Annotated in this window: 58 protein-coding genes and 2 tRNA genes (1 of these 60 running past the window's edge); 18 read left to right on the top strand and 42 right to left on the bottom strand. The window is 41.1% G+C overall.

What is annotated here, in order from left to right:
• The 22 genes from nuoL to BM192_RS11720 all read right to left on the bottom strand — a co-directional run.
• Positions 1-2: a 2-nt sliver of an NADH-quinone oxidoreductase subunit L gene (nuoL, locus tag BM192_RS11825; RefSeq protein ID WP_037441947.1), read on the bottom strand. It extends 1,891 nt beyond the left edge of the window; just 2 of its 1,893 coding nucleotides fall inside the window; its start codon straddles the left edge of the window (only 2 of its three bases are visible, at positions 1-2); the stop codon falls past the left edge of the window.
• A 21-nt stretch (positions 3-23) separates the two neighbouring features.
• Positions 24-353: an NADH-quinone oxidoreductase subunit NuoK gene (nuoK, locus tag BM192_RS11820; protein ID WP_037441949.1), complete on the bottom strand. Its 330-nt coding sequence runs from the start codon at positions 351-353 to the stop codon at positions 24-26.
• 36 nt (positions 354-389) lie between these two features.
• The gene (locus BM192_RS11815) at positions 390-887 is read right to left on the bottom strand and encodes an NADH-quinone oxidoreductase subunit J family protein (protein ID WP_037441951.1); all 498 of its coding nucleotides are present in this window, start codon (positions 885-887) and stop codon (positions 390-392) included.
• 62 nt (positions 888-949) lie between these two features.
• The gene (locus tag BM192_RS11810; RefSeq protein ID WP_037441953.1) at positions 950-1,450 is read right to left on the bottom strand and encodes a NuoI/complex I 23 kDa subunit family protein; all 501 of its coding nucleotides are present in this window, start codon (positions 1,448-1,450) and stop codon (positions 950-952) included.
• Between the two features lie 34 nt (positions 1,451-1,484).
• Positions 1,485-2,522: an NADH-quinone oxidoreductase subunit NuoH gene (nuoH, locus tag BM192_RS11805; RefSeq protein ID WP_037441955.1), complete on the bottom strand. Its 1,038-nt coding sequence runs from the start codon at positions 2,520-2,522 to the stop codon at positions 1,485-1,487.
• A complete protein-coding gene (locus tag BM192_RS11800; RefSeq protein WP_037441957.1) occupies positions 2,522-3,526 on the bottom strand; it encodes an NADH-quinone oxidoreductase subunit G in 1,005 nt (334 codons plus the stop codon). The genes nuoH and BM192_RS11800 overlap by 1 nt, the downstream gene beginning before the upstream one ends.
• 60 nt (positions 3,527-3,586) lie before the next feature.
• Positions 3,587-4,951 (bottom strand): NADH-quinone oxidoreductase subunit NuoF, encoded by a 1,365-nt coding sequence (gene nuoF / locus BM192_RS11795; protein WP_037441959.1) that lies wholly within the window; start codon positions 4,949-4,951, stop codon positions 3,587-3,589.
• A complete protein-coding gene (locus tag BM192_RS11790) occupies positions 4,951-5,463 on the bottom strand; it encodes an NADH-quinone oxidoreductase subunit NuoE family protein (RefSeq protein ID WP_037441962.1) in 513 nt (170 codons plus the stop codon). The genes nuoF and BM192_RS11790 overlap by 1 nt, the downstream gene beginning before the upstream one ends.
• Positions 5,456-6,670, bottom strand: a complete 1,215-nt coding sequence (locus tag BM192_RS11785; RefSeq protein ID WP_037441964.1) for an NADH-quinone oxidoreductase subunit D — start codon at positions 6,668-6,670, stop codon at positions 5,456-5,458. Before BM192_RS11785 ends, BM192_RS11790 begins: the two co-directional genes overlap by 8 nt.
• A gap of 4 nt (positions 6,671-6,674) precedes the next feature.
• Positions 6,675-7,175, bottom strand: coding sequence for an NADH-quinone oxidoreductase subunit C (locus BM192_RS11780; protein ID WP_037441966.1), 501 nt, complete (start codon positions 7,173-7,175; stop codon positions 6,675-6,677).
• Complete coding sequence (locus tag BM192_RS11775; RefSeq protein ID WP_037442073.1) at positions 7,175-7,717, bottom strand: NADH-quinone oxidoreductase subunit B; 543 nt, start codon at positions 7,715-7,717, stop codon at positions 7,175-7,177. Before BM192_RS11775 ends, BM192_RS11780 begins: the two co-directional genes overlap by 1 nt.
• 105 nt (positions 7,718-7,822) lie before the next feature.
• Positions 7,823-8,194, bottom strand: coding sequence for an NADH-quinone oxidoreductase subunit A (locus BM192_RS11770; RefSeq protein ID WP_037441968.1), 372 nt, complete (start codon positions 8,192-8,194; stop codon positions 7,823-7,825).
• Positions 8,195-8,273: 79 nt separating this feature from the next.
• Positions 8,274-9,995, bottom strand: a complete 1,722-nt coding sequence (locus BM192_RS11765; RefSeq protein ID WP_234797550.1) for a tetratricopeptide repeat protein — start codon at positions 9,993-9,995, stop codon at positions 8,274-8,276.
• 124 nt (positions 9,996-10,119) lie between these two features.
• A complete protein-coding gene (locus tag BM192_RS11760) occupies positions 10,120-11,031 on the bottom strand; it encodes a substrate-binding domain-containing protein (protein ID WP_037441972.1) in 912 nt (303 codons plus the stop codon).
• A 52-nt stretch (positions 11,032-11,083) separates the two neighbouring features.
• Entirely contained in the window at positions 11,084-11,311 is a 228-nt protein-coding gene (locus BM192_RS11755) for a hypothetical protein (protein WP_037441974.1), read from the bottom strand.
• A 10-nt stretch (positions 11,312-11,321) separates the two neighbouring features.
• The gene (locus tag BM192_RS11750; protein ID WP_037441976.1) at positions 11,322-12,143 is read right to left on the bottom strand and encodes an energy transducer TonB; all 822 of its coding nucleotides are present in this window, start codon (positions 12,141-12,143) and stop codon (positions 11,322-11,324) included.
• 30 nt (positions 12,144-12,173) lie between these two features.
• Positions 12,174-12,710 carry an ExbD/TolR family protein gene (locus tag BM192_RS11745; RefSeq protein WP_037441978.1) on the bottom strand — a complete coding sequence of 179 codons (537 nt, stop codon included), beginning with the start codon at positions 12,708-12,710 and terminating at the stop codon, positions 12,174-12,176.
• Positions 12,711-12,721: 11 nt separating this feature from the next.
• On the bottom strand, positions 12,722-13,330 hold the full coding sequence (locus BM192_RS11740) for an ExbD/TolR family protein (protein WP_037441979.1): 609 nt from the start codon (positions 13,328-13,330) through the stop codon (positions 12,722-12,724).
• An 85-nt stretch (positions 13,331-13,415) separates the two neighbouring features.
• On the bottom strand, positions 13,416-14,243 hold the full coding sequence (locus BM192_RS11735) for a MotA/TolQ/ExbB proton channel family protein (RefSeq protein WP_037442075.1): 828 nt from the start codon (positions 14,241-14,243) through the stop codon (positions 13,416-13,418).
• Positions 14,244-14,509: 266 nt separating this feature from the next.
• Positions 14,510-16,111 (bottom strand): phosphoenolpyruvate carboxykinase (ATP), encoded by a 1,602-nt coding sequence (gene pckA, locus BM192_RS11730; RefSeq protein ID WP_037441980.1) that lies wholly within the window; start codon positions 16,109-16,111, stop codon positions 14,510-14,512.
• A 133-nt stretch (positions 16,112-16,244) separates the two neighbouring features.
• Positions 16,245-16,598, bottom strand: coding sequence for a translation initiation factor (locus BM192_RS11725; protein ID WP_037441984.1), 354 nt, complete (start codon positions 16,596-16,598; stop codon positions 16,245-16,247).
• A 13-nt stretch (positions 16,599-16,611) separates the two neighbouring features.
• The gene (locus BM192_RS11720) at positions 16,612-17,508 is read right to left on the bottom strand and encodes a diacylglycerol/lipid kinase family protein (protein WP_037441986.1); all 897 of its coding nucleotides are present in this window, start codon (positions 17,506-17,508) and stop codon (positions 16,612-16,614) included.
• Positions 17,509-17,742: 234 nt separating this feature from the next.
• Here BM192_RS11720 and metK point away from each other — a divergent pair, with 234 nt between their 5' ends.
• The 4 genes from metK (at position 17,743) to BM192_RS11700 (ending at position 23,343) form a co-directional block, all read left to right on the top strand.
• Positions 17,743-19,011: a methionine adenosyltransferase gene (gene metK, locus BM192_RS11715; protein ID WP_037441988.1), complete on the top strand. Its 1,269-nt coding sequence runs from the start codon at positions 17,743-17,745 to the stop codon at positions 19,009-19,011.
• Between the two features lie 132 nt (positions 19,012-19,143).
• The gene (locus BM192_RS11710; RefSeq protein WP_234797549.1) at positions 19,144-19,509 is read left to right on the top strand and encodes a hypothetical protein; all 366 of its coding nucleotides are present in this window, start codon (positions 19,144-19,146) and stop codon (positions 19,507-19,509) included.
• 618 nt (positions 19,510-20,127) lie between these two features.
• Positions 20,128-22,617 carry a TonB-dependent receptor gene (locus BM192_RS11705; RefSeq protein WP_037441992.1) on the top strand — a complete coding sequence of 830 codons (2,490 nt, stop codon included), beginning with the start codon at positions 20,128-20,130 and terminating at the stop codon, positions 22,615-22,617.
• A gap of 30 nt (positions 22,618-22,647) precedes the next feature.
• Positions 22,648-23,343: a membrane protein gene (locus BM192_RS11700; protein ID WP_037441994.1), complete on the top strand. Its 696-nt coding sequence runs from the start codon at positions 22,648-22,650 to the stop codon at positions 23,341-23,343.
• 47 nt (positions 23,344-23,390) lie between these two features.
• On the opposite strand, the gene BM192_RS11695 is transcribed toward BM192_RS11700, so the two are convergent.
• A complete protein-coding gene (locus tag BM192_RS11695) occupies positions 23,391-24,053 on the bottom strand; it encodes a DUF4142 domain-containing protein (protein ID WP_083332057.1) in 663 nt (220 codons plus the stop codon).
• A 175-nt stretch (positions 24,054-24,228) separates the two neighbouring features.
• On the opposite strand from BM192_RS11695, the gene BM192_RS11690 reads away from it, so the two are divergent.
• The 9 genes from BM192_RS11690 to BM192_RS11650 all read left to right on the top strand — a co-directional run bounded on the left by BM192_RS11690 (position 24,229) and on the right by BM192_RS11650 (position 33,566).
• Positions 24,229-24,558, top strand: a complete 330-nt coding sequence (locus BM192_RS11690) for an ArsR/SmtB family transcription factor (RefSeq protein WP_037442077.1) — start codon at positions 24,229-24,231, stop codon at positions 24,556-24,558.
• A 41-nt stretch (positions 24,559-24,599) separates the two neighbouring features.
• Entirely contained in the window at positions 24,600-25,031 is a 432-nt protein-coding gene (locus tag BM192_RS11685; RefSeq protein WP_037441999.1) for a DUF6428 family protein, read from the top strand.
• The gene (locus BM192_RS11680) at positions 25,031-25,453 is read left to right on the top strand and encodes an arsenate reductase ArsC (protein WP_037442001.1); all 423 of its coding nucleotides are present in this window, start codon (positions 25,031-25,033) and stop codon (positions 25,451-25,453) included. The genes BM192_RS11685 and BM192_RS11680 overlap by 1 nt, the downstream gene beginning before the upstream one ends.
• Positions 25,454-25,488: 35 nt before the next feature.
• Positions 25,489-26,550, top strand: a complete 1,062-nt coding sequence (gene arsB / locus BM192_RS11675) for an ACR3 family arsenite efflux transporter (RefSeq protein WP_037442003.1) — start codon at positions 25,489-25,491, stop codon at positions 26,548-26,550.
• Positions 26,551-26,705: 155 nt separating this feature from the next.
• On the top strand, positions 26,706-29,093 hold the full coding sequence (locus BM192_RS11670; protein WP_037442005.1) for a TonB-dependent receptor: 2,388 nt from the start codon (positions 26,706-26,708) through the stop codon (positions 29,091-29,093).
• A 22-nt stretch (positions 29,094-29,115) separates the two neighbouring features.
• Positions 29,116-30,345 carry a DUF4374 domain-containing protein gene (locus BM192_RS11665; protein WP_037442007.1) on the top strand — a complete coding sequence of 410 codons (1,230 nt, stop codon included), beginning with the start codon at positions 29,116-29,118 and terminating at the stop codon, positions 30,343-30,345.
• Positions 30,346-30,425: 80 nt separating this feature from the next.
• Entirely contained in the window at positions 30,426-31,553 is a 1,128-nt protein-coding gene (locus BM192_RS11660; protein ID WP_037442009.1) for a PepSY-associated TM helix domain-containing protein, read from the top strand.
• Positions 31,554-31,830: 277 nt separating this feature from the next.
• Entirely contained in the window at positions 31,831-32,913 is a 1,083-nt protein-coding gene (locus BM192_RS11655) for a HipA domain-containing protein (protein ID WP_037442011.1), read from the top strand.
• Complete coding sequence (locus tag BM192_RS11650; RefSeq protein WP_037442012.1) at positions 32,910-33,566, top strand: HIRAN domain-containing protein; 657 nt, start codon at positions 32,910-32,912, stop codon at positions 33,564-33,566. Before BM192_RS11655 ends, BM192_RS11650 begins: the two co-directional genes overlap by 4 nt.
• Positions 33,567-33,601: 35 nt before the next feature.
• On the opposite strand, the gene BM192_RS11645 is transcribed toward BM192_RS11650, so the two are convergent.
• The 13 genes from BM192_RS11645 to BM192_RS11595 form a co-directional block, all read right to left on the bottom strand.
• A complete protein-coding gene (locus BM192_RS11645) occupies positions 33,602-35,356 on the bottom strand; it encodes an ATP-binding protein (protein ID WP_037442015.1) in 1,755 nt (584 codons plus the stop codon).
• A 17-nt stretch (positions 35,357-35,373) separates the two neighbouring features.
• Positions 35,374-36,507 (bottom strand): sensor protein KdpD, encoded by a 1,134-nt coding sequence (locus BM192_RS11640; RefSeq protein WP_037442017.1) that lies wholly within the window; start codon positions 36,505-36,507, stop codon positions 35,374-35,376.
• 32 nt (positions 36,508-36,539) lie between these two features.
• On the bottom strand, positions 36,540-37,610 hold the full coding sequence (locus BM192_RS11635; protein ID WP_037442018.1) for a porin: 1,071 nt from the start codon (positions 37,608-37,610) through the stop codon (positions 36,540-36,542).
• A gap of 19 nt (positions 37,611-37,629) precedes the next feature.
• The gene (gene kdpC, locus BM192_RS11630) at positions 37,630-38,217 is read right to left on the bottom strand and encodes a potassium-transporting ATPase subunit KdpC (protein WP_037442019.1); all 588 of its coding nucleotides are present in this window, start codon (positions 38,215-38,217) and stop codon (positions 37,630-37,632) included.
• Between the two features lie 12 nt (positions 38,218-38,229).
• Positions 38,230-40,260: a potassium-transporting ATPase subunit KdpB gene (gene kdpB, locus BM192_RS11625; RefSeq protein WP_037442020.1), complete on the bottom strand. Its 2,031-nt coding sequence runs from the start codon at positions 40,258-40,260 to the stop codon at positions 38,230-38,232.
• Between the two features lie 10 nt (positions 40,261-40,270).
• Positions 40,271-41,989 carry a potassium-transporting ATPase subunit KdpA gene (gene kdpA, locus BM192_RS11620; RefSeq protein WP_037442021.1) on the bottom strand — a complete coding sequence of 573 codons (1,719 nt, stop codon included), beginning with the start codon at positions 41,987-41,989 and terminating at the stop codon, positions 40,271-40,273.
• Positions 41,990-41,998: 9 nt separating this feature from the next.
• On the bottom strand, positions 41,999-42,076 hold the full coding sequence (locus BM192_RS21355) for a potassium-transporting ATPase subunit F (RefSeq protein WP_139218443.1): 78 nt from the start codon (positions 42,074-42,076) through the stop codon (positions 41,999-42,001).
• 258 nt (positions 42,077-42,334) lie between these two features.
• Positions 42,335-43,669 carry a sigma-54-dependent transcriptional regulator gene (locus BM192_RS11610; protein WP_037442023.1) on the bottom strand — a complete coding sequence of 445 codons (1,335 nt, stop codon included), beginning with the start codon at positions 43,667-43,669 and terminating at the stop codon, positions 42,335-42,337.
• 15 nt (positions 43,670-43,684) lie between these two features.
• Entirely contained in the window at positions 43,685-43,900 is a 216-nt protein-coding gene (locus BM192_RS21290) for a M20/M25/M40 family metallo-hydrolase (RefSeq protein ID WP_316931002.1), read from the bottom strand.
• Entirely contained in the window at positions 43,897-44,427 is a 531-nt protein-coding gene (locus BM192_RS21285; protein WP_316931003.1) for a peptidase dimerization domain-containing protein, read from the bottom strand. The genes BM192_RS21290 and BM192_RS21285 overlap by 4 nt, the downstream gene beginning before the upstream one ends.
• A complete protein-coding gene (locus tag BM192_RS21280) occupies positions 44,408-44,725 on the bottom strand; it encodes a zinc-binding metallopeptidase family protein (protein ID WP_316931004.1) in 318 nt (105 codons plus the stop codon). The genes BM192_RS21285 and BM192_RS21280 overlap by 20 nt, the downstream gene beginning before the upstream one ends.
• A 158-nt stretch (positions 44,726-44,883) precedes the next feature.
• On the bottom strand, positions 44,884-45,291 hold the full coding sequence (locus BM192_RS11600) for a GNAT family N-acetyltransferase (RefSeq protein WP_051759983.1): 408 nt from the start codon (positions 45,289-45,291) through the stop codon (positions 44,884-44,886).
• 182 nt (positions 45,292-45,473) lie between these two features.
• Entirely contained in the window at positions 45,474-48,029 is a 2,556-nt protein-coding gene (locus BM192_RS11595) for a TonB-dependent receptor (RefSeq protein WP_051759985.1), read from the bottom strand.
• A gap of 197 nt (positions 48,030-48,226) precedes the next feature.
• Here BM192_RS11595 and BM192_RS11590 point away from each other — a divergent pair, with 197 nt between their 5' ends.
• Positions 48,227-49,291 carry a sensor histidine kinase gene (locus BM192_RS11590; protein ID WP_051759987.1) on the top strand — a complete coding sequence of 355 codons (1,065 nt, stop codon included), beginning with the start codon at positions 48,227-48,229 and terminating at the stop codon, positions 49,289-49,291.
• Positions 49,288-50,040 (top strand): LytR/AlgR family response regulator transcription factor, encoded by a 753-nt coding sequence (locus BM192_RS11585; protein WP_037442024.1) that lies wholly within the window; start codon positions 49,288-49,290, stop codon positions 50,038-50,040. Before BM192_RS11590 ends, BM192_RS11585 begins: the two co-directional genes overlap by 4 nt.
• A gap of 90 nt (positions 50,041-50,130) precedes the next feature.
• Here BM192_RS11585 and BM192_RS11580 read toward each other — a convergent pair.
• Both BM192_RS11580 and BM192_RS11575 read right to left on the bottom strand, forming a co-directional pair.
• Positions 50,131-50,204 (bottom strand) — tRNA-Asp (locus BM192_RS11580).
• Between the two features lie 270 nt (positions 50,205-50,474).
• Positions 50,475-51,266 (bottom strand): helix-turn-helix domain-containing protein, encoded by a 792-nt coding sequence (locus tag BM192_RS11575; protein WP_201771391.1) that lies wholly within the window; start codon positions 51,264-51,266, stop codon positions 50,475-50,477.
• Between the two features lie 238 nt (positions 51,267-51,504).
• Between BM192_RS11575 and BM192_RS11570 the strand changes: the two genes are divergently transcribed.
• Positions 51,505-53,151 (top strand): alpha-L-fucosidase, encoded by a 1,647-nt coding sequence (locus BM192_RS11570; protein ID WP_037442025.1) that lies wholly within the window; start codon positions 51,505-51,507, stop codon positions 53,149-53,151.
• A 171-nt stretch (positions 53,152-53,322) separates the two neighbouring features.
• Here the strand turns inward: BM192_RS11570 and BM192_RS11565 are convergent.
• The 3 genes from BM192_RS11565 to BM192_RS11555 all read right to left on the bottom strand — a co-directional run bounded on the left by BM192_RS11565 (position 53,323) and on the right by BM192_RS11555 (position 55,486).
• Positions 53,323-53,396, bottom strand: a tRNA-Asp gene (locus tag BM192_RS11565).
• A gap of 88 nt (positions 53,397-53,484) precedes the next feature.
• Positions 53,485-54,558: a peptide chain release factor 1 gene (gene prfA, locus BM192_RS11560; RefSeq protein ID WP_037442026.1), complete on the bottom strand. Its 1,074-nt coding sequence runs from the start codon at positions 54,556-54,558 to the stop codon at positions 53,485-53,487.
• Positions 54,559-54,691: 133 nt separating this feature from the next.
• On the bottom strand, positions 54,692-55,486 hold the full coding sequence (locus BM192_RS11555; RefSeq protein WP_037442027.1) for a UDP-2,3-diacylglucosamine diphosphatase: 795 nt from the start codon (positions 55,484-55,486) through the stop codon (positions 54,692-54,694).
• Positions 55,487-55,685: 199 nt separating this feature from the next.
• Between BM192_RS11555 and BM192_RS11550 the strand changes: the two genes are divergently transcribed.
• Entirely contained in the window at positions 55,686-56,696 is a 1,011-nt protein-coding gene (locus BM192_RS11550) for an NAD(P)/FAD-dependent oxidoreductase (protein WP_037442028.1), read from the top strand.
• A 3-nt stretch (positions 56,697-56,699) separates the two neighbouring features.
• Positions 56,700-57,026: a 2Fe-2S iron-sulfur cluster-binding protein gene (locus BM192_RS11545; RefSeq protein ID WP_037442030.1), complete on the top strand. Its 327-nt coding sequence runs from the start codon at positions 56,700-56,702 to the stop codon at positions 57,024-57,026.
• 83 nt (positions 57,027-57,109) lie between these two features.
• Here BM192_RS11545 and BM192_RS11540 read toward each other — a convergent pair whose 3' ends face one another.
• Positions 57,110-57,325 (bottom strand): hypothetical protein, encoded by a 216-nt coding sequence (locus tag BM192_RS11540; protein ID WP_037442032.1) that lies wholly within the window; start codon positions 57,323-57,325, stop codon positions 57,110-57,112.
• Positions 57,326-57,671: the final 346 nt, after the last annotated feature.

Raw genomic sequence — 57,671 nt, 5'->3', positions numbered from 1 at the left:
ATTTTATTATCTATTCTTTATAACTACCACTTAAGGCGATTCAACACATTAATATCTGTAGACTGTGTATTTCTGTAGATCATTACGATTATACTCAGGCCGACGGCAACTTCGGCAGCTGCCAGTACCATAATAAAAAATACGAAGACCTGACCCGAAGGATCGTTGTTATGTACAGAAAAAGCCGCAAGCAATAAGTTCACCGCGTTCAGCATCAGTTCAACTGACATAAAGATCACGATGGCATTCCTGCGTGTCAATACGCCGATCACACCAATCGAGAAAATAATGGCACTTAACCAGATATAGTGGTTAAGCGGCACGCCCTGTAGATTTTGAGTAATGTTGTCCATTAGTATCTATTTTCTTATATCGGGAATAGCTAAGCGCTAGACCTTTTCTTTTTTAGTTAATAAAACAGCACCTACCATGGCAGTAAGGAGCAGAATTGATGATAATTCAAAAGGCAGCATAAAGGGCCCGAACAGCTCTTTACCCAGGTTCTTTACCAGACCCAGATTCGGATTAACCAGAATCAGCGGATCAGAAGCTGCAGTAGCTTTAAGTGACCCGATCAGTGTTACGACCAGGCAGCACCCGCCTATTATACCTACAACTTTAACCAGCACAGATTTGAGCGGTTCGTTATCGGTATTCAGATTGAGCAGCATTAGCACAAAGAGAAAGAGCACCATAATAGCCCCCATATAAACAATAAAGTTTACAACGGCGAGGAATTGTGCGTTCAACAGAATATAATGAACTGTGAACGTAAAAAATGTAACGATCAGATAAAGTACACTATGCACTGGGTTTTTGGCGAAAATCACCATCAGTGAAAAGAATATACTTAGAAAAGCGACCAAATAGAATACTGATGTACCCATTTATTTTGTTTGTTTTATGCCTGTATGGCGGGTGTATACTATAGCAGAAGCGAGGCTTCCGGTTATTTTTTCTCCAGTGGTTGTTCGACCAGTTTGTCTTTGCCGTAAATAAAATCTTTACGCAAGTAGTCCGAAGGAACAATCGGGCCATCCAGGTAAATTGCTTCCTTAGGGCACGCTTCTTCGCAAAGACCACAGAAAATACAGCGCAGCATATTGATTTCATATACTGATGCATATTTTTCTTCCCTGTACAGATCTTTCTCTTCAGGTTTACGTTCAGCAGCGATCATAGTGATAGCCTCTGCCGGGCAAGATAAAGCACAAAGCCCGCAAGCAGTACAACGTTCCTTACCATTCTCATCCCTTTTAAGGGAATGCATACCTCTCCAGTTAATGGACATTTCACGCTGCACCTCAGGATAACGGATAGTCGCTTCTTTTTTGAAAAAGTGACTGATCGTAATCGAAAGACCTTTAGTAAGCGCAGGTAAATAAATCCGCTCCGAAAAGGTTAGTGGTTTTTGTATTAATACTTTCTTTTTATTGGTTAATGGTTCCATTAAACCTCCTTATATTATTCCGCAGGGCGGACAGTTAAAACTTTTCTACAATTGCAATCACTAGACCGGTAATAACGATATTAGCTATAGCCAGCGGGATTAATGTTTTCCATCCCAGGTGCATCAGCTGATCGTAACGGAAACGAGGAATCGTCCATCTTACCCACATAAAGAAGAAGATGAAAGCAAAGATCTTCGCGAACAGAACTGCAGTTCCGATCAGAGGTCCGATTACTGGGCCAGTATGTAAAAGTACCCAATCCATTCCAGGGTAATTATAGCCACCGAAATAAAGCGTCGCCATTACCGTCGCCGAAACAAACATGTTAATATATTCTGCGAACAGGTAGAAACCAAGTTTCATAGAAGAATACTCCGTGTGGTAACCACCAATCAGTTCAGTCTCACATTCCGGTAAATCGAAAGGTGCGCGGTTAGTTTCTGCAAAAGAGCAAATAATGAATAACAGGAACCCTAATGGCTGATAAAGCACGTTCCAGTGCCAGCCGTGCTGCTGCTCCACGATTTCCTTCAGACTCATCGTATTAGTGACCATTAAAAGGGCAATAATAGAAAGTCCCATAGACACCTCATAACTGATATTCTGAGAAGCTGCACGGATTGCACTCAGCAAAGAGTATTTATTGTTGGAAGCCCAGCCTCCGATCATCACACCGTAAACACCGAGTGAAACTACCCCGAAAATATATAACAGGCCTACATTGATATCAGTAACCTGCAAAGCAATAACGCGGTCACCTATTGTAATATCAGATCCCCATGGAATCACAGCAGTACCGATACAAGCAGTTAACATTGCCAGACCAGGGCCCACCATAAATAACATTTTATTTGAGTTGGTCGGTACAATCTCTTCCTTCATGAACATTTTCAGTCCATCAGCAAGCGGTTGTAACATACCAAAAGGACCGGCACGATCAGGACCTAGCCTGTCTTGCAGGAATGCTGCAACCTTTCTTTCCGCGTATGTAGAGTACATCGCGATGACTAAACTTATACCAAAAATGATCGCTACAAGTATAAATTTTTCTATGACGAATGAGATATCCATTAGAATTTAGCGGTTTTTTCCAGTTCAACTTTATTAGCCTGCTGTAGACGCAGATCAGTCTGAATAACAGGCAGTGGTTTCATCGTCTCATAGTGATTAGATGCAATTACTGAAGTATCGCTGATATGAGTAGGTTGTTCAATAACCCAGTCGGCAGTTTTCTTTTTATCAAAACGGCAGGTATTGCAGATAAAATCCTCTACCTCGCCATAAATATCTTTACGAGCTGTAACACGCAGTACATCAGCACCTTTGTACCATAATGTAACTTGTCCCTTACAAGTTGGGCAATCACGGTGTGCATCTACAGGTTTGGTAAACCATACCCTGTTTTTGAATCTGAAAGTTTTATCAGTCAATGCACCAACCGGGCAAACGTCGATTACGTTACCGGAAAAATCATTATCCACGGCAGTCTGGATATAAGTAGAGATTTCCGAATGATCACCCCTGTTCAAGATACCATGAACACGTTTATTTGTGATCTGATCTGCAGTAAACACACAACGGTAGCATAAAATGCATCTGTTCATGTGTAACTGGATTTTATCACCAATATCTATACGCTCAAAAGTTCTTCTTTCGAACTCATACCTTGTTTTCTGTAAACCATGTTCGTAACCCAGGTTTTGCAGATCACATTCACCGGCCTGATCACATACCGGACAGTCCAGCGGATGATTAATTAATAAAATTTCGACTACCCCACTTCTGGCTTCCAGTACTTCCGGAGAAGTAATGTTCATCACCTCCATACCGTCCATAACAGTAGTACGGCAGGATGCAACCAATTTAGGCATAGGTCTTGGATCCTTCTCAGAACCCTTGCTAACCTTAACTATACAGGTACGGCATTTCCCGCCACTTCCTTCAAGCTTGGAATAATAGCACATTGCAGGCGGAACAATATCCCCCCCGATTTGCCTTGCGGCATTCAGTATAGTTGTACCTGGTTCTACTTCGACAGTTATTCCGTCTATGGTTACCTTAACTTTTTCACTCATTGTTAAAGATATTCTTTTATCAGTCAGCCCATTTCCATTCAGAACGGAGCCGGCCGACAGTTAATTTTCCTGTTTCAATCCGCTTGCGATCGGCTCAGCATAGCGGGCAATCCCGTAATTAGTCTGTTGACTTTTCTGAGGTTCCCTTACATGCCATTCAAATTCATCCCTGAAGTGTCTGATTGCACTGGCAACCGGCCAAGCAGCGGCATCACCCAGCGGACAAATTGTATTTCCTTCGATTTTCTTCGAAACATCAACCAGCAGGTCGATATCACTCATCTTACCATGACCATGTTCAATACGGTGCAGTACTTTTTCCATCCAGCCAGTACCTTCACGGCAAGGAGAACACTGACCACAGCTTTCATGGTGGTAAAAACGAGAAAAATTCCAGGTATTTCTAACAATACACTGATCTTCATCAAACGCGATAAAACCACCGGAACCCATCATGGTACCTGTAGCAAAACCACCTTCAGAAAGAGATTCATAGCTCATCAGACGCGGATCGCCATTAGCCAGTTTCAGCGTCAGGTTAGCAGGTAATACCGGTACAGACGATCCGCCTGCCACAGTAGCCTTCAACCGTTTTCCGTTGGCAATACCACCGCAATACTCATCAGAATAAATAAACTCCTCAACCGGAAGTCCTAATTCAATTTCATATACACCCGGGCGAACCAGGTTACCAGAAGCAGAGATCAGTTTAGTACCTGTACTTCTGCCGATTCCAACTTTAGCATACTCTTCACCGCCATCGTTAATGATCGGTACAACAGCAGCAATGGATTCTACATTGTTCACTACAGTAGGGCAGCCGTATAAACCAGCAATAGCCGGAAACGGAGGTTTAATCCTTGGATTTCCTCTTTTTCCTTCTAATGATTCCAGTAAGGCAGTTTCCTCACCGCAGATATAAGCACCGCCACCAGGCTGAACGTATAACTCCAGATCATAACCCGATCCCAGAATATTTTTACCCAGAAAACCAGCACTCTTAGCTTCAGCAATAGCCTTTTCCAGAATTCTGATCTGCGGCATCATTTCACCACGTACATAGATATAAGAAGTTTTCGCACCCAGCGCATAGCTGGAAACGATCATTCCTTCGATCAGTGCATGAGGAATATATGTCATCAGGTAACGGTCTTTGAAAGTTCCTGGCTCCGACTCATCTGCATTGCAGACCAGATAACGTTCCACACCTTCAGGCTTAGCCAGAAAGCTCCACTTCATTCCCGTAGGAAATCCTGCACCACCACGACCGCGGAGACCAGACTTCTTCACCTCCTCAACCACGTCATCCGGGCTTAGGGTTTTCAAAGCTTTTTCCACAGACCGGTAACCACCTTTCTGGCGGTACACATCAAGAGTATTGATGCCTGGTACGTTAATATGTTCTAATAAGAGTTTACGGGCCATTATTTTTTGCGTAATTCTTCTAACAATGTATCTACTTTCTGTTCGTCAAGGTTCTCATAGAATGTATACTCGGGACCGATCTGTAAAACAGGACCAAATCCACATGCTGCAAGGCATTCTACACCTCTCCAGCTGAATAATCCGTCTGCAGTGACCTCATTCTCCTTCACACCCAGTTTGTGCTCAATATGAGCCATTACTTTCTCCGCACCTACCAGACAGCAAGGCCCGGTACGGCATACTTCCAGTACATATTTACCCTGAGGCTTCAGGAAATACATACTATAGAAAGACGCTACTTCATAAACCTCAATCGGTTCAATTTTAAGCCAGGCAGCAACCTGGTCCATAGCATTTGCACTCAGCCAGCCCAGTTCGGCCTGTACTTCATGCAGTATCGGTAATAAAGCCGACTTTTGTTTTCCTTCCGGATATCTACTGGAGATCTCCGCGAACTTTGCTTTCAAAGCTGGCGAAAACTCTACAGGTTGTGTTTCTTCTACTTTAAGCATCTAATTCTCCGGCAATAATGTTCATACTACTCATATTAATGATGGCATCAGATAATAACATGCCTTCACTCATGTTTGCAAACATGGAATAATTGATAAAGCTGGGTCTTCTGAAATGGAGGCGGTAAGGTGTTCTTCCACCGTCATTGATCAGGTAAAAACCAAGCTCCCCGTTTCCACCTTCAACAGCATGGTAAACTTCGGCCTTTGGCGCATCAATCTCACCCATTACAATTTTGAAGTGGTAGATTAAAGCCTCCATATTATTATAAACCTCCTGTTTTGCAGGAAGGTAAAAATCAGGAACATCTGCATGGAATACACCTGCAGGCTCATTTTTTATTTTTTCGAGTGCCTGTGTGATCAGACTTACGCTCTGCCACATCTCTTCGTTACGAACACGGTATCTATCATAGATATCACCAGTCGTACCTACAGGAACTTCAAAATCAAATTCATTATAAGAACAGTAAGGCTCGCTTACACGCACGTCATAATCTACACCAGTTGCTCTCAGTAACGGACCGGTCCAGGAATATTCCAGAGCTTTCTCCGCAGTAACGGCAGCTACACCAGCAGTACGGTCAATAAAGATCCGGTTCCGGTTCAGTAAACTTTCGAATTCTTTAAGTGCAACCGGGAATTCTTTCAGGAATTTATTGATTTTCGCAAAAGCGATATCGTTAAAATCTCTTTCAAATCCGCCGATCCGGCCGATGTTAGTCGTTAGACGAGCACCGCAGATCTCTTCATAAATTTCATAGATATGTTCTCTGAACTGAAAAAGATAAAGGAAAGTTGTCGTAGCACCAGTATCCTGCGCAATGATCGTATTACAAATAATATGATCTGAAATACGCGCAAGTTCCATCACAATAATTCTCAGATAGTCAACACGTTTAGGCATTTGAATATTGAGCAATTTTTCGACGGTCATGTGCCAGCCCATATTGTTAATGGGTGAAGAACAATAGTTTAATCTGTCTGTTAAAGGAGTAATCTGATAAAATGGCCTGTGTTCAGCGATTTTTTCGAATGCACGGTGAATATAACCAATGGTAGAAATACCACTGACAATCCGCTCTCCATCTAACTGAAGTACATTCTGGAATACACCATGTGTTGCAGGGTGTGTCGGTCCCAGATTTAGGGTTACCAATTCTTCCTGCGGATCATTATCTGTAAATACTGGCTGATTGTGATTCATGTGCTTATCTACCAAAATATTCGTCTTTTTTATCAACTCTGTTTGGATCTTCCAGCGGATATTGCTTTAACATCGGATGCACGTTTAGCTCATCCATGTTTAAGATCCTTCTCAGGTCAGGGTGACCTTCGAATTTCACACCGAAGAAATCGTATGTTTCTCTTTCCATCCAGTTTGCACCTTTCCATAAGCTAGTCGCTGTAGGAATAACAGGTGTATGTTCATGCAGGTAAACTTTTACTCTGACACGAATTCCTGCCCGCATATTGTGCAGGTGGTAAACCACCGCGATATGGTTGCTTTCCGGATAATGAACAGCTGTAATATCGGTCAGAAAACTGAATCCGGTTGCTGTATCATTTTTCAGAAACTCTAATACTGCTGTAATGACATCGGGTGTTGCAGAAAAGGTTAGTAAACCATAAGGTTCTTCAAACCGGCTAACCTGCTGTCCGAATTTAGCGCTTAAGAGTTCGGTAATTGCTGTATTCTTAATCTCTGCCATTATTCTATTCCGTATGAAGCCAGCATTGCTCTGTATTGCTCAGAATCTCTTCTTCTGCCGCTTTCGTTTTTAACAAGCTCCTGAATCTTTCCAAAGCCATCCAGAATCGCTTCCGGTCTTGGCGGACATCCAGGAACATAAACATCCACAGGAATGATCTCATCAATCCCCTGCAGTACAGAATAAGTATCAAAAATACCCCCGCTTGAAGCGCAGGCACCTACAGCGATCACCCAACGGGGTTCTGCCATTTGCAGATAGACCTGTTTCAAAACCGGACTCATCTTTTTAGCAATAGTACCCATCACCATCAGCAAATCTGCCTGACGGGGTGAGAAACTAAGTCTTTCTGAACCAAAACGACCTAGATCGTAATGTGAACCCATGGTTGCCATAAATTCAATTCCACAGCACGAAGTCGCAAAAGGTAAAGGCCATAAAGAATGGGACCGGGCCAAGCCGATAACTTTATCTAAAGAGGTGGCGAAAAAGCCAGATCCTTCAATGCCTGGAGGCGCGTCTACTATATTGATGTCACTCATATTATAAAACAAAAAAGGCTCATTCTGCATAGAATGAACCACAAATCTACAATAATTAGAGCCAAATGGAGGTATTGTAACGGATTTAGAAACGATCTAAATAGTTTAATCCCAATCTAAAGCCTTCTTTTTCAGCACGTAGATAAATCCTAATAAAAGCAGTGCCATAAAGACAAACATCTGCGAGATACCAGCCCAGCCAAACTCTCTAAAATTAACCGCCCATGGGTACATGAAAATCACCTCGATATCGAAAAGGACAAACAAAATCGCAACCAGAAAGTATTTAATTGAAAATGGCTGACGCGCATTACCAATTGATTTAACACCGGCTTCGAATGTTGCCAGTTTATCTTTAGTCTTACGGGAAGGACCTAAGAAATGCGTAGCGATTAACGTCACGACAACAAAGCCAAGGGCTACTATAACCTGGAAGATAATAGGTACAAAATCCGAAGGTAAACTTTGTGTTTCCATAAATTTTAGATTAAAGCACAAAAGTAACAGAAAAAGGCAGGATAACAACCCTGCCTTTTCATTTATAAGCTAATTTATATTATTTCTTTTTAGCAGCGGCCGCTTTAGCCGGAGCTTTAGCAGGCGTTAACTGTTGTAAACCAGCAGTTGCATTTGCATTTGCAGGATCAATAGCTAATGCTTTGTTAAACAATTCAGTTGCTTTAGCTTTATCGGCCGCTGAGTAGAAGAAACCTAAGTTTGTATAAGCTTCAACAAGATTTCTTTTTTCTGCATCAGCTGCACCTAATTCAGGTTTTTTAACTGTAACCAGGTCCAGGTATTGCTCGTAGTAAGGAACATTAAGACCTTTTGGACTAGTTTCATCATCCATATAACGCGCAACACGTGCTCTGAAGATATAAGCCAGCGTAAACTCAGGAGAAGTCGTATTCAAGTGAGCCAGCGCAGAGTCAGCCTCAACCAATAACTTTTTATCCGGGTTTTCTTTAGCCTGATCAGCTAATGCATAGTTATAATAGTTAGCAGATGCCAGGTAATAATAGTTCGTTAATGAACCTTTACCGTTAGGGTTTAATCTGATCGCGTCTTTATAAACAGCAGCAGCCTGAGCATATTTTTTGTTGTTGTATAATGCTTTACCTACTTCTTCCAGTGCCTCAACATTTGTAGAGTCTTTAGAAACAGCTTTAGTGATGTTAATCAAAGCCTGATCATCTTCACCAGCTTCTAACTGAGCTTTACCTAAATAAAGGTAATCTGACGCTAAAAGACGTGTAGTATCCGTGTTTTTAGCAAAGAAATCTTTCAGTAACTGTGCAGCGTTAGGGCTTTTGTTTTCAGCAGCTGAATAAGCTTGCAAACGGTTGATAACTAAAGTTTTTTGGTTATTTGGGTATAATTTAGCGATATCAGCAGTTTCAGTTTCTAATGCTTTATAGTCTTTAGCATAGTACAGGAACTGAGCGTAACGCAATCTTGAATCAAAAGAAGTATCAGTTAAATCGATATATTTTTTGAAGTTAGTGATTGCTTCTGCAGATTTGGTTGCAAAATTAGCTGGCTCAAAGTTAGCCCACTGCATATATAACTCAGAAATTTCACGGTAAGCAGGACCATAATTAGGATCAGCTGCAATTACTTCTTTTAATTGAGTTTCAGCCTCAGGAAATGCTCTTGATTCTTTGTACATACGACCAATCTGAACTTTAGCTCTTAACAAGCCTTCATTCATATTAATTGCGCGCAGGTAATTACTCAAAGCTTCCGAGTTTTTCTTTTGCAAAGCATAATAATCACCTAGAGCCAAAAATGTCTCAGGATCTTTATCATTTGCATCTACTTCATCTGCTTTTTGCAGGTTTGGTAATGCTGCATCAAAATCAGGTTTGTCCTGTGCAAGGTAAGCCTTACCAATATATAAATATGGTGTGTGATCTTTTCTGCTTGCTAATGAAATAGCTTTATCAAAATTAGTTTTTGCAGAAGCAGCGTCATTCGCAACAAGATCTGCATGACCTAATCCTACATAATTTAACGCATATTTAGGTTCAGCTGCAATACCTTTGTTAAAAACAGCTTTAGCTGAATCTACATATTCGTTAAGCAGGTAAACATCACCTAAATTAAAATAATTCTCTCCCTTTCCAGCCTGCGAGCTTACCAGCGATTTAAGCATAGAAGTCGCTTTAGCGTACTGCTCAGCATCGATAGCTTTTTTTGCATCAGATAGATTTTGAGCAAAAGAGGCAGAACCCATCACTACTAAACCTAAACTTAAGGTTATTGCTTTTTTTGTCATTTTCATTGTTTTATCTATTTTTTTTTAAAGGTTATGAAGCCGCTGAAAAGCTTTTTCAATGTTTATGTATTATTTTAATCACATATGACCCTTCCTGTGGTCATAGAAAGGCAATATAAATATTTTAATTTTTATTCTTAGTTCTAATATTTAAATCTCTCGGAACCATCTTATTAGGCCCTAACCCAGATTTCAAAACAATAAGCTGTCCACGTTGACTCACTAACCATGTTGCAAAACCTGTGCCTAAACCGTTTTTACCTTCCGCATTAATAATATATACGTTTCTAAGGAACGGATAGATGCCATCAATCAAATTCTTCTGCGAAGGTTTATAAAAAGCATCATCGCCCGGTTTACCTTTAGTGTTTTTTACCGCAAGGACTTTAATTTCGGAAGTGAAATTTGCCACATCCCGGTTATCCTGAATAAGCCAGTTAACGCCTACAACGCCGATATAGTCTTTATGTTCTGCAACGTATTTAATAACATCATTATTATTCTGCAGGGTATAAACTCCATCTTTCGGCAGAACTTTTATACCCGCAAGTACCATAAAATAACGTAGCGTACTTGAATACGGGTTATCAAAAACTAATTTCTTTTGAGATTTACCCTCTGCTTTCAGAATAGACACGACTTCATCAGCAGTAATAGTAGAATCCGGGTTACTGTTCCCTGTTATCATTGCAATACCATCAATTGCAAATCTGGTAGTAAAGATGGGGATACTACGTTTTTTGTAAGCCTGCTCTTCTTCCGGGGTAAGCATTCTGGATAGGATTGCTACCCTGACACTGTCGTTAAGAAATGTAGGTAAAATCTTGTTTTCGTTACCCTGAATCAGTTCAAATTTCGTATCCGGATAATCTAATTTAAAAATTTCTATCTGGTCCGCAAGAACATTGGAAAAACTTTCATCTACCAGCATGCGTACCTGACCAGAGGTTCTGGTATCTGCTGCAACTTCCGCTTTAGGTTTAGGTTTGCAGGCAGCAAATAGAAATAAGGGCAGTATAAACAACAGTCGTTTCATGATGAGGAAGAAAAGGTATGAATTTTCCGATAAAAAGCGCAGAATGCTTAAACTAGTTATCTTTTTGATTGATCAGGCGAAAGAACCGGATGACCGCATAAACGATCAGTAACAGGCCAAAGAGTATGCGATAAGTAGGCTCTATATCAAATGGAATGTCTTTCCAGAAGATTAACGCTACTCCGAGTACCAGGTACATCGTAAACATCACTAGGCCTAAAATGAACAGAAATCGCTGTTGAGGCGATTTCTGTTTAAATAATGTATTGAAGTCTAACATCTATTTGGTATTAGTTAGATAATGTGAAACTGATTGGAATGTTATATTTAACACGAACCGGTTTACCATTCTGGATACCTGGAGTCCATTTTGGACTACCTTTTAATACCCTTACCGCTTCTTCATCGGTACCACCACCTAATTTACGTTCTACTTTAATATCTGTAAGTCTACCATCTTTCTCAACTACGAAAGATAAGAACACTTTACCTTGAATATTATTTTCCTGAGCCATAGGAGGATATCTGATCGCTTTATTTAAGTAAGCGTAGAATTTGTCCATTCCGCCTGGGAAACCTGGCTGAGTTTCGATACTTACGAAGTCATAGACTTTAGTATCTTCCACAACAGCTGCTTGTTTAGGGCCTTCCCCAACAGGGCCGACTACAACGATATCAGCTCCAGGATCACCTTCAATTGTTTTCTGACCTGGGTCAGCAGCCTTTAATTGCTCAATCTGAGGTGGCTCTTCATCACGAACCTGATTATCCGGTTTTACAATCGGAGGAGGGAACTTGATCTGATCCACTTTTGGTGGCGGTGGCTCAACCGGTGGCGGTGGAGGTGTTTCTGGATCCACTGGCGGTGGTGGAGCAACAACAACTTCAACTTGTTTCTCAATAACCTCTTCCGGCATCTGACCTTGAACAAGAGTCAGGATCTTTGGAAGGAGAAACAACAAGATGAAAGTTATCGATGCCAAAAATAATGCCTTGGTTGTATTTGCACCATTTTGCGTACGAAGCTCGTAAGCGCCGTAAGCTTTGTTTTTTTTAGCAAAAACAACGTCAAGCCATTCCTTATTGAATAAATCTATTTTAGAACCGAACATTGCTTGTTATTTAAAATGTTAAAAATATTTTTATAAAATCCCTTGTTGTTTCATGAAAGCTTTTTCATTGTCAAGGATGTTTTCATCATCAATCGCAGGAGCAGTTTTAATGCCTGTGATTAACAATTCATCCATGATATCAACAAAGTTTTTATACTTAGCGCCGGAAGTAGGCTTGATAACCATTACGATATCTTTACCAGTAGTTTCCATTACTTTCTTCTTATTCTCAAGAATAGTTTTTCTGATATCACCAATTCCTTCTATTTCAGGAGCTGATTCACCAGCAACACCCATATACCAGGCTACCTTATTATTTTTACCTAATAAAATAGTCATTGTCTGAGATGCCCTTAACTCTAACTGAGCATCAGACGTATCATCCTTATCCGGCTTCGCAATATCCATTGCTATGGGCTTATTCAGCGTGGTGGTAAGCATAAAGAAAGTGATCAGTAAGAAAGCCAAATCCACCATTGCGGTTAAATCGACCTTTGTAGAAACTTTTTTACTCCTTACTTTTCCACCCTTTTTGCCACCCCCGCTGGAGGTATCTAATTCTGCCATGATTTTATTAGTTAGCTGCCCTCAGCAGATGTGATTAAACTGAATTTGTTAATTTTTTGTTTTTGAAGGATATCTATAATCTTCTTCATTGTAGAATATTCTTCATCTGCATCTCCTCTGATACTTACTCGCATTCCTTCGGAATGTAATTCAGCAACAGATTTACGTGATTGCAGAATCCAGTCAGCTAACTGATTATTGGCAGAATCTGCAGGAATTCCTGTTTCCAGACCAGAGGCCTTTCTTTTATCACTATCTAACATGATAAATTGTTTCAGACTCTGAATTGGCACTCCGAAAGAACCAATTACACTAAACCGTTTTTTCTCTTCCGGGGTAAAATCAATTTTGTACTGCTCACCAATTTTCTCCAAGGTAGCAACCTTGATGTCCTGGCCTGCAGTTTCAAAAAACACTTTACCATGACCGATACTCAATACAGCGATATCCTTTTCAGGAACCTTGATCTTATAAGTGGAACTAGGAATAGTCACATTCAAAGGATCCGGCTGTTTTGCAGTAGCTGTTAATATAAAGTAAGTAAGCAGCAGGAATGATACGTCGCACATCGCGGTCATATCAATTGCTGTACTTTTTCTTTGAACCTTCGCTCTTGGCATAATTTTAAAAATTACTTATGTTTTATATAATGATGTTAATTCTTCCGGTTTTCCATAAAGCCGGTAAAAAAAAATTCATTATTTCTTATTTATGCGTAGAAGCATAAGTTTGGATGATGCTAAAACCAGCTTCATCAATTGCATAAGTTAATTTATCAATTTTAGAAGTCAGGATGTTATACATGATAATCGCTAAAGTAGATGTACCGATACCAGTTGCTGTATTGATCAATGCTTCAGAGATACCAGTTGCTAATGCTGCTGAATCTGGTGCACCAGAGTTAGCTAAACCACCGAAGGCCTTGATCATACCTGTTACTGTACCTAATAAACCAACTAATGTACCAACTGATACTAACGTTGCGATAACTGTTAAATTTTGCTCTAACATTGGCATTTCTAATGTAGTCGCTTCTTCAATGTCTTTCTGAATAGCTAAACATTTCTGGTCTGTGTCCATGTTAGCTTCAACTTCCATTTCACGGTATTTTTTCAGACCTGATTTAATTACGTTTGCTACAGAACCTTTTTGTTTGTCACACTCAGAAATAGCTGCTTCAATATTATTTGAACTTAAAAGAGCCTGAATTTTCTTAACAAAAGCGTCTAAGCTAGAAGTACCAGTTGCTTTGCCGATAACAATGAAACGCTCTACAGAGAAAACGATTACCATTAAAAACATACCTACCAGGACCGCAACGATTGGACCACCTTTAAATGCCATACCAGCATAATTTCCAACTTTAGGTAAATTGTCAGCATTGTTGTCAATAAAGTTGTTTGCATCACCGAAGATAAACTTCCAGATACTAACACCTATGATAATACAAATAGGGATAACTAGTGTAGCGAATAAATTTGAAGCTGATGAGCTTTCTTTTTGAACTGTTGTTGGTTTTGGTGCGTTTGCCATTTTTTTAGTTTTTGAGTTTTTAGTACTTGTTTTTTTTTAAATTTAGATTAATATTCTGTAATACACACAACGGCTGATAGAATCATTTGTTGTCTAAACAAATTTACAAATTGCTTTCAATTATTTTAGTCGCTAATTTGATTCTTTGCAAAATATTCTTTACAACCGGTCTATATTAAAAAAAGATTGCCTCTGCCAGGAGACAATCTTTCACAATGAAAACTAAAAAAAAATTCAAATGCAAATTTTTGATTAAAAAAAATGATTTAAACCGTGTTTTTGACGATTTTAGGGAGTGAACTCAGAATTTCCTCGCTGGCGCCATCCTCAAACTGTTTGAAATTGAGAATAAATGCCATCGCAAGCTCCTGTGCTTTTCCATCATATTTTAGAGGATCAGCCCATGTATTTTTAGGGTTTAAGATCTCAGAAGGCACATTTGGACAGCTTTCAGGCATGCGCAGACCAAATACAGGATGAATTTCGCAGGCCACCCGATCCAGCTCGCCGTCCAGTGCCGCAGTGATCATCGCCCTGGTATAGGCCAGTTTCATTCTTTGCCCCGTACCATAGGCACCTCCGCTCCAGCCAGTATTAACTAACCACACATTTACCTGATTCTCTTCCATTTTTTTTCCAAGAAGCTCCGCGTATTTTGTCGGATGAAGTGGAAGAAATGCTTTCCCAAAACATGCGGAAAAAGTAAGCTGAGGCTCTGTTACGCCAGTTTCTGTACCAGCTACCTTGGCTGTATAACCGGATATAAAATGAAACATCGCCTGTCCTTTATTCAGTTTTGAAATCGGTGGCAGCACTCCGGACGCATCTGCTGTCAAAAAGAAAATATTCTTTGGATTTCCTGCCCGGGAAGGAAGGATTGCATTATCTATATAGTTTATCGGATAGGCCACCCGGGTGTTTTCTGTCTTAATAATATTACTATAATCCACTTCTCTGGTGCCAGGAAAATAGTTGATATTTTCTAAAAGTGCACCGAAACGAACGGCTGCATGAATCTGAGGTTCCTTTTCAGCAGTCAGATCTACACACTTCGCGTAACAGCCGCCTTCAAAATTAAAAACGGCATCTTCGCCCCAACCATGTTCATCGTCACCGATCAGGCCTCTCGCCGGATCAGCAGAGAGTGTAGTTTTACCGGTTCCGGAAAGACCAAAGAAAATAGCGGTATCGCCGGATACTCCTACGTTTGCAGAGCAATGCATAGACAGCGTATTTTTCTGTTGCGGCAGAATGAAATTCAGCACCGAGAATATCCCTTTTTTAATTTCTCCGGTATAGCCAGTACCTCCTATCAAAATCATTTTCCTGCTAAAGTTAAGGATCGAAAAATTCGGTTGGCGGGTGCCGTCGAGTTCCGGATCCGCAAAAAAACCAGGAGCCGCGATGATAGTCCACTCCGGTTCTGAATCCTTGTGCTGGTCCGGCCTGATAAATAAATTATGCGCAAAAAGATTTTGGTAGGCGGTTTCTGTGACCACACGTAAAGACAGACTGTACTTTTCATCGGCACAGGCGCTGGCCTCGCGGACATAATACTTTTTACCCCTCAGATAAGCACAAACTTTTTCCAGCAGCGCATCAAATTTAGCGGGTTCAAAACCAATATTGATATCCCCCCACCAGACCGTGTCACGTGTAATATCATCAAGGACAATAAATCGGTCCTTAGGTGACCTACCGGTAAATTCACCGGTATCTATTGCCAGGGCACCAGTATTGGAAAGTGTTCCCTCTCCGTTTAATAGTGCCTCTTCAATTAACTCCGGTACGCTTAACTGAAAAAGCGCATTCTCTGTGCCTAAATTTAACTCTAAAAAGTTTGTTTCGGGCAGTAAAACCTTGCTCATAAAATGAATATTTGTCTGGCAAAGCTAAAGAGTTATTTATGGATAAAACAAGCTTTACAGAAGGAAAAAATTCATTATTGTAGCATTTACACTAACGCGTAACAACCTGAAAAACAGATATTTAAAAGGCTTTTTAGCCGCCTGATTTTTTTACTTTATAGCCATCTTTTTGCAGTAGTAAAACCACTTTATCACGGAAATCTCCCTGAATAATGATCTCTCCATCCTTTGCCGCTCCTCCGACACCACATTTCGACTTGAGCATTTTCCCCAAAATTTCCAGGTCCTGCTGACTACCACGAAAACCTGTAATGAGGGTGACTGCTTTCCCTCCTCTATTTTTTTTGTCCAGCGTTACACGCAGATCCTGTAGTTTATTTGGGATTACTTCTTCGGGTATATCCTGGTCTTGTGCAGGCACAAAATCCGGATCAGTTGAATACATAATTCCGCTTAGATCACTTAATGATTTTTTATTTGGCTTCATATCCTGTCAAATTTTAAACTATGGCTTTATCTTCGGGAACAATGACTTTTAGGGATAATGGAGCTACTTTTATATGAAGTTCTGCACTCATTAATCCAGGTTCACCGTCCAGATGAATAGGCGCATCTGCCTTACGTACAATCCTGATTTCTCTGCCTTTAATAATCTCAACCATTCCAGACCGATCCGTACTTGCGTTCAGCATATGATAAGCGAGCATTGGAATTTTATAGAGCGGAAATTCCTTAATTATACAGACATCCAATAAACCGTCGGTAACCGAGGCTCGCGGAGATACGTGCGCATTATTCCCATATTGCGATGAATTCGCAATACTCACCACATAAGCCGTCCTGGTGTACAGTAGACCATCAATATACAATTCGTAAGTTTCGGGTTTATAATGGATCATTTCCTTTAGCCCCAGCTGCAGATAGGTAGAAAATCCCCTTGATTTATTCCCGGCAAAAACTGAACTTACATGGGCGTCAAACCCCATACCGGCCATATTAAAAAAGAATTTCTCATTCAGTCTTCCGGTATCGATGCGGTCTACGTGAAATTTGTTGATTAATCTGACTGCCCTTCTGGTGTTCATCGGGATTTTAAGAAATCTTGCCAGCCCGTTACCTGAACCCTGCGGAATAATTCCCAGTATTTTATCATGCTCCATGACCTTCGAAGCGACTTCATTAATAGTTCCATCGCCTCCAACCGCCACAATAACGTCAAAATTCTTTTGTACAGCCTCCTCTGCAATCTCTGCTGCATGACCTACATACTCAGTGAAACTAAAGTTAGGGTTAAACACCGTACGATCAAGCTCAGCGTCAATTTGAGCCGGAATTTTCAGCTTATCCTTCCCACCTGAAATGGGATTTATGATAAATAATATATTCGATTTTGCCAAGGGAATGAGGTTCTTAAGTCTACAAAATAATTGATATTTTTTGACTAATTTGAATATATATAGTAATTTTGCGCATCAAAGGTGGACTGATTTGCGATGTTATCTAATACATAACGGGATTGCAACCACGTAAAAAAAAGTGCTAACCATTCATACACTTCCTTTTACTGCCTGTTATCAGGGTCATATTCCATTTTTAAAGAATTATTAATTCATAAAAATTAATCATTAAAAATGTCATATTTATTTACGTCAGAATCTGTTTCTGAAGGTCATCCGGATAAAGTTGCGGATCAAATATCGGACGCACTCATAGATAATTTTTTAGCTTTCGACCCGGAGTCAAAGGTAGCTTGTGAAACATTGGTCACAACCGGACAGGTATTTCTTGCCGGCGAAGTGAAATCAAAAGCTTATCTCGATGTCCAGAAGATTGCAAGGGAAGTGATCAGTAAAATAGGTTACACAAAAGGTGAATACATGTTTGACAGTAACTCCTGCAGTGTCCTTTCCGCAATCCATGAGCAGTCACCTGATATTAATCAGGGGGTAGATAAAGCAGACAAAACAACGCAGGGTGCCGGTGATCAGGGAATGATGTTTGGCTATGCAACCAGAGAAACAGAAAATTATATGCCGCTTGCTTTAGACCTTGCGCATAAGATTCTAATTGAATTGGCTGCAATCCGCAGAGAAAACACCGAAATCACTTATCTCAGACCTGATGCAAAATCACAGGTGACTCTGGAATATAACGATAACAACGAACCAGTAAGAATTGATTCGATCGTTGTCTCCACTCAACATGATGATTTCGATGAGGAGTTTGCTATGCTGGCAAAAATCAAGGAGGATATGATTAATATTTTGATTCCACGTGTATCAAGCCAATATCCTCAATTCAGCAAACTTTTTAATAAGGATATTAAATATCATATTAATCCTACCGGTAAATTTGTAATCGGCGGTCCTCATGGAGATACTGGTTTGACGGGAAGAAAAATCATTGTTGATACTTACGGCGGTAAAGGCGCACATGGTGGTGGTGCATTTTCTGGTAAAGACCCATCTAAAGTAGACCGTTCTGCTGCTTATGCAACCAGACATATTGCTAAAAACCTTGTTGCAGCTGGTATTGCTGACGAAGTTTTGGTACAGGTTTCTTATGCAATCGGTGTAGCACAGCCCATGGCTATCTACGTAAATACCTATGGCACTGCTAAAGTAAAAGATGCCGCAGGACAAGTACTAACGGACGGAGAGATTGCCAAAAAAGTTGAAAAGCTTTTTGACATGACTCCTTACGGTATCGAAACCAGGCTTAAACTGCGTAACCCGATTTATTCAGAAACAGCTGCTTACGGGCATTTTGGTAAAGAAAATGAAATCGTCAAAAAAGTATTTAAGGCATCTAACGGCACAGAGAAAGAAGTCGAGGTGGAATTATTCACCTGGGAGAAACTTGATTATATCGATGCGCTGAAAACAGCTTTCAGTTTATAATACTTCGGAATTTATGCCCGTTAATTTAAATGGGCACTCCATATCCCTTTTGATAAAGCTTAAAAAACCCGGATTTATTCCGGGTTTTTTTATGCGATAAATAAAACCATAACCCAAAAACGGTTGTTAAACATGAAAACAATTTTTATTATGGAACAGCCAGTAGAAATGAATACCCTTAGCCAGATTTTGGAAAAATTAAGGCAAAAAGGTTTAGACAACGAAATCAAAATGACCGACCATGGCAAGATGCAGGGAGTGGGTTTGAATAAAATTTATAAACCAGAAGATCTGACCATCATAAAAACATATCGTTTTGAGGGTGACTCAGACCCGGGAGATAATTCGGTACTTTATCTGCTGGAAGACAATGAAGGACAGATCGGATATATCATTGATGCCTACGGCATGTACAGTTCACATGAAGGAACTGGTTTTGATGATTTTCTTAAAAAAATCCCTACTGCAGACAGAGATATGCAGGAGTTATTTAAATAGAAAAACAAATGGTAAAGGGATTGGGGCGCTTTAAAAGCGCCCTTTTTTTATGCTTTTTTTATACCTTTATAATCTTCATTTCCCTCAGGATATCCATTCTGATCCTGGTTTGATTTCGCCTTACTGGCAAGTCATCATCCCTTCAACAAATACATTTTAACACGATTATTTAACTAATAACTCGGGTCAACCATGGGTAAACCCCACGTTTTTTCGGGTCAACTATACCCCTCACCCGAACAAGACTCTAACAAGACTCTAACAAAACCTTGCCAGTGATGTCAAAAAAATTAGATTAAAGTCTTGATCGGGGATGGTGTTACTAAAAACACAAATTCTCACCGGTTAAATACCATTTCACATACTCGTGTGGGTTATTTGTGGGTTACTATGGGTGTGATGTGGGCTCGTGTGGGATTTTGCATAACAACAGTAACAGCTCACCCGGGCAAAACCCGAGCAAAACTCAAACAGGATATTGCTGAATCCGGATTAGGACGGCTCATAGAAATTTTCTTGTGAATGTTACATTCAAACCTTTGTGTGAAAAATACACAGTCTTATTTTTAATTATTCTAAATAAAACATAATTTCGCCGCTTTAATTTTCACACATCATATGAAAAAACAGCTACTATTAATCTTTCTTTTAACTTTTTCCTTCTTTGCAGAAGCGCAAACGGGCAACCGGTTGTCCGGAAGAATCTTTAATGACACAGATGAGATCCTTGCAGGTGCAACTATACAATTGGAAAACACGAGCTACCGTACCAGCACGAATTCCGACGGCACATTTGAATTGCTCCAGGTGAAGCCCGGCAAGTACACTTTAATCGTCTCTGTGGTGGGCTATCAAACTCAAAAAAAAGCAATACAGATAGAAACCAACGATCTGATTGTCAATATGCATTTAAAGGCAGTTAACGAAAGTTTACAAACTGTAGAAATTACAGGAAGGGTAGAAAAAAACTATAAAACCAGCGTAAGCTTCGGGGGAACGAAAACTGCAACAGCTATCAAAGATGTCCCGCAATCTATCCAATATGTGAGTAAAGAACTTATGCAGGATCAGGGTGCGGTGCGCATGACAGACATCGTGAAAAATGTCAGCGGTGTAAATCAATATACCTTTTATGACGATGTCTCTATCCGCGGATTCCGTAATCAGGGTGGCGTGGGAAGCAATAGTTCGAATCAGCTGTTAAATGGACTGCGCACTTTCAATGGCTTCTGGAGACAGAATTTATTGAATTACCTGGAACGCGTGGAAGTGATTAAAGGCCCGGCATCAGCACTTTTCGGAAATGCCAATCCCGGAGGAACCATCAATAAGGTTACCAAAAAGCCACTGGAAAACGACAGAAAATCGATCAGCTTTCAAACAGGAAGCAATAATACGGTTCGCGCAAATACCGATTTTACCGGTCCCATGAATAAAGATAAAAGTTTATTATACCGCTTAAACCTCGGCTATGAAAATGCAAATTCATTCCGCGATCTGCTTTTTGATAAAAATGTTATTATTGCGCCATCCCTCTCCTACCTCCCTTCTGAAAAGACCAGAATTAACCTGGACGCGGTTTATAATAAATCTAACAGCCGACTGGACCGCGGTCAGTCAATATTTGGTTCGACAGATCTTTATTCCACGCCTATTTCGCTAAACGTAGCAGATATCAATGACTATTTGAATGAGGAAACTTATATGCTGACAGCGTCCTTAACGCACCAAATCAGCAAAAAAGTATCTTTTAATACTTCCTATTTGAGAACCGGTTACCGCCAGGATCTGTTTGAACACAGAAGCACTGCCTTTGCCGTAGACAAAAAAGGGAAAGAGATTCAGGAACTTGCTTTCAGGAGGGCCAGTATGAGACATAATGAACAGTTTAGTGATAGTTTCACCGGTTATATCAATGCAGATATCAATACCGGAAAGGTTAAACATCAGCTTGTGGTTGGCTATGATTATAATAAAAGTCTGATTCCTCAGGGTTCATCTCAGCAGGATGCAACTGGTTACCGGTTGCTTGACGGAACAATTGCTTCCAGATATGTGGCGAAAGACTCCACTAAATATCAGTTTTACAACTACAAAGGCAAAATGATTCCCAAACCAAATGTATCTTCTTTTGACCTGAGCGCCAATAAACACTCCCTGCAAGATATTAACGGATACGTTTATGAGGCGAACAATACAGACGTAGTCGTACCATTTCAGTCTCAGCAACACAGTATGTATGTTCAGGATCAGATTTCGATTAACCGGCTGAAAGTATTATTGGGTCTGAGATATGATGTATTTCTTTCCGATCTGGGTTATCTGACGCCAAATGTATCCCGCATAAGACAACATGCACTACTGCCAAGAATTGGCGCTACCTATGAGGTTAATGCGAATATCAATGCTTACGCAACCTACACAACTGGTTATAGCCCACAAAACGCCAGCAGCCAGAACGCGCTGGCAGGTGGCCCTTTTGATCCTATGGAGAGCTATTTAATGGAGGCTGGGCTGAAAACTGACTGGTTTGGCGGCAGGTTAAGCGCAACGGCTTCAGTTTACAAAATCCAACAAAAAAATGCACTGTATAATGCATTAGATCCGGATAATCCTGACAAAATGATTCAGATTGGAAAAGACATTTCTAAAGGTATCGAGTTTGACATTGTGGGTAATGTTTCCCCGAGCCTGAGTATCATAGCTACTTATGCCTATAACAATGCTGTACTGCGGGGTGCACAGGGCGGCGCCGATAGTCTTTACAATAACCAGCAAAAGCCCAATGCGCCAAAAAATCAGGGTAGTCTCTGGGCTAAATATATGTTCACAGGTCGTTTGCTGAATGGGCTTGGGTTTGGAGCAGGTGCGTATTACGTAGGTGACCGTACTTTCGGCTTCCAGGGACAGAAAAACATATTACCGAGTAAAGGACCATCTTATTTACTGCTGAACGCAGCTATGTATTACAGATTAGACCGTGCACAGATTCAGGTTAATCTGAACAATTTAACTAACAAAACCCATTGGGTTGGCGGTTATGATAGCTCCAGACTATATCCCGGAGCTCCGCGGAATCTGTTAACCACCATTACTTACGACTTTTAGTTTGAAAGAATAAAACTTAAATAATAAATTATGAAGAAGACATTAACCTTACTCATTGTATTATTAACCTTCAGCGTGGCGCATGCACAGAAAAAAGCCTCAAAAGGGAGCATATATTATGTTTTACGCATGGATTACCGTGACCGTCCTGTAGACGAATTAGTAAAAAAAAGACTCGATTCGCTGGGTTATCAGGTTACTCTTGCCGACCAGTCAGAACCGGTCAGTAAAGCGAAAGGATATGACCTGATTATCATCTCGTCTACTGTGAGTTCTCAGGATTTTGGAGGTGCATATAAAGACCTGCCTATCCCGCTGCTAACCTGGGAAAATGATATCCTGGATGATCTGCGTTTCACCGGAAAACATAAAGGTGTAGATTTTGGAGAGGTAGAAAAAGAACATTATATCTATATAGTTAATGCTCCGCATCCGCTTGCTGCAGGGCTGGAACCGGGTATTAACTCGGTTTACAGGAAAGATCAACCGATGGGCTGGGGGAAACCCGGGTTAGGAGCAGCTACAATTGCTACCATGCCAGGCCAGCCTGATAAAGCAATTATATTCGGGTATGAAAAAGGTGCAACAATGGATTATGATTTCATTGCACCAGCCAGAAGGACTATGCTGTTTTTGGATAACACAACGTTCCCTTTACTCAAAGAGAATGGTTTGAAATTATTTGATGCAGCAGTAAGCTGGACAAAAACAAAAAAGGCTTTATAATGATGAATTTATCATTATAAAGCCTACTTTAAAAGCGATGTTTTTTCTTATTTTTTTACATCTTCCTGACTAATGTTTAACAGGTCATCACCATTGTTTGTATTACTGAGGTTTAATTTTGAACCTATTTTTTTAGCTGCCTCCCAATTTTCTTTAACTGCCGGCAGGGCCTGTGCCGCAAATGAACGTAAGTCTGCGTTATTCAATTTTGCACCGTCTGTATAAAGTGCCACTGCATCTGCCTGTGTTTTAATCTGCATTTTCAGATACTGGACATCCAGCGCGCGTCCGCTTAGATTTTTTAAATCGTCTACCTGTTTCTGCTGCACTTCAGACAACAGTGCAGGCCCTTCCATACCTTTTCCACTAGCGATTTTAGTCACATCCATATTAATTTTAGCATATTCCTTTTTTAACCGGTCAGCCAGGCCTTTGATTTCCTGGTTTTGAGATTTCTGAACAACCACTGCCGCCGCTGCCTCTTCCAATAAGCTGGAAGACGCTGCATTCAGCACAAATTTCTTTTCGTCACCATTCATTGACACGTCGGCTGTAGCGGCCTGAGCTCTGTCAGTTGTGTCGGCGGTACTAGCAACGACAGCAGATTTTGCAGTTTCACTCTCATCACGATCTTTTCTATCTGGTGAACTGCAGGACTGCATGATTAATAAAGCCATTGGAATCAGTAAAAAGTATGTTTCTCTTTTCATCTTTATTGTAGTTAAGGTTGATATTCATTTCTTACGGACAAGCGCTAAAGCGCTCTTGATCAGCCGCCAATGCTTTTTTAACATTCAGAACGCCGAATTGTTTAAAATGCCGCCGGACGTTTCTCAGAAAAATTTGGATATCTCGATTAAGCATCGTAATATTGCGATATACATTATGGGACTTACAAAAACTGAAATATTTACCGCAGAGCAAAACCAGCTGGCTACATTATTAAAAGCTATGGCCCACCCTGCCCGGATTGCGATCCTGCAGAGGATTCTAAAATCAGACACCTGTATCTGCGGCGACCTTGTAGAAGAACTTGGACTCGCACAGGCAACCATATCCCAGCATTTGAAAGAATTAAAAAATGCAGGAATTATCCAGGGTACGATTGAAGGCGTCAGTGTTTGCTATTGTATCCATCCGGAAAACTGGAAAACTATGGAAAATCTCATCGGAGGATTTCTGAATTCTTATAAAGGAATAGACAGTTGCTGCTAAAGCCTTTTTTTTATTTAAATCAATCGTTAAATTGCAATATTATGAACAATCAAAATCAAATGACCTGGGGGAACTTCAAATCAACATTGCAAAAAAATCCTGATTTGCATCTGCAGTTCCGGTATGCCGGGGAGAACTTGGCTAAACCTTCTTATCATATTACCGAAATTAAACAGGCTCCGATTGTTTCGGTGGATTGTGGGGGTAATCCCGACGCCATCGTTAAAATAGAATTCGGAAATACCGCTTTCGAGACCCGCCAGTTGTATCCGCAGCAATTTGAAGTAGGCGGTGAAGATCTCATAATTAGTCTTTCTCCGGATTTTACACAGTGTAAAGCATTATCAAGAGGAGACACTTGTGGGCCAAAAGCAGATTCAGCTAAACCAGCTGCAAATTCGGTCCCAAAAATAGAAATGTATAATGCCGAAGGAGAAGGATCTTCCTGTGCACCTGGATCTGGTTGCTGTTAATGAAAAAGATATTAGTCCTGTGCACCGGTAACAGTTGCCGCAGCCAGTTAGCTGAAGGTTTCCTGCGTCATTTTGCAGGAGAGCGCGCCGAAATATATAGCGCAGGTATAGAGAAACATGGCGTAAACCCAAAGGCTGTGGCTGTCATGGCTGAAAGCGGAATAGATATTTCAGCACATACCTCTAATCTGCTGGATGAATACAAAGCGATTGATTTTGATTATCTGATCACAGTATGTGATCATGCCCGGGAAAGCTGCCCGTTATTCATAACCGATGCTACCAGATTCCATTTCAATTTCCCTGACCCGGCAAAAGCTACGGGAACCCCAGAGGAAATATTCGATGAGTTCAGGAACGTAAGAGATCAGATCAAAACTTATTGTGCTGATTTCGCCAAAAAGTATCTTTCCGATAATTAGGCCGGAAAGATTTTATTAAACGTAAAAAAACTAAAATGTCTGCCAATCACTGCGCACCCGCTGCCGAACGAAAAAAATTGACTCTGCTGGACCGGTATCTGACACTCTGGATCGGCCTGGCTATGGTAACAGGAATCTCCATCGGAAACTTCATTCCTTCTTCGGCAAACTATATCAATTCGTTTTCGGAAGGAACAACTAACATCCCGCTTGCAATCGGATTAATCCTTATGATGTACCCTCCACTGGCTAAAGTAAATTATAGTCAGATCGGCAGAGTGTTTAACGATACACGCGTATTGAGTGTCTCTTTGATCCTAAACTGGATTATTGGCCCGTTTCTAATGTTTTTTCTGGCTATTATTTTTCTGAGTGACTACCCTGAATATATGACCGGACTAATTCTCATCGGACTTGCCAGGTGTATTGCTATGGTAGTAGTCTGGAATGAACTGGCAGAGGGAAATAGAGAGTATGCGGCCGGACTAATTGCACTGAACAGCATTTTTCAGGTTGCTTTCTATAGTGTATTTGCCTACCTCTTCATAACTGTCCTCCCTCCTCTTTTTGGACTCAAATCGTTAAGTGTGGATATCACTGTGGCTGAAATTGCCAAAAGCACAGGAATTTATTTAGGTATTCCATTTGCACTGGGAATAATCAGCCGTAACGTACTGATCCGATGGAAAGGTATCTCCTGGTTTCAGGAAAAATTCATCCCTTTTATATCACCGGTTACGCTGATTGCACTGCTCTTTACTATTGTGGTTATGTTTAGTCTAAAGGGAAGCCTAATTGTACAGATACCTATGGACGTAGTGAGAATTGCAATCCCTATGCTCATCTATTTTACACTGATGTTTGTGATCAGTTTTTTTACGGGAAAATATTTTGGTGCAGATTATTCCAAAAGCACAGCCATCGCTTTTACCGCAACCGGTAATAACTTCGAACTTGCCATTGCTGTTGCCATCGGTGTATTCGGAATTAACTCGGGGCAGGCTTTTACAGGGGTGATCGGTCCTTTAGTAGAAGTACCTGCGCTCATTGCGCTGGTTAATCTTGCTTTTTGGTTCAGAAAGAAATATTTTTCATAAACCACATAAAACACTAATTATCAAAATCATACACCATAAAACGATCTGATTTGACAAAAAAATAGTCATAATCTTTTATTTTTTTTTGATTACCACCTTCCGGAAAGCGAGAGTTGCGCTACTAGCTGAGTATATAATCATTCTAAATAAAAATAATGCGCTATCGAAAATTTATACTCTTGTTCTTTCTTTTTGCCTTCTCAGTTCCGGTCCTGGCACAACAAAATGCAGGTATTTCCGGCCAGATCAGAGATAATGATGAGCTGATTACCGGTGCCTCTGTTTCTATCAAAGGCACACAAACAGGAACGCTATCCGATAAGGATGGAAGTTTCCAGTTGAATAATTTAAAAGCGGGCGACTACACCCTGCAGGTTTCTTTCCTGGGTTATCTCCCGGAAGTGAAACAAATTTCTTTAAAAACAGGTCAGCAGCTGGTTTTGAACTTCAAACTAAAGAAAGACGCTAAGCAGCTGAACGATGTCGCCATCAGTGCGAAAACCTCAGTCCGCAAAGTAAAGGAAACCGGTTTTGCGGTTACTTCAGTAGAACTGAAAAACTATGCCAATACAACCGCAGACCTCAATCAGGTGCTTAACCGTTCTGCCGGAGTTAAAGTCCGTGAACAAGGCGGTCTGGGATCCGATTTCAACTTTTCTATTAACGGCTTATCGGGCAGTCATATTAAATTCTTTATTGACGGTATCCCTCTTGAGTCATTCGGAAGCGGCATGACGCTAAATAATATTCCGGTTAACCTGGCCGAAAGGGTAGATATATATAAAGGAGTTGTTCCGGCGTTTTTGGGCTCAGACGCATTAGGTGGGGCGGTTAATATTATAACCAAGCGCAACAGTGGCAAATCTATAGATGCAAGTTACAGTTACGGTTCTTTTAATACGCACCGTGCAGCTTTAACTGGAAGTTTTACGGATAAAAAAACTGGTATCCATACCAACATCACCTCTTACTATAACTTTTCAGATAACAATTATACAATGTATAATAATCCTAAGGCGAATGCATTGCTTAGGGTTGTAGAGAATGGCCAGTTCGTTACCAAAGACAAACTCAATCGCTTCCATGATGGTTATGAATCTTTCATGGGTCAGATAGAATCTGGTGTATCTAATAAAAAATGGGCTGACGTTTTTGTGGCTGGTATTACGTATACATCTAATTACAAGGAAAGACAAACAGGGGCAACTCAAGAGAAAGTCATCGGTCAGATGTTTACCCGCGGACATAATATTATTCCTTCCATCCGCTACCGCAAAGAGAATCTACTTGTTACCGGATTATCAGCTAGTGTTTTTGCAAATTTCTCCGCAAATAAAACCGTGGTAACCGATACTAGTGGAAATGTATACAACTGGGATGGAACGGTACGCGAGAGACGTGTGGGAAGTGAATTATCGGGTGAAAAACCAATGATTAATCACATCACAGGACACTACGCCCTTGCACAAGTAAATTTTGGCTATGTGCTTGGAGAGAATCACCAGATTAACCTGAGTCATAACTTTAACCGCTCCTACCGCGAAAGTTATAATGAGATAGATCCTTATAACAATACTTACGACAGATCGAACAGTCTGAACAAAAACATTACCGGACTGAGTTATCAGCAACAGTTATTCGGACAGCGATTGACCACTAATTTCTTCGGAAAACGCTTCGGCCTTGATGGAACCACTTATTCTCCAGATAATGTACCGACCAGCCAAAGCAAACAATATTTCGGATATGGAATCGCGACGAATTATAAAATCGTTTCCAATCTGGGTATTAAGGCCTCTTACGAACATGCTTACCGTCTACCGGAACTGGTCGAATTGTATGGTAACAGGGAAGATATCCTGGGCAACCCGAACCTGAAACCAGAAAGCAGTAATAATTATAATCTGGGTATATACTATGACCATAAAATCGGGTCAGGTAAAATATCGGCAGAAGCTACAGGTTTTTATCGTGATGCCAATGATTATATCATTACCACACCTTCTACCTCAGGATCTGTCGGCAGTTATTCTCAATACTACAATACTGACGGGATTAAAGTTAGCGGTCTGGAGGGTGAGGTTCGCTATGAATACAACAACCTGTTTAGTGTTTTAGTGAATATGAGCTATCAGAACGCGGTAAATCGTCAGCAATATAGTGCCGGAACAGTCAGAGAAAATATAACCTACCTAAGCAGAGTTCCTAATCAACCCTGGTTATACGGAAATGCAGATTTCAGCATTGGAAAAAATGATCTGGTCGGCAAAGACACTCGCGTGCAATTTAACTGGTTTACGCAGTTCATTAACGATTATTCTGTAACCTGGTCTAAACTAGGCGATAAAAACACCAAAGATTATATTCCTAAGCAATTCATTCAAAATGCCACCTTAACGTACTCAACGCATGGCGGCAGATACAATATTTCACTGGAAGGCCGCAACCTGACTAACGTCATTGCTTATGACAATTTCAAGCTGCAAAAACCAGGAAGATCCTTCTTTATTAAACTACGTTACGCATTCAGTCAATCAAATTAATTAAATCAATAGCTTATAAATTATGTTTACTACAATTAAAAATCGAGGTTTTATCCTGGCTGCGCTACTAGCAGTCGCTGCTGGTTTCAGCTCGTGTAAAAAAAGTGATAACGGTGGCGGTGGAGAACCTGAGCCTGGTGCAAAAGGCGAATACGCTGTGTTATTTACCGTTGGTGAAAGTGATTACCTCCTGAGTGCAAACTCACTAACTGAAGGTTCTATCAGTCCAAAAGGAAGTGGTGTTGATGTAACGAATATCTTTACCTGGGGTGAGAATATCATTCAAAAGGGTAAATATTTCTACCACCTGGACCCTAATGAAGGCAAATTCGGTAAATATTTATTTGAGAATAATAAGTTAAGTACTATCAGTGAGATTCCATTCAGTTCTTTTTCCTATCCATATCTGGGCTGGCATATATGGTTGGATGCAGATCAGGTGATGTTCGGCTCAAGAGGTGGTAACAATTACGCGATTGTGAATACTTCGACCATGAAAGTGGTTAAAACAGGTGAATTCGACACTAAATCAATTCCTGCAGGACAAAGCAGAAGAATATATTCTGTAATTCCCAGAGGGAACAAACTGTTAATCGGATTTGGTTTATATGATGAGGTGAAAAAAGTAAATATCGAAAAATCATACATGGCTTCTGCGGACTTCCCTTCATTGGAAAACTTCAAAGTGACCAGTGATGACTCTCGTTCTGCTCCAATCGGCGCACTGAGAAACGGATACTTCAGTCAGTTAACTGACAAGGGTAATACCTTCATCTTAACTCATCCAATCGCATTAGGCGCTAACATGCCAAATATGCCGACAGGATTCTTTAGAGTTAAAGAAGGTAGTGACGTTATAGATCCGGGATATTTCTTCAATGTATCTGCATTAACCGGTAATGACGATCAATTAGGCGTTTGTGATCTGGGTAATGGTAAAGTGATCCTGATCAATGCACATAATGCTGCAACAAACGTCAAAGAATGGAATGACTGGTGGTACGCTGCAATGTGGCAATACATGGTGGTAGATGTGAATACACAACAAATTGTAAAAACACTGAACTTCCCGCCTTTACTGAACTCCAGATCAGCTGTTGTTCATGACGGTAAAGCTTATATCGCAGTTAATGATCCTAACGCAGATGCAATTTATCTATGGGAATACGATCCAATTGCCGATACACTTAAGAAAGGCTTAAAAGTAGAAGGTGGTAGTGATAATACTCCTATCATTTTCAAATTAAACTAAATATTATCCATTAAATGAAGACCCGTTCGCGCTGTTAACAGGCTTGAACGGGTCTTTATCTTGTCTAAACTCCCGCTCAAATGTTAAAAAAAATTAATGCATGGCTGCATCTCTGGTTAGGCCTGGCTTCCGGCATTATTGTCGTAATTCTAAGTATTACAGGTTGTGTACTTGTATTTAAACAAGAGATCCAAAGTCTTTCCTCTCCCTGGTTACATGCAGAAAAACCGGAGGGTGCAAAGGTCCTGGCTCCGTCTGTTTTGTATAAAGCGGTAGAAAAGGTGTTGCCGGAAAAAGAGATTCATTCGGTATGGTATCACGGAGAAAATAAAACTGCCCACTTCAGTCTTAATTCGGATTCTATGGTATATGTTAATCCATATACAGCCGAAGTAGTCGCAATGGTCGATCATGATGATATCTTTCATTTCATGGACGAAGGGCACAGGCATCTCTGGCTACCCGTAAAAATCGGAAGACCTATTATTGGCTGGGCTACTTTCATCTTTTTCGGATTGCTCATTACAGGGATGGTCTTATGGTGGCCAAAAAAATGGAACAAAAAAGGCCGTGAACAGAGTTTTAAAGTAAAATGGAAAGCACGTTTCAAACGGGTAAATTATGACCTGCATAACGTATTGGGTTTCTATTCCCTTACCCTCGCAGTGTTAATGGCCATTACAGGATTGATTATGTCTTTCACCTGGTTTAGTAAAAGTGTCTATTTCCTTACAGGTGGCGATACCAACAAACCAAGAAGACAGAAAATGGAAGTTTCTGCACCGTCGGTAAATTCACCGCTTTACAATGCAGACATGATCTATAAAAAGGTGACTGAAGAAATTGGACAGCATAATAAAGACCAGGTAATCGTTTATTTTGAAGAGGAAGCTGACCATCCTATTTATGCCTGTACCGACATGATTAACGGTCACTGGAGAGATCTGTATTTTGACCCGGCAACGCTCGAATTGATGACGGGCTCAGGGAAGACAATGGATGAACTGCCATTTGCTGATAAGGTCAGAAAGTTAAATTACACACTCCATGTTGGCGCATTCGGCGGAATGGTAAGTAAAACACTTTATTTTTTAGCCAGTCTGATCTGTGCGAGTCTGCCAATTACAGGTTTCTATATCTGGTGGGGCAAGAAGAAGAAATCTACCAAGAAACCGAAAACCGATACGAACCAAAATGTTATTGCATAATCTTACATTCCGATCCGGATGTTAATGATTTTAGCCAAAAAAGCCGGGTGATACCCGGCTTTTTTGGCTAAGTAGGAAAATAAATCCAACTAAAGTGGATACGCCAAATTGCACAATAATCTGAGGAAATTATATAATTTAACAGAAATTCTCCCACTAACGAGAAAAAAGGTTACCATTGCCAATTGCAGATCAAATACTTAAAAACGCAGCATAAAAGACTTATTGGTATTTGATTTATCTATTAAGCGGCGATAGTTGAATAGCTAAATAAAACATGGAGAAACTTATACCAACCTTTACAGACATAACTAGCTGGGAAATACCAGTGTACCAAAGTACGGGTGGAACAAGGAGTAAAAATATTGCTATACATCCAGAAACAGGTGATCAATATTTTTTTAAAGGCTCTAAGGAAACTGATAAAGGAGAAATTAGGTATCCACAGGAATTTTGGTCTGAAATAGTGGCGTCAAAAATCGGGCAACTATTAGGCTTCAAAATGCTAGATTACAATATAGCTTACAATAAAAATAAAAAACAAGAAATTGGCTGTCTTTCAAAATCAATGGTTGTACATTCAGATAATAAACTTACTGAGGGTGTTACATATCTAACAGGTTTCGACTCAAAATATAGACCGGATATCCTCCAACATAAGAGATTGTATACATTTCAGTTCATTTGTTCTGCTTTGCAGAGTTTTCATCTGGAGAATCACATAGAAAATCTTGTTGAGGTCATCATTTTTGATAGTATTATAGGTAATTCAGACCGTCACCAAGAAAACTGGGGAATAATCACAAATTTCAGAGGTGCAATACATACTCCTTCAGAAGAAACTAGCGTCGCATTTTTTTCAAAAACAACTACCAAGCTGGAAAAAGTAATAAATAGATTTCTTTCAAACAATTCTGATATTGGTGATAAAATTATTAAACCGCACTTAGTTGTAAAATCAGATATACTCCCAAATGAATTTGCTCCAATCTATGATAGTGGTTGTTGCTTAGGAAGGGAAAATTTGGATGAGAAAATTTTTAAATTACTAAATGACAAAAATATGCTGGATGCATATGTTAAAAAGGGTGTATCTGAGATTCATTGGGAAGGGGAAGAGAAGAAAAAAAATCATTTCAATTTAATTGAACTCATAGAGACTAAACATCGGGCTAAGGTATTATCAGTAATACTGAATATTAAAGAAAAATATAGTTTAGACGCTCTTAGACACATTATCAATCATGCGGATTCAAAACTACCGGATGATTTAAGACAATTTAAGTTAGAGGAACATCGGAAGGAATTGATGTTTAAATTGGTAACTTTGCGGCTCGAATTATTATTCAATCATATATGAAAGCAATAGGAAATATATATCTCACTTGGAGGACAGGTAGAGGTAGTAGTAGATTTCCAGTTGGTACTATTAAAAAAAGTGCCACTGGGGGTGTTCGCTTTCAATATAATAAAGAAGTAGTAGCGAAAGCACAAGTGCATGGTTTTGTTCCCTATGAGGGATTTCCAGACTTGGACAAAGTATATACCGAAAATGTTATTGATATTTTTGGCCAACGGTTAATAAGAAATGAGAGAAATGATGTTCAGGATTTTTATAAATTTTGGGGCATAGATTTAAGTTATAAGGAGGACAAATTTTATATGCTCGCGTATACTCAAGGCTTACTACCAACCGATAATTACGAGTTTTTAGCTGATTTTAACCCAATAAAAGGGTTAGGTTTCATCACTGAAATTACAGGTCTGTCTCATCATAAAATTCCGAGTGATACAATTAAAATTGGAGATAGGTTGCAGTACCAAATTGATACTAAAAACGAATTTGATAAAAATGCAGTCAAGGTCTTAACACAAGGTATTATCTTAGGCTATATAAAAACCATACATTGCAGGATTTTCAGTAAAACTAAAAGACCTTTTAATTTAACTGTTCATGGTATAGAAAAAAATGGGGTTTTAAACAGGGTCTTTCTAAAAGTCGATACATTTTAAATTAATGCTGACTATATCTCATTAGCATTAATTATCTAATCTGCCAAAGGCAGCGCAAAACAGAACCGGCTTCCTTCACCCAGCGCAGATTCTACCCAGATCCGTCCATTTTCCGCGGCAATAAAATCACGGGAAATGGCTAATCCCAGGCCTGAGCCTGATTTATTCTGTCCATCGGTCGGCACTTGAAAATACCGGTCAAAAAGGCGTTCCAGATACTGTTCTTCTATTCCTTTACCGAAATCACGTACAGAAAATTCAATTTCATGACCACTTTCGATCACCTGAATAACGACTTTGGAATTTTCTGTACTGTAACGCAATGCATTGGATAGAAAGTTCACCAGCACCCACGCCGTTTTCTCGGTATCTACGTTCACTTCAGGAAGATGGTTCCTGCTAATCAATTCCAGTTCTATCGATTTTTGTTCTGCCTGAAACCTGACGGAATCCATTGCATAAATGGCGATTTTACGCGGATCTGTCCTTACGAAATTAAGCTGCAGTTTTCCGGTTTCTACCTGCGCGAGGTTAAGCAGTTCGCTGGTGATCTTTAGCAGACGTCCGCAATCGTCCTTCATATGCTGAACCAGCTCTCCCTGTTCTGTATTCATCTGGCCTACCCGATCATCTTCCAACAATTTCAGGCTCATCTTTAAAGAGGAAATAGGCGTTTTTAATTCGTGGGATACCGTGGCGATGAAATTGGTTTTAGCTTCATCCAGTTCTTTATATCGTGTTATATTTTTAAGAATATAAACTTCGCCGGCTGCTTTTCCAGTCTGAGTGAGTACTTGCCCGGACTGATCATCTAAGTTCTGTACCATAATGACCCGACGTTCCAGCTGAAAATAGGACTCCTTATTATCAGCATAGATTTTCATTGGCTTATCGGTATTTTCAATCTGAAGAATACCCCTTAACAGATCATTTTTTTCCATAAGCGCGGCGGCATCCATTCCTACCGTTTCCTGCTGGTTCAGCTGCAATAGTTGTCCGGCCTCCTTATTCAGGAATAGAATCTCTTTTTTCTCATTCAGCCCGATAATCGCATCATGCATCTGTTCAATAATTGCTTCAATCCTGAGTTTTTCAGATTGCAACTTAGCCAGATTACTATTTTCCCAGTGGTTCAGCTGTAAAGCCATCGCATTAAATGCGTCTGCAAGTTCTGCAAACTCATCGGTACCTTTGAAATCCAGATGCTGTTTATAATTTTTTCTGCTGATTTCTTTAATTGCTTCAGAAAGCTCCCGCAGCGGATTTGCCACGAATCCGGGAAAATTCACGATAAAGGAAAACAGGATGAGAAAGCACATCGATGCGGTAAAAATCAGATAAGAAGCAGCCTGCTCCACACCACGCTGTGCTGCATCATTTTTCCGCACAATCGCGCCCATATTAAACTGGTCAATCAGTCGGAGCTGTTGTCTGGCCTGCTGCAATGCCTGCTCTTTCTCTCGCATATCTGTTAAAGGATCGGAAAGCCGCTTAAATGCATTGGTGAGTGCGAGAACTGCCTGACCTTCCCCTTTTTCAGTAACATTCTTTTGTTCCTCGGCCAAAAATGCACGGAATTTTCTGATGACAGGCTCAGGAAGTGGAAGCTGAAAATCATCGAGTATAGTACGCATCTCCCCGGTGAACCGGATACTTTTATAATTATCTTTTAAAATAACTTTCGAACTGACCGAGATCTTGTTCATATAGTACAGAGACATGCTCCCGAAGAACAGAACGACCAGGAAAAGGAACCCAAATCCAAGTCGTAATTTTGTTTTAATCTTCATTTGATTCTTTTTATAAATTAGGATAAGATCACCAGGTCTGTTTCTGTCTCTGCAATTTGCCGGAGTAACTGGTTAAATATCGATGTTTTCATCATGATCTGAAACAAGCTGAAATGCGGCCTTCCAATACAAATAGTCGTTATCTCTTTTGCTGCGGCAATGCGGGCTATTGTTGCCGTGACATCGTCGCTTTTTATTTTTAGAACTTCTGCTCCCATTTCTGTGGCCAGCTTCAAATTATTAATCAGGTGCCTTTGCAGGTCTAGCTTGATATTGTTGCCATTTTCTGCACTACGCTGCACATATAGAACCAGCCAGGGCGAGTGATAATAGGATGCCAGCCTGGCCGTCTTCCTAATAATCACTTTTGCTGTTGAATGATTCGTCGAGATGCAGGCCATAAATTTTTCCGGCCTGAGCTTAACCTGTTTTGGCACTTCAATATTAATCTTTCTTTCTAAATGATGCGCAACTTCTTTTAAGGCAAGTTCCCGAAGCTGCAAAATCCGTTCTGGCTGAAAGAAATTACGTAAAGCAGTTTCTACCTTCATGGGGTCATAGATCTTTCCAGCTTTCAGGCGGTCGATCAGTTCATCGGCTGTCAAATCTATATTGACAATTTCATCGGCCATTTCGAGAATTTTATCCGGAATTCTTTCGGTTACTGCGATTCCGGTAATCTTCTCAATCTCTTCATTCATGCTTTCCAGATGCTGAATATTGACGGCAGAAATCACGCTGATTCCAGCGTCCAGCAGATCGGCAACATCCTGCCATCGTTTAGCATTTTTACTGCCCCCGATATTGCTGTGTGCAAGCTCATCGACAATTACGAGCTCCGGATGTATATTTAAAATGGTATTCAGATCCATTTCTTCCAGCTCTTTGCCTTTGTAGAAGATCTTCCTTCTGGCTATAACAGGAATTCCTTCCAGCAGCGCATGAGTTTCGGCACGGTTATGCGTTTCGATATAGCCGATCTGGATCTGAATACCACTCTTTAGCAGGGTGTGTGCTTCCTGCAGCATTCTGTAAGTCTTTCCAACTCCTGCACTCATACCTATATAGACCTTAAACTTACCCCTTCTTGATCTTTTGACCAGTTCCAGAAAGTTTTTGACGGGCCCTGCGGTATCATCTTCTCTTTTCATCATTTAATTTAAGGATTAAACAGGTATGGGATTTAGAAGGAAACAGCCAGACTTGCTGTAATTGCTGCATTGTAATTTACGGCACGCCCCGCCCTTACAAATACAGGGTTTTTACTGTCGTATATTTTACCTTCCAGACGGAGCAGCGCATTCTTAACAGGCGCATAATCAACATTCATGGAATAACCGGTTGTGCGAAAGCCATGCAGCGTATCTGATGCAATAAAAACGCCTTTTTTATCCTGGTAATGTTCTACTCTTGCTGCCAATGCCCATTTTTCGGCAAATTTATACTGGGCGATAGCCACAGGTGAAAACACCTTGTTCTTTTTAGTGCCACCTTTTGTCTGCTGCTGGGTTCCATAATCAACACCCAATATCAGCCCTAGTTTTTCACTAAGTTGAAAAATGCCATAGAGGTTGTGATATACCCGGTTGACTCCGATAGAGTCCGCTCCCTCAGTACCTATATAATTGCTATAATTCAGGCTAATACCTGCAGTTGGTTTCCAATTTAGCTGCACACCAGCGGCAGGCTTGTTATTTCCATCTTGCCGTGTAATCCGCTGCCACCCGTTCAAATATAAAGCTGTTGCCGTAAACTTCCCGTCCGGTGTGGCATAGCTAAGTTTTGCCCCTGCCTCGTAGTAAGGGGTGTTTTCCGACGAAATATTTCTTGTTAAGACCCAGCAATCTTTAGAAATTGCGCTCTCAAATCCTATATGGGAGGAGAAAACACCTGCATCCAGCCAAAGACTTTCATTTTTACTCAGCCTGATCCCGGCATTAGCCTCCAGGATATTTTTGAGTACCCCGGTTTCTGCAGTAAGATTTGCATTGGAATAAGTACCGGCCATTAAGGCCAGGTTTGCCCGGATCTTCCCGTCGTCATAATTCCCTTTGAGATAACCAAGATTAAGGTTTACCTCCTGGTTACGGTTATGGGAATAAATAAATCCGGGCCGGTTATGATTTGCAGGTTTATTAAAATCGTAACTATAATAGGTTTCTACATATCCACTAAAGTGGATTTTCGAGTCGTCCTGTGCATAAGCGAATGAACCGGTTGTGAATAGTGCTGCTGATAATATTAATTTTTTCATGGAATACCTGATATAAGTTTTAGTGGTGCTGATTAGCGGCTGTCTGACTGAGCTCGTCGAGGGCCAGGTTAAGTTGTAATACCGAGACGGTGGAGGGCCCAAACATTCCCCAGAGTGGCCCGCTGATATGGGCAGCGACGAGTTCGGCAACTTTGCTTTCTTCCACATTTCTGTAGCTGGCAACTCTTCTAATCTGGATTATTGCCCCCTGCGGAGAAATTGCCGGGTCCAGCCCGCTTCCTGAGGCCGTAACCATATCTGCAGGTATATCGGCTTTTTTTAAACCCGGGTTATATTTCTGTAGTGTATCTATACGGTCTGCTACCAGCTTAAGGTAATCTTCATTGGAAGGGCCTTTATTGGACCCTCCGGATCCGGCAGCATTATAACCAACCGCAGACGGTCTTCCCCAGAAGTAACGCGGATCGGTAAAGGACTGACCAATCTGTACATAACCAACGACTTTTCCCTTGCTGACCACTTTTTCACCGCCTCCTCCACCTTTGCTAAACCGACCCGCAGCAGCTAATATTAATGGATATATTACGCAAAGCAGTGCCAGTAGAACAGCTGTTAAGCGAATGGATTGTAAAATGTATTTTTTCATGATTTCTATTTTTTAAACAAATAAGCCTACGATCAGATCAATGAGTTTGATGCCCACAAAAGGAGCAATAATACCGCCTGCACCGTAAATGAGGAGGTTTCTGCGTAATAAGGCACTTGCGCCAATGGGTTTATATTCGACGCCTTTCAGTGCCAGTGGAATGAGTATGGGAATAATGATGGCGTTAAAAATAACCGCGGACATAATCGCACTTTCCGGACTGTGCAGCCCCATGATATTAAGCTTCTCTAAGGCTGGTATAGATGCAATAAACAGGGCCGGAACAATAGCAAAGTATTTAGCAACGTCATTAGCGATAGAGAAAGTGGTTAACGTTCCCCTTGTGATCAGCAATTGTTTACCGATCTCCACAATCTCAATTAGCTTGGTCGGATCATTATCTAAATCGACCATATTCCCGGCTTCTTTAGCCGCCTGTGTTCCGCTATTCATGGCCACACCTACGTCTGCCTGGGCTAAGGCAGGTGCATCATTAGTTCCGTCACCCATCATGGCGACCAGCTTACCCAAAGCCTGTTCTTCTTTGATATAGTTCATTTTATCTTCGGGTTTGGCTTCGGCAATGAAGTCATCGACCCCAGCTTTCTCCGCGATAAATTTGGCTGTCAGCGGATTATCTCCGGTAACCATTACAGTTTTAACTCCCATTTTACGCAGTCGCTCAAAACGTTCGCTAATACCTGGCTTGATAATATCTTGTAATTCAATTACGCCCATTGCCTTTTCGTTGACCGACACAACCAGTGGTGTGCCACCATTACTGGAGATCATTTTAACCTGTTCGGCAGTGTCTGCAGGGAAAGGGTTTCCTGCCTGTAAAACCATATTCCGGATAGAATCGAATGCCCCTTTGCGAATTCTTCCACCTTCGGGAGTATCCAGCCCACTTGCCCGTGTTTCTGCAGTAAACTTGATAAAGACAGCACCTTCGGGTACAGCCATAATCTTGTGCTCCTGCAATGCTGCTAATTCCAGAATAGACTTCCCTTCGGGTGTTTCATCTGCAAGTGAGCTCATTACACAGGCCTGGATAAAAGCTGCGGAAGTTATACCTGCTGCAGGATAAAAGCTGGTTGCTTTACGGTTACCGATAGTAATCGTACCGGTTTTATCTAAGAGCAATACATCAATATCACCTGCGGTCTCTACTGCTTTTCCAGATTTGGTAATTACATTGGCTCTTAAAGCCCGGTCCATCCCGGCAATACCAATAGCGGAGAGTAACCCACCGATCGTAGTAGGGATCAGGCAAACAAAAAGCGAGATCATCGCGGCAATTGTAATTGGCGTATTAGCGTAATCTGCAAATGGTTTTAGGGTGATACAGACGATGATAAAAACCAGCGTAAAGCTGGCAAGTAAAATAGTTAGCGCGATCTCATTGGGTGTTTTCTGACGGGATGCACCTTCCACCAGTGCAATCATTTTATCCAGGAAGCTCTCTCCGGGCTCTGTATTCACCTGAACCCGGATCTGATCTGATAAGACTTTAGTACCACCGGTAACTGATGATTTATCTCCCCCGGATTCGCGGATTACCGGTGCAGATTCGCCGGTGATCGCAGATTCGTCAATCGTTGCAATTCCAGAGATAATTTCTCCGTCTGCCGGGATCGTATCGCCGGTTTCACACAGAAAAACGTCCCCTTTCTTTAACAGACTGGATGAACGGATAATAATCGTTCCGTCGCTACCCACAACTTTAGCGGGTGTTTCTTCGCGTGTTTTACGTAAAGAATCAGCTTGTGCTTTCCCTCTTGCTTCGGCAATGGCTTCTGCAAAGTTTCCAAACAGCACGGTTAACAGCAGGATAAAAAATATAAAGAAGTTATACAGGGCAGATCCCTGGCCTGTATGGGTAACAGAGTATACTGTTACATAGGCCATAACTAAGGTTCCGATCTCCACGGTAAACATAACCGGATTTTTGATCATCGTCCTGGGGTCCAGTTTAATGAAGGATTCTTTCAGTGCGGTTTGTACCAGCGCCGGATCAAATATTTTATTGGATGAGGTTTTCATATCTCGTATTCTATTTAAGCATGGTAAAGTATTCTGCCAATGGACCCAGGGTCAGCGCAGGAAAATAAGAAAGGGCATTCAGTACTATAATCACAGCCAGCGTCATCAGACTGAAGGTCAGTGTATCTGTTTTTAATGTTCCTGCAGATTCGGGGATATATTTTTTAGCGCCCAGCAATCCTGCTATCGCTATTGGTCCGATAATTGGCAAAAAGCGGCCGAACATCAATACGATACCTGTAGACACATTCCAGAATACATTATTGTCTGCCAGTCCTTCGAATCCGGAGCCATTATTGGCATTGGATGAAGTTATTTCATAAAGCATTTCTGAGAAACCATGGAAGCCCGGATTATTTAGCCAGCTTTTAGGTTGTACAGCCCATGCTGCCTCGCCATGTGTCGTAAAAACATAACTGGCAACAGCTGTACCTGCGAGAATCAGAAATGGACTCAGCAACGCAATTAAAGCGGCAATTTTCACTTCCCTGGCTTCTACTTTATGTCCAAGGAATTCGGGTGTACGACCAACCATCAGTCCGGAAATGAATACGGCGATAATGAGGTAGACGAAATAGTTAAGCAAGCCTACCCCACAGCCGCCAAAGAATGAGTTAATCATCATACCGAGCAGTTGCCATGTACCTGACATTGGCATGGTGCTATCATGCATGTTGTTTACTGAACCAGTGGATATAATAGTGGTCATCGTACTCCAGTAAGCAGAGATGGCCGGCCCGAAGCGAACTTCTTTTCCTTCCATAGCACCGGTTTGCTGGGAAATACCCATTTTAGCCAGCGCCGGATTTCCTCCGAGTTCTGATTGGAGCATAGGAATGAGCAGCAGCAGCATCCCAATGGTCATTACGCCGAAAATCATCCAGGACAATTTCCTTCTGCGAATGAAGTAACCAAAGGTAATAACCAGTGCAAAAGGGATAATACATTGTGAAACCAGTTCTACTACACCGGTCAGGTAATTCGGGTTTTCCAGCGGATGAGTGGAATTCGCACCAAACCATCCTCCTCCGTTTGTACCCAAATGTTTAATGGCAATAAACCCGGCCGCGGGGCCCCTGGAGACGTTTACTGTATCTCCCTGCACTGATATATATTGATCTTTTCCTTCGTAACTGGTCGGTGTACCGTTAAATGCCAGGATTAACCCGACCAACAGGGATAACGGCAGCAATAACCGGGTAATAGATTTGACGAAAAACTCCCAAAAATTCCCGAGTCTTTCAGTAGTACGGTCCCTGAAGGCTTTAAAGAAGATAACACTCGCAGCAATACCTGTTGCTGTACTTACAAACTGAAGAAACATCAGCACAAAATGCTGGGTCAGGTAGGTAACGCCACTTTCACCGGAGTAGTGCTGCAAGTTACAATTGACCACAAAACTGATAATGGTATTAAATGATAGATCTGGCGACATACCCGGATTACCATCTGGATTTAAAGGTAATTTATCCTGATAGATTAATACGAAGAAACCATAGATGAGCCAGACAAGGTTGATAGTTAACAGGGCTTTCATTGCCTGTTTCCAATTCATTTCTTCTTTTGTATTGATGCCGGACAGTTTGAAGATCCCGGCCTCTAAGGGTTTTAGAAAGTCTGTCCAGACTTTTTCTCCGGCAAATACCTTCGCGAGATACCGGCCGAGTGGAATTGCAATAACCAGTGTTAATAGGTAGGTGGCTATTACTCCAAGTAATTCTGTGTTCATAACGTTTAATTAAAATTTTTCGGGTTTGATCAGCACGTAAATCATATAGATAAAGACGCTGATAGCGATAATGAATAATGCAATCATAATTGTCAGATTTTTTCGAACCAGTCGATGGATTTGTAAATGATGAGGCAGAGCAGTAGCAGGGCCAGAAGTAAGATGATGGTGAGCATAGTTTTTGTATTTTCCAGACCTTATCCAATCTGGAGGCCAGAAAACCAAACTTGTATTCAAATACCTGATATACTGTATATTACGTGCCGTATTTTTCTTTTTAGAATTTTTGGGCATAAAAAAACCCTTCCATTTTGGAAGGGTTTTTTTCAATATGAAATTCCTGCTTTATTTTTCGAGCTGATATTCTTCAATCTTCCTATACAAGGTAGTTAAACCAATTCCCAGTAAACGGGCAGTTTCAGTTTTGTTCCCGTGTGTATAGTGCAAAACTTTAACAATATGCTGTTTTTCTACCGCCTGCATATTAAAGGGGTCGTCTGTTGTATGCTCGTTGTGGAATTCATAGGGCAGCAGATGCGCACCCAACTGGCTTTCTTCTGCAAGAATCACTACACGCTCCATCACATTTTTAAGCTCTCTGATATTTCCTTTCCAGTTATGGTTAAGCAGTAATCTTGAAAACTCCTTTTCCATACTAAACTCCGGTTTATTAACCTTTGCCGTAAATTCCCGCAGGTAATGCTGTGCGATAAGCAGAATATCTTCCTTTCTATGAGTCAAAGGAGGCAGTTCTATCGTAAAAATAGATAAGCGGTAATAAAGGTCCAGACGGAAATTACCTTTTTCTGCTTCTTTTTTAAGGTCTCGGTTTGTAGCAGCAATAATCCTTACATTGACTTTACTGGTTTGCGTTGCACCTACTTTGATATAGGTCTGATTCTCAAGTACACGTAGTAATTTAGCCTGCAGATCCATATTCATCTCGCCAATTTCATCCAGAAAGATCGTGCCTTCATCGGCTTCTTCTATCAAGCCTTTTTTATCTTTCACTGCACCAGTAAAGGCTCCTGCGAGATAACCGAAAAGCTCGCTCTCCAGAAGCTCTGGATTGAAACCGCTGCAGTTAACAGCCACGAATGGCTTGCTAATCCGGGGGCTGGTCTGATGAATGGCCTGTGCAAATACTTCTTTTCCTGTGCCTGTTTCTCCCAGCAGCAAAACGGTAGTGTCTGTTACTGCAACTTTCCTGGCCAGATTTATGGATTCGGTAATTGCCCTGGACTTCCCCAGAATGGATTCAAAGCTATATTTTCTGCTAATCTTACTTTCAAGCTCGTATACGCGATAATTAAGTCTCGCCTTATCCATTGCTTTATAAACCAGCGGAATGATCTTATCATTATCATCACCTTTAGTTATATAATCAAAGGCTCCGTTCCGCATGGCCATTACTCCATCGGCAATAGTTCCGAAAGCAGTAAGGTTAATGACTTCTGTGTAGGGCCGGATCTTTTTGATCTCTTTAACGAGTTCTACGCCATTGATATCGGGTAGTTTTACGTCGCTCAGTACCACCTGAATATCCTCAGCTTTCAGGATTTTAAGGCCTTCTTTACCGGTATTGGCCTGAAAAACAGTAAAACCTTCCAGCCCGATAATACGGGCCAGCAGGCTGCAGATTTTTTTCTCGTCGTCTATGATCAGGACTGAATTAGCCATATCTATGGGGGCTTGTTATTGACTCTCCAAATATGGAGATAAAGATGATAAAACCTGGATATAAATGGAGATACCGGATTCGATTTCCTGAAGCAGGATATACTCATCTGCGGTATGTGACCTCGACGATTCTCCAGGCCCCATCTTTACTGCCGGAATTTGCAGCCAGCCCATATCTGAACTGGTTGGAGACATATAGGTCTTCCTGCCGCTCTGCAAGCCTGCTTTCACCAGCGGATGTGTGACAGCGATGTCCGAAGGGTAAAGCACATTTGGCCTGACCGTGATCTCACAAAAGGTATGTTATCTATCACCGTCAGAATTTCTTTCTGTGTATAATTATGATCAAATCTGACGTCCACGACAAAGCTGCACTCCCCGGGAACAATATTATGCTGGATACCGGCATGAACGCCGGTAACGGTAAGCTTTACGGATTCTGGCTGCCCAGGGTCCACTGGAAAATGATACCCGGCAAACCAGTTGATGTCTTTGAGGGCTTTGTAGATCGCATTATCGCCTTCTTCCCTCGCGGCATGTCCAGCTCTGCCGGTACATACACAGTCGAGCACCATCGATCCTCTTTCGGCAACCGCCATCTGCATTCCGGTTGGCTCTCCTACAATAGCGAATGAAACGGGCATCAAATCCTGAAGGATACATTTAATACCGTAAGTACCGGATGTTTCTTCTTCGGCTGTTAATGCAAGGCATAGGTTAAAAGGCAGGTCATGGTCTTCATAAATACAATTTACCATCTTTTAAAACAGGCTGAAAGGGGTCATTCTTGTATTGATCATTAGGCCGGACGGTATCATGATGTGAATTTAACAGGATCAATGGTTTGTCCGGATCAAAAAATCTGTTGTAACACCAAAGGTTATTGTATTTTCTGATCGTCGACAATCCCCGCAGATTAAGAAATGCTTCCAGATGATCTGCGACTGCTTTTTCTTCGCCGCTATAGGAAGGAATCGTAATAATTTCTCCCAAAAGTTTAATGGAATGGGCACATAGCTCTTTTAAGCTGATCTGATTTTTAGTTACCATATTCATGATGAGTGGGTTGAGTTAAACCAGGATTATAATGCTGAAGCATGTCGTGTCCGCTGAAATCTAAAGCCGCGTTGTCGCTGGCAGGGATAAAAAGCATTGCCGTACACAGGCAGTTCGCGCGCTTCTTGCTTTCGAGAATATGAAAGTTTATACAGCCTTTACAACCTTCCCAGAAGGTGCTGTCTTGTGTGATTCCGGAAAAGGCAACCGGCTGAAAGCCTAGTCTGCTGTTCATTTTCATTACAGCTGTACCCGTGGTTATACTGAAGATCTGCCCTTGCCACCCCTGTATTTCTAAAGTCAGGGGATACAATTAATCCGGAATTGGAAATGAAACGTTCCTGTTCCCAAGTTTCAAGGTAAGCAAAACCTACCCACTCTCCTGAACTGGTAACCGCGATAACGGCTTTTCCTTCGCGCATCTTCTGACTGACAGTCTGCGCGCTCCGTTTAGCAATCCCCGTTCCTCTTGCAATAGCTGAAGCTTCTGTTTCACTGATAATTTCAAGGGTATACCTGATATCATTTAATGTGGCAATTCGCACAAATATGATGTGATTGTTCATCTTTTTATGTTTTGATGAACAGGCACCTTTCAAAAGGAATGCCCCCGCTGTCAGAACGGGAACAAAAGAGCTTCAGGAATCTAGAATCGTGGAAAATAAAAATAAACGGTTTATTCGGAGCCTGACAGACCCTTTCATAATGAAAGGCTTCTTCCCATTTTGTTAGCCTGCAGTGATCTGAATTAACCTGCTCCCTGCCCCGTATTCGCTTCGCCCTGTTTCAAATCGTCGTTGTTGACGCCTCTTTTCTTTTTAGGAGCCTGCTGACCGAAATTCATCTTCCCGAAGTTATAGGCAAAGCTGACACCAAATGATCTGAAAGGAACAGAGAATTTACTGCTTTGTGTTAGCGGTCCGCTATTGATATTGGACGTGAAATCTTTATAATCTTTAAAAGGCTGGGTCACATTCAACCCGATTGTTCCACGCTTTTTCCATACTTCCTGTTTCAACCCAACAACCCAAAGGTTAAATGCCGGATTGGTCCCCTGGAAAGTTCTTCTGGCAGAATTCTGCATGAGAAAGGTTTCTGCATTTAAGGTTGGGCTCAATTTTACAGTCCCGCTGACGAATGCATTATATTGTATATAGGTAGACTGTTTACCTTGCTGCAGACTGCTGATAATTTGAGGTTTATAAGTAAATGCATTAATATTCCCTCTTAAGGTGAGGACACCAAATAGCTGGACTGATCCAAATAGGCTAGTACCAATGGAATTGTTATTCCCTACATTCAGAAAATTGGTTAGTGACACGTCGCGGGTTACTTCATTTCCATTATTATCTACAGTTGTAAAAGGTACGGTGCTCACGACGCTCTCAATAATATCGGCTGTCCTGCGATAATAAACTGAGGCATTAATAACGGAGGTTTTAACAAATGTGGAATAGTTCAATTCTACCGTTTGCGCAATCTCTGGTGATAAGGCCGGATTTCCCTGGCTTTGATTCAATGGGTCACTGGTGTTTCTGAATGGATTCAAATATTGTAAGCTAGGCCGCTGGATCCGTTTACTGTAGCTCAGCTTTATAGTTTGCGATGGACTTAGTGCTTTTGAAATGGCTAAACTGGGTACAAAATTGGTATAGTCGTTTTTAAAGGGCGATAGTCCGACACTGGTATTTCCAGAGTTCCCGTCTATCCTGGTGTTTTCTACCCTTGCGCCTGCCTGGATGGTAATGCCGTTGCTCAGGCTCGTAGTCAGTAATCCATATCCGGAATAAACGTCTTGCCCATAGTTATAGGTGTTTGAGGTATTGGCATTAAATATATACTGGCCTGATTCATCCGGGTTAAAAAAGTCATAATCGCTTTTAATCTTTCTGATAATGGTCTTGGCACCGGTTTCAATTTTAAAGACTTTATTCAGCGGCAATACATAATCGGCCTGAACGGTATATTCATTGTTCGTTCCCAGATTTGTTGCACGCTGATTCTGCGTAAATGCGGAATATTCTGACAAATAATTCACATCGTTAGTTCCATGCGTCCATTGTCCGGCAATGCTTAATTCTTCTCCTTCTCTTTTGAATTTATGTGTAAAGTCGTTATTCCAGTCAAAGTTGGAAAAGCTATTCTTATTGTTGTTAGTGGCTGTATAATCAACAGTTCCCTGTGATGGTGAATAATTACTGTTAATCGTATTTCCGTTATTTTCAAATGCACCTCCACGGGTACTGAATGACGAAGAGAAGCTGTCATTATCATTAAAATCATAACCCAATGAGGCAGAACCACTCAAAAAATGGCGTTTCGAAGTGCTTTCACCCGTCGATGATGACGAGGTACCCAGTTCTGAATTCTGGCTGCTAAAGGATGAATATGTGGTTTGCGGCCAGGCTGAATTATAACCTACGTTCGCAGTAATGCTGAGTTTATTTTTATTAAAATTCAAATTTGCATTTTCATTGTTCTGTCTGTTTCCTACTCCGGTACTGACAGATCCGCTAATTCCGGATACGTTTTTCTTTTTAGTGATAATATTAATGATCCCTGCTGATCCTTCTGCGTCATACTTGGCGGAAGGAGCGGTAATGACCTCAATATTTTTAATCTGATCTGAGGGCATAGATTTTAACACATCTGCCGCATTTGTAGTGAGTGCCCCTGAAGGCTTACCGTTAATGAGTATCCGTACATTCTGACTGCCACGCAAAGCAACATTCCCATCCATATCTACTGAAACCATAGGAACTTTACGTAGAATGTCGGTCGCATTTCCCCCGGAGCTTGTCACATCTTTCTCGGCATTAAAAACCAGTTTATCAATCCGATTTTCAATCAATGCCTGTTGTCCGGTAATTTGAACGGCAGCCAGCATATTGGCATTTGGAGAAATAATGATCTGCCCAACGTTCTTATTTGGTTTCCCTGTCGATAATATCAGTCCCGATATTGTCTTCCGGCTATATCCCACGAAATCTATTTGTATCCGGTATTCTCCGGGTGGTACATTATTTATTTTGAAATTGCCCTTGGTATCTGTTAGCCCTCCGTTAACAGGAGCCGAAGCTCCGTTCTTAAACAGGCTGATGGTAGCATAATCTACTGGTTTCTGATTCAAGGAGTCTATAACGATACCGGAGACGGTGCCACCTGCAGCAGCGCCGGCCGGAGCCTGACCACGGACATAAAATGCTCCTGTCATCAGGAATATAAAAACCAATGCGAACCTTAGCGGCGATTTCATTAGGTTATTTAAAATTTCAATTGTTGCTTTACTCCTTTTAGTTTCCATTTTTAGGGTCTTTGGGAACAAATCAAAGAAATTATAAGATGTCAAATTTTGATTATAGACGGTTTAATCTAAAAAATCGACCAAATACAAGTTTAAACCGATGAGCAATAGATAATTTCGGCCATTCTATCTATAAAACAACGCCCTGTGTCTAATGTGCTTTATATGCCGGGATAAATGCTCCATATTTGTTTTACATGAGTATAGCAGATAAAGGCATCATGAGAAAACTTCCATCCATCCACTACTTTATAGGTGTGGCCGGGCTTGCATTAATGTTCTTTCCACTGACCTGGCCACTTAAACTACCCCAGGAATTTTGGGTAAAGCAAATCCTAATCTATCTGGTATGGGCTGGCTTGTTTTATGCCAATTTCTTTTATTTCACCCCTAAACTATTATACAGGCACAAAATAGGGTTCTTCGTTATATTGGTCATTTTCACTTTGTTTGCAGTTGTTTTTTTCAGCAATTGGGTAGACAGTTTACTGGGACTGCCGCAAGCCATGGAAAAATTGTTCAGCTCAATCGGACACAAGCCTTCCAACAAAGATGATCATACAGGAAACTATATTAATATCATTACTGCCATGGTGGTCTACGGAATAAGTACGGTAATTTCCCTCTCCAAAAAGATGCAGACCGATCAACTGGCTTTTCAGGTGACAGAGCGCGAAAAGATTATTTCCGAGCTATCATTCTTAAAGGCACAGATTAACCCTCATTTTTTCTTCAATACGCTTCATACGATTTACGCCCTCGCGGATAGCAACACCGGCACAGCCAAAGATGCGATCTACACATTGTCTCATATGATGCGTTATGTTATCTATGACACTAAAAACGACCTCACAAACCTGAATAATGAGATCAAATTTGCTGAAGACTATATCACCCTGATGAAGCTAAGGCTTGCGGGTGATGTACAGATCATTTTCGAAAAACAGGCCAATATGAAAAATTACGATGTGGCACCTATGCTGCTGCTGCCTTTTATCGAGAATGCATTTAAACATGGGATTAGCACACTTCATCCAAGTTATGTCTATATTGATATATCCCAATCTGAGCAAACAACTATAATAGAAATTAAAAATTCTGTTTTTGAGAAAAGAAAGCATTTGGAAGAAAGCAATGGCATTGGGATAGTTAATACCAAAAGACGATTGGATCTCTTATACCCTGGCAAGTACACCTTGAATGCAGAGAATAACATTACGACCAAGGAATATACGGTTACTTTAACACTGGATTTCAAATGAAAATTAATTGTATAGCCGTTGATGATGAGCCTTTTGCTTTAAGCCTGATCACTTCCTACATTAAACAGACGCCTTTCCTGCATCTGATTGGCGAGTACACAAACGGCGTTGAAGCGCTAAAAGCCATTCATGAGCAACCAGAGATACAGCTGATATTTCTGGATATCCGAATGGCCGACCTTTCCGGTATAGAACTGGCAAGGATCGTCGAGCAAACGGGAAAAAAGAAGAACCTGAGAATTATATTCACTACAGCCTACGACCAGTATGCTGTTGAGGGATTTAAAGTGGATGCACTGGACTATTTGCTGAAACCTTTCAATTTCGTAGACTTTTCTAAAGCGGCAACCCGCGCATATGATTACTTTATAATGCTTGAGCATTCCCTGAATCCAGCAAGTACATTAAATAACGCCAGACAGCCTGAGAAAAACTATCTGTATCTCAAGGTTGACTATCAGCTGGTAAAAATAGACACCGGTGACATCTTATATATTGAAGGGCTTAAGGATTATGTAAAACTGTTTTTGAAAAGTCAGGATAAGCCGCTGCTCACCCTGACCAGCCTGAAGGGTCTAGAAGAAAAATTAAGTGGTTTATCCTTTTTAAGGATTCATCGCTCATTTATTGTCGCAGTTGATCAAATTAAATCGGTCACCAAAAATTCGGTGCAGATCGGAAATACAACAATACCGGTAACAGACCAGTATAAGGACGGATTTACTGCCTTGCTGAAAAAGTGGTCCTGAGATGTAGAAGTTCAGGCTTATGTGTATCTGGTGTATACAAAAAGCGCCTGTTTTCTTACGAAAACAGGCGCTTTAATACTTTAATACCAGCGGACCGGACGGGACTCGAACCCGCGACCTCCGCCGTGACAGGGCGGCATTCTAACCAGCTGAACTACCGGTCCGTTTTCAATAGCGAACGGGCAAAAATGCTTTTGATTCGTATCGTGGTGCGAAGATATTGGTAAATATCCTAAAAACAGCTTTAAAATGCAGCTATTTCAAACATTCCTTATAAATCATTGAAAATGAGCAATTATTTTTTTGATGTCGAGTACAAATTTTATTCAGAAGGGTAAAAAACTGAATTAATTCTGACTAAAGAAGAAAGAGTAATTGGTATTGATCGACACGCTGGATCGGTTGATTTGTTGCACAAATAGTAAAAATGGCGACTAAACTAATGAAAAGTATTTTCCGTAAGCTCGAGGACTCATACCAGTTATTTTCTTGAATGTTTTGGAAAAATGGGAAAGGCTTTCAAACCCGGTCATTTTTGCGATTTCTGTTTGTTTTGCCCCTGAGCTCATAATCAGGTACTGAGCCCGCTCAATCCTCTTTTCAGTAATGTATGCCAATGGACGGGAACCGGTATACTGCTCGAAAAGCCGGGAGAAATATTCTGAATTCAGGTGGATCCGTTCAGCCAGGTACTTAACAGAAAGCGAAGCCTGGAGGTTCATTACAATGTAACTAATGGTATCAAGTATTTTTACAGGAATGTGTCCACGTTCTCTTTGTGCAATTATTTCGGGCGACGTAAATCTGGCAACCAATTGTAACAAAACCCCCTGGGTTTCCAGAAACTGATTAGTATTTTGCTGCATATTTAGTTCTTGATATTCCTTATAATAGATGTTCTTTTCGTAAATTTTCGGATCGTCTGAGCGGTTAATGCCGCGTCCCGGATTGATGAGCTTAAGCCGCTCAAAATTTAATATATCAACAGGGTTAGCCTCCACCTTGAATATTGACCTATTTGACGCAAACAGTGATTTCCCATCCGAGGTCTCCTCAAAAAACTGCACAAAATACTGCTCCAGGAAGGTTTCACAAGATAAATTGCACAAGGTAAAACTAGGTATAATGTACAGGAAGCCTGGTTCCAGTCTCAGTTTTTTTTCAAAATGGGATATTTCTCCTGTTCCAGAGCTAATGTAATAAATGCGGTGGTAAGGACTGATCACATTCTTATAATTCTACTTTTTGTCCAATAATACCAGATCTACATTCATCAGGGAAAAACTGTGCGTAAGTATGCGTTTGATCATAGTTCTAAGCAACAAATATCTAAAGGTCTGTTTTCAGTAAAAAGAGGTCTGTTTTTGTCTAAAATAAACAAAATCTGAAGAATTATATTTGAGAGTTGAAAATACTGACCATCAATTGTCAGATTGCAAGTATTAAAAACCAAGTATATAACTGATGAAAAGAAGAACATTGATCAAAGGCGGTCTCTCTGGGCTTGCCGCCTTATGCGCCTCAAGAACTTTTGCACAGGCACAGTTGCTGGATTTCCTCCCGACTACTGATAAAAAAACTTTCCTGCCTAACTGGGATTCCTTGGAACAATACCAGGTTCCCGACTGGTTCAGGGATGCTAAGTTTGGTATTTGGGCACATTGGGGGCCGCAATGCCAGCCAGAGCGCGGCGACTGGTATGCACGCGGGATGTATGAAGAAGGCAGCGAGCAATATAAATACCATTGCGATAAATACGGACATCCGTCGGAATTCGGTTTTAAGGACGTTATAAACGAATGGAATGCCGAACGCTGGGATCCTGAATACCTGGTTGGCCTGTATAAAAAAGCAGGAGCAAAATATTTTATGGCGCTGGCCAACCATCATGATAACCTTGACCTGTATGACAGTGAGCATCAAAAATGGAACTCTACTAATGTTGGACCAAAAAAGGATCTGATGGCCGGATGGGCCAAAGCGGCAAAAAGACAAGGCTTGCCACTTGGGGTAAGTGTTCATGCAGCGCATGCTTGGAGGTGGTACGAAAACGCCCAACTCTCAGATAAAAAAGGCGCATTGACCGGGGTTCCTTATGATGGCAAGTTAACTGCCGCCGACGGGATTGGAAAGTGGTGGCAGGGCTATGATCCGCAGAAATTGTATGCCCAGAACCACCCTCTAAGTCAAAACAGCAAAGACGACGGGTCTATTCATGGCCAATGGAATTGGGGCAACGGCGTGTATCCCCCTTCAAAGGAGTACTGTGATAATTTTTACGACCGCACCATTGACCTAATTGATAAATATAATCCGGAGTTGGTTTATTTCGATGATACGGCGCTACCGCTCTGGCCGGTCGATGATGCAGGATTACGTATAGCAGCACATTTATATAATAAGAGTGTTAAGAAGCATGGCAAAGCAAACACCGTGATTTTCGGGAAAATTCTGGATGAGCAGCAGCGTAAATGCATGGTATGGGATATTGAACGCGGGCAGAGCAACGCCATAGAGCCACTGCCATGGCAAACCGACACCTGCCTCGGCCAATGGCACTACGACCGCCGGATCTACGACAATAACGATTATAAATCTGCAAAAACAATCATTCATACCTTGGTTGATGTCATTAGCAAAAACGGAAACCTGATGCTCAACGTCCCATTACGAGGCGATGGTTCAATTGACGATAAGGAACTGGATATTGTCGAGGAAATCGGCAGATGGATCGCCATAAATGGTGAAGGTGTATATGGGACGCGCCCATGGAAAGTATTCGGCGAAGGCCCAGCCATGGAATCTGCAGCTCCATTGAGCGCCCAAGGCTTCAATGAAGGCAAAGGAAAACCTTTCGGATCTTCAGACATCCGGTTTGTAAAGAAAGGAGCAATACTCTACGCAACCCTACTCGGATGGCCTGAAAATCAAAAGGCAGTAATTAAAACATTGAAAGCCGGGGCATACGGAAAAGTAGCAAAAGTCAGCATGTTGGGCCATAGTAATAAACTGGATTTCAGTCAAACCACTGACGGTCTAAACGTTAGCCTCCCTGAGCGGCCCAGCGAAAACATTGCCTTTGTCTTAAAACTGGAAGGATCTTTTGTATAAATGCACGGATACTCAGGCTCCTATCGTATCCATACACGCCCGGATGAAATACCTGTGGCGAGATATGTTTTATCAGCTATGTGAGATGCATGATGGGCACTTCTGGAAAATGAAAAAAGCCTGCAATCATATGATTTGCAGGCTTTCTAGTTTATTTGACGTCTTGTCTTGCGGACCGGACGGGACTCGAACCCGCGACCTCCGCCGTGACAGGGCGGCATTCTAACCAGCTGAACTACCGGTCCGTTCTCCCTTTCGGGAATGCAAATATAGGAATGATAATTGCATTTCAAAATTAGTATTTCAATTATTTTTGAAAAAACAGCTAACTAATTAAGCTACAGAACCCTCTTTCATCTTTTCTGCATTTTCAGCAAATTGCAAAGCATCTATCAGCTCCTGCACACCCCCATCCATTACACCATTCAAGTTATACAAAGTTAAACCAATACGGTGATCGGTTACCCTGCCTTGCGGATAGTTATAGGTTCTGATCTTTGCAGAACGGTCACCTGTGGATACCATCGTCTTCCTTCTGGATGCGATATCCCCGTTTCTTTTCTGCAATTCGATATCATATAGCTTACTTCTCAGCATTTCCATTGCAATCTCACGGTTACCCAACTGAGAACGTTCCTGCTGACAAACCACAACCATTCCTGACGGCCTGTGGGTTAACTGAACTTTAGTTTCTACTTTATTTACGTTCTGTCCACCAGCACCACCTGAACGTGATGTTTGCAGGTCAATATCCGCGGGGTTCAAATAGAAGTCAATTTCTTCTGCCTCGGGTAATACAGCAACCGATGCAGCTGATGTATGCACACGCCCCTGTGTCTCTGTATCCGGAACACGTTGCACGCGGTGAACGCCAGATTCATATTTAAGCTGTCCATAAACATCTTCACCGGACACTTTCATGATGACCTCTTTATAGCCTCCTGCAGTACCTTCGGTGACGTCTACAACTTCTATCTTCCACCTTTTTTGTTCAAAGAACCTGGTATACATACGGAATAAATCTCCAGCAAATAACGCCGCCTCATCTCCACCTGTACCACCACGAATCTCAAACACCGCATTCTTAGCATCTTCAGGATCGACTGGTATTAACATTAAACGTACACGTTCTTCCAGTTCTTCCTGTTGCTTAAGCAAAATATCAAGCTCTTCTTTAGCCATATCACGCATTTCAGCATCTTTCTCCGTAGTCAGGATCTCCTTATTAGCCTCAATGTTACTCATGATGTTTTTGTAGATTTTATATTCATCTACAATTTTGGTCAGGTCTTTATATTCTTTATTAAGCTGGGCGAACCGCTTCATATCCTGCATAGTATCAGGATTGCTTAATTGTTCTTCAACATCCTCCCAGCGGGTTTTTATAGCTTCTAATTTTTCTAACATAATATTTTATTCAGCAGATAATTGCCTCATTCCATTCTTTCGGGTTTAATAAGATCGTATCTTATGGGAAAACCGTTATTATTATTGGATAGACAATTGATTTTTATAGGATTACAAAATTAAACAAAATCATCTAATTTTTATTTGCTTTTTCATGGAGCTCAACGAGATGCTGCTGGTCTATTGGTTCAAAAAACTCCAGGCGAAGCTCTTCTCCATCAAATACAGCATAGGAATTGAAGGTAAACCATTCGCCTATGTTTATATAAAGGCTGTTATCTTTAAGTTTTATATTTAAGGGAAGGTGTCTATGCCCGTAAATAAAATAATCATAATGCTTTTTCTGCAGAACCTCCCTTGAATGTACAGCCAGCCATTCATTTTCTACGCCCAGATAAACCTCTTCAACCCGCGTATTTACAATTCGGCTCTGGCTCGACCAGCCTGTCGCTATTCCAAGACCTATTCTTGGTGGCAGTATTGAGAAAAGCCAGCGGCATACCGGATTCCGGAATATTTTGCGCAGCATCCTATAATTTGAATCTCCGGGCCCTAAACCGTCTCCATGGTGCAGATAAAATTTCTTCCCTCCTCTTTCCATCTCCATTTCATCACTGATAATGGTAATGCCCATTTCAAGGGTAAAATAATCCTCTACCCACATATCATGATTACCCTTAAAGAAGTATATTTTGATACCTGAATCTGACATGTGCGCAAGTTTACCCTGCAGCCTGATAAATCCTTTGGGAACCACTGTTTTATATTCAAACCAGAAATCAAAGATATCCCCCATCAGAAATAACTCCGAACAGTCCGGTTCAATATTATTCAGCCAACGGACAATCCGGTCTTCACGGATCCGGCTTTCTTTATGATTAGGTGAGCCCAGGTGGAAATCTGAAGCGAAATATATTTTTTTTGCCATCAATAGGTCAAAGATACCAACGATTATGCTTTTTTGAATAAAAAATTATTTCCTCCTATTGCAAGAAATTGCAGCTATTTGACGATTAATACGATCATTTTGGTCAGGTTTACAAAAAGCACCTTATATTTACCACCAAATCCACACAATATAGAATCATTACAAACAATTTTCGTAAATTCGCCACAAATTTAAATACATGATTTCTACAGATATAGCCATCATTGGCGCAGGCCCCGTAGGTTTATTCGCCATCTTCGAAGCAGGTTTATTAAAAATGCGTTGTCATTTAATTGATTATCTTCCTCAGGTAGGCGGACAGCTTTCTGAAATTTATCCTAAAAAACCTATATATGATATCCCGGGTTATCCAAGTGTCCTGGCGCAGGAACTGGTTGACAACCTGATGGAACAAGCTAAACCTTTCCACCCTGGTTTCACTCTGGGTGAGCGTATCGAAAGCCTGGAAAAACGCGGTGAAGCAGATTTCGTAATGACAACCAACATGGGTACAGTCATTGAATCTAAAGTTGTAGTTATAGCTGGTGGTCTAGGTTGCTTTGAGCCTCGTAAACCTGCTGTTGCCGGACTGGAACAATTCGAAAACGGTCGCGGGGTGAATTATATGATCCTGGATCCGGAAAAATACAGAGGACAGAAAATGGTTATCGCCGGTGGCGGTGACTCAGCACTGGACTGGACTATTTTCCTTGCCGATATTGTCGATGAACTGACTTTGGTACACCGCAGCGAAAGCTTCCGGGGTGCACCTGATTCCGTGAATAAAGTAATGGAACTTGCTGACAGCGGGAAGATTAATCTGATCCTGAACAGTAACCTCAACTCTGTTTCTGGAAACGGTAAGCTGGAAACAGTAGAAGTGGTGCACAACCGTAGTCTGGAAGTTACTAATATTAATGCAGATCATTTGATCCCTTTATTCGGATTAAGTCCTAAATTAGGCCCAATCGAACAATGGAACCTTAATATCAGTAAAAGTGCAATCGAAGTGAATACGGAAGATTACTCTACAAATATTGAAGGTATTTACGCTATTGGTGACATCAATACTTATAAAAACAAATTAAAACTGATCCTTTGCGGATTTCATGAGGCTGCTTTAATGAGCCACAGCGCTTATCAGTATATGAATCCTGGTGTTAAATACACTATGAAATATACTACTGTGAATGGCGTTGCTGAATTTTAAAAAATGGAAGAAAATAATATAACAGTACACGTACAAAATCCTGACGGCACCCTTACTTCACTGGAAGCTCCGGTTGATATGGGATTAAGTTTGATGGAATATTTAAAAGCGTGTGAATATGATATCCTTGCCACTTGTGGCGGAATGGCGCTATGCGCAACTTGCTGTGTAGATGTGTTGGAAGGTGAAGAAAAGCTGAATGAAATGACAGATGACGAATACGCCATGCTGGATACCTTACCAGATCTTCTGCCCAACTCAAGGTTGGCTTGCCAGCTACAGCTTAACCCTGCAATGGACGGGCTGATAGTTAAATTACACGGCACGTAAAATCCACGAAATAATAATACAGGAAAGCCCCTGCATACTTATGCAGGGGCTTTCTTTTTAACCGGACAACCGGTGATATATGATTAAAGACGGTTACCTTCCGGATCCGCCAGTCCTTTTTTGATTGTGAATTCTACGTATGCACGATCTCTTTTTAACAGTTCCATCAGTTGTTCTACTAACTGCTCTTCCTGCCCGGGAACAAATTGTAAATTTTCTTTAGCCAGATCTCTGTATTTTCTGAGTACTTTGATTTTAACTCTTTCTGCACTTTCAGGAGTGAATGTAAAGCTTGCCATAATAATTTCTTTGCTGCAAAAATAGAAAAAAAAACAGCACATCCCCCATCCGTTAGAGCAGGAAGTCAATATTCATATACAGACACGTATCCAGTTCTGTTCATTTGCTTTTTGAGCCGTCAAACATCAAATATATTTTATATTTTCATGTTCCTTAAACCATTAAAAACCAAATCTATAGAATGGCAAGATTAAATCTTCTGGAAGAAACGCGTTTTGAAAAACTGCCCGTTTCTGTATTTGATAATCCGGCAACTGCATCTGTCAACGTAGCCAGGCGTATTGCCGGAATCATCCGCGACAAACAGGAAAAGCAGGAAAAGGCAGTGATCGGACTGGCCACCGG

The sequence above is a fragment of the Pedobacter antarcticus genome (assembly GCF_900112985.1).
GTDB lineage: Bacteria > Bacteroidota > Bacteroidia > Sphingobacteriales > Sphingobacteriaceae > Pedobacter > Pedobacter antarcticus.
This window is presented reverse-complemented; position numbering and strand designations above follow the sequence as displayed.

Bases quoted from the DNA above. Each gene is read 5' to 3' on its own strand.
- BM192_RS11690 (WP_037442077.1), top strand. From the start codon at position 24,229: ATGGGACTTACAAAAACTGAAATATTTACCGCAGAGCAAAACCAGCTG.
- BM192_RS11550 (WP_037442028.1), top strand. From the start codon at position 55,686: ATGATTTCTACAGATATAGCCATCATTGGCGCAGGCCCCGTAGGTTTA.
- BM192_RS11555 (WP_037442027.1), bottom strand. From the start codon at position 55,486: ATGGCAAAAAAAATATATTTCGCTTCAGATTTCCACCTGGGCTCACCT.
- BM192_RS11660 (WP_037442009.1), top strand. From the start codon at position 30,426: ATGTTAAAAAAAATTAATGCATGGCTGCATCTCTGGTTAGGCCTGGCT.
- BM192_RS11780 (WP_037441966.1), bottom strand. From the start codon at position 7,175: ATGGCAGAGATTAAGAATACAGCAATTACCGAACTCTTAAGCGCTAAA.
- BM192_RS11680 (WP_037442001.1), top strand. From the start codon at position 25,031: ATGAAAAAGATATTAGTCCTGTGCACCGGTAACAGTTGCCGCAGCCAG.
- arsB (WP_037442003.1), top strand. From the start codon at position 25,489: ATGTCTGCCAATCACTGCGCACCCGCTGCCGAACGAAAAAAATTGACT.
- nuoH (WP_037441955.1), bottom strand. From the start codon at position 2,522: ATGGATATCTCATTCGTCATAGAAAAATTTATACTTGTAGCGATCATT.
- BM192_RS11655 (WP_037442011.1), top strand. From the start codon at position 31,831: ATGGAGAAACTTATACCAACCTTTACAGACATAACTAGCTGGGAAATA.
- nuoK (WP_037441949.1), bottom strand. From the start codon at position 353: ATGGACAACATTACTCAAAATCTACAGGGCGTGCCGCTTAACCACTAT.
- BM192_RS11810 (WP_037441953.1), bottom strand. From the start codon at position 1,450: ATGGAACCATTAACCAATAAAAAGAAAGTATTAATACAAAAACCACTA.
- BM192_RS11705 (WP_037441992.1), top strand. From the start codon at position 20,128: ATGAAAAAACAGCTACTATTAATCTTTCTTTTAACTTTTTCCTTCTTT.
- BM192_RS11785 (WP_037441964.1), bottom strand. From the start codon at position 6,670: ATGAATCACAATCAGCCAGTATTTACAGATAATGATCCGCAGGAAGAA.
- metK (WP_037441988.1), top strand. From the start codon at position 17,743: ATGTCATATTTATTTACGTCAGAATCTGTTTCTGAAGGTCATCCGGAT.
- BM192_RS21280 (WP_316931004.1), bottom strand. From the start codon at position 44,725: ATGAATATGGTAACTAAAAATCAGATCAGCTTAAAAGAGCTATGTGCC.
- BM192_RS11765 (WP_234797550.1), bottom strand. From the start codon at position 9,995: ATGACAAAAAAAGCAATAACCTTAAGTTTAGGTTTAGTAGTGATGGGT.
- BM192_RS11650 (WP_037442012.1), top strand. From the start codon at position 32,910: ATGAAAGCAATAGGAAATATATATCTCACTTGGAGGACAGGTAGAGGT.
- BM192_RS11665 (WP_037442007.1), top strand. From the start codon at position 29,116: ATGTTTACTACAATTAAAAATCGAGGTTTTATCCTGGCTGCGCTACTA.
- nuoF (WP_037441959.1), bottom strand. From the start codon at position 4,951: ATGGCCCGTAAACTCTTATTAGAACATATTAACGTACCAGGCATCAAT.
- BM192_RS11695 (WP_083332057.1), bottom strand. From the start codon at position 24,053: ATGAAAAGAGAAACATACTTTTTACTGATTCCAATGGCTTTATTAATC.
- BM192_RS11700 (WP_037441994.1), top strand. From the start codon at position 22,648: ATGAAGAAGACATTAACCTTACTCATTGTATTATTAACCTTCAGCGTG.
- BM192_RS11750 (WP_037441976.1), bottom strand. From the start codon at position 12,143: ATGTTCGGTTCTAAAATAGATTTATTCAATAAGGAATGGCTTGACGTT.
- BM192_RS11570 (WP_037442025.1), top strand. From the start codon at position 51,505: ATGAAAAGAAGAACATTGATCAAAGGCGGTCTCTCTGGGCTTGCCGCC.
- BM192_RS11635 (WP_037442018.1), bottom strand. From the start codon at position 37,610: ATGAAAAAATTAATATTATCAGCAGCACTATTCACAACCGGTTCATTC.
- BM192_RS11755 (WP_037441974.1), bottom strand. From the start codon at position 11,311: ATGTTAGACTTCAATACATTATTTAAACAGAAATCGCCTCAACAGCGA.
- BM192_RS11610 (WP_037442023.1), bottom strand. From the start codon at position 43,669: ATGGCTAATTCAGTCCTGATCATAGACGACGAGAAAAAAATCTGCAGC.
- BM192_RS11595 (WP_051759985.1), bottom strand. From the start codon at position 48,029: ATGGAAACTAAAAGGAGTAAAGCAACAATTGAAATTTTAAATAACCTA.
- BM192_RS11770 (WP_037441968.1), bottom strand. From the start codon at position 8,194: ATGGAAACACAAAGTTTACCTTCGGATTTTGTACCTATTATCTTCCAG.
- BM192_RS11670 (WP_037442005.1), top strand. From the start codon at position 26,706: ATGCGCTATCGAAAATTTATACTCTTGTTCTTTCTTTTTGCCTTCTCA.
- BM192_RS21285 (WP_316931003.1), bottom strand. From the start codon at position 44,427: ATGGTAAATTGTATTTATGAAGACCATGACCTGCCTTTTAACCTATGC.
- BM192_RS11815 (WP_037441951.1), bottom strand. From the start codon at position 887: ATGGGTACATCAGTATTCTATTTGGTCGCTTTTCTAAGTATATTCTTT.
- BM192_RS11745 (WP_037441978.1), bottom strand. From the start codon at position 12,710: ATGGCAGAATTAGATACCTCCAGCGGGGGTGGCAAAAAGGGTGGAAAA.
- BM192_RS11585 (WP_037442024.1), top strand. From the start codon at position 49,288: ATGAAAATTAATTGTATAGCCGTTGATGATGAGCCTTTTGCTTTAAGC.
- BM192_RS11710 (WP_234797549.1), top strand. From the start codon at position 19,144: ATGAAAACAATTTTTATTATGGAACAGCCAGTAGAAATGAATACCCTT.
- BM192_RS11540 (WP_037442032.1), bottom strand. From the start codon at position 57,325: ATGGCAAGCTTTACATTCACTCCTGAAAGTGCAGAAAGAGTTAAAATC.
- BM192_RS11735 (WP_037442075.1), bottom strand. From the start codon at position 14,243: ATGGCAAACGCACCAAAACCAACAACAGTTCAAAAAGAAAGCTCATCA.
- BM192_RS11725 (WP_037441984.1), bottom strand. From the start codon at position 16,598: ATGAAGCCAAATAAAAAATCATTAAGTGATCTAAGCGGAATTATGTAT.
- BM192_RS11760 (WP_037441972.1), bottom strand. From the start codon at position 11,031: ATGAAACGACTGTTGTTTATACTGCCCTTATTTCTATTTGCTGCCTGC.
- BM192_RS21355 (WP_139218443.1), bottom strand. From the start codon at position 42,076: ATGATTGCATTATTCATTATCGCTATCAGCGTCTTTATCTATATGATT.
- BM192_RS11590 (WP_051759987.1), top strand. From the start codon at position 48,227: ATGAGTATAGCAGATAAAGGCATCATGAGAAAACTTCCATCCATCCAC.
- BM192_RS11640 (WP_037442017.1), bottom strand. From the start codon at position 36,507: ATGAAAAGAGAAGATGATACCGCAGGGCCCGTCAAAAACTTTCTGGAA.
- BM192_RS11685 (WP_037441999.1), top strand. From the start codon at position 24,600: ATGAACAATCAAAATCAAATGACCTGGGGGAACTTCAAATCAACATTG.
- kdpC (WP_037442019.1), bottom strand. From the start codon at position 38,217: ATGAAAAAATACATTTTACAATCCATTCGCTTAACAGCTGTTCTACTG.
- BM192_RS11775 (WP_037442073.1), bottom strand. From the start codon at position 7,717: ATGAGTGACATCAATATAGTAGACGCGCCTCCAGGCATTGAAGGATCT.
- prfA (WP_037442026.1), bottom strand. From the start codon at position 54,558: ATGTTAGAAAAATTAGAAGCTATAAAAACCCGCTGGGAGGATGTTGAA.
- BM192_RS11545 (WP_037442030.1), top strand. From the start codon at position 56,700: ATGGAAGAAAATAATATAACAGTACACGTACAAAATCCTGACGGCACC.
- BM192_RS11600 (WP_051759983.1), bottom strand. From the start codon at position 45,291: ATGAACAATCACATCATATTTGTGCGAATTGCCACATTAAATGATATC.
- BM192_RS11645 (WP_037442015.1), bottom strand. From the start codon at position 35,356: ATGAAGATTAAAACAAAATTACGACTTGGATTTGGGTTCCTTTTCCTG.
- pckA (WP_037441980.1), bottom strand. From the start codon at position 16,111: ATGAGCAAGGTTTTACTGCCCGAAACAAACTTTTTAGAGTTAAATTTA.
- BM192_RS11790 (WP_037441962.1), bottom strand. From the start codon at position 5,463: ATGCTTAAAGTAGAAGAAACACAACCTGTAGAGTTTTCGCCAGCTTTG.
- BM192_RS11800 (WP_037441957.1), bottom strand. From the start codon at position 3,526: ATGAGTGAAAAAGTTAAGGTAACCATAGACGGAATAACTGTCGAAGTA.
- kdpA (WP_037442021.1), bottom strand. From the start codon at position 41,989: ATGAACACAGAATTACTTGGAGTAATAGCCACCTACCTATTAACACTG.
- kdpB (WP_037442020.1), bottom strand. From the start codon at position 40,260: ATGAAAACCTCATCCAATAAAATATTTGATCCGGCGCTGGTACAAACC.
- BM192_RS11740 (WP_037441979.1), bottom strand. From the start codon at position 13,330: ATGCCAAGAGCGAAGGTTCAAAGAAAAAGTACAGCAATTGATATGACC.